This window comes from Parabacteroides caeci (assembly GCF_023656795.1).
In the GTDB taxonomy this organism is placed as follows: domain Bacteria; phylum Bacteroidota; class Bacteroidia; order Bacteroidales; family Tannerellaceae; genus Parabacteroides; species Parabacteroides segnis.
This window is the reverse complement of the sequence record NZ_JAMOKT010000001.1, coordinates 230,687-288,357: the sequence shown is the minus strand read 5'-3', so window position 1 is coordinate 288,357 and position 57,671 is coordinate 230,687. Positions and strand designations below refer to the sequence as shown.

The following is a 57,671-nucleotide window of genomic DNA, read 5'->3' as shown; positions in this document are numbered from 1 at the left end:
GTACGTATTTCATGGCTCATATTGGCGATAAAGGCTGATTTCATCCGGTTACTCTCCTCTGCAAGACGCTTCGCCTGTACATCTGCTTCGTGGCGTTTATCCACCGTGATATCCCGCAGGATACCAATAGCTTTCAGAGGTTTACCGTCTTTACCATATTCATATACTTCGCCGATTTTCTCCAGCCAGACATATTCTTCCGAAAAATAACGGCAACGGAAACTCAGGCGCAATGATTCTATCTCACCCTGGGCAAAGGCAGTCACAACATCCCGATACATTTGCTGGTCGTCCGGATGGATTTTTTCAGTAAAACTTTCGTGGGAGATATAAGCATGAATCATTTCACCGTTCTCTACATGAGAAAGTTCCGCCGTTTCATTCACGACATCCCATATCCACGGATAGATACGGCCTGCCATACAGGATAAGGCCAGTCTTTTATTATTTTCATGCAGTTCTTCTTCAATTTGCCGTTGTTTGGTGATGTCCCAGGACATACCCAATAGAAAAGGCGCTTTTCCTTCGCGGGGTACCAGCAATTTCATGGTATCCATAGAACGCACTATACCTTTGGGGTCGAGCATCTGTTCAACAAACCGTTGCATCTCTCCCGTTTGAAGCACCTTCTCATCCATATCCCTGAAAGACTGCGCTGCAACAGGGTCAACAAACAAATCAAAGTCCGTTTTCCCGACAACGTCATTGTGAAAACGACCATATATCTGATTCATCATCGGGCTGGAATAAACATAACGGAAGTCATCTCCAGTATCCTTAACAAAGAAGAACATTGGTACTGAGTCTACTATGTTCGAAAGTAACCCGGATAAATCTTTATATTTTTGCTCCAATGCATTTTCTTCTGAATGCGCAAGTTCCATAACTTCAAAATTTATTATTTCACAAAAGTGTTGAAAATAAACGAGAGTAACAAATATTAAAAGAAAGAACTTCCCACAAAAGTAAAATAAACGGCAAAAGATTATCTTTGTAGGCTATAAATAGAAATGAAAGAATTATGACAACATTATTCCATTCACTTATCTCCCACTCTTTAAACATTCCGGCCGGACAAGTCGAAAGAACGATCGGGTTGCTTAATGAAGGGGCGACCATTCCTTTTATCAGCCGTTACCGGAAAGAAGTTACCGGAGGACTGGATGAAGTCCAGATCGGGAATATCAAAGACCAACTGGATAAGCTGACTGAACTCAAAAAACGGAAAGATACCATATTAAGTTCTATCGAAGAACAAGGGAAGTTAACCCCTGAACTCAAGAAACGAATCGAAGATTCCTGGGATAGCACCGAGATAGAAGACCTTTATCTGCCCTACAAACCCAAACGGGTGACTAAGGCTGAGATTGCACGTAAAAAAGGGCTGGAACCTCTTGCCAAAATTATCATGATACAAAACGAACCGGATTTGCTGACCCGGGTGAAGAGTTTTATCAAAGGAGAAGTAAAGAATGCAGCAGAAGCCTTGCAAGGGGCACGAGATATTATCGCTGAATGGGTGAACGAAAATGAAGGGGCACGTAACGCCGTGCGTAATTCTTTTGCCCATACAGGGATTATATCTTCTAAAGTTATTAAAGGAAAAGAGGAAGAAGGAGCCAAATACCGGGACTATTTCGATTTCAGTGAACCGCTGAACCGATGCAGTTCCCATCGTTTGCTGGCCCTCCGCCGCGGAGAAGCGGAAGGTATCCTCAGAGTCAGCATATCACCCGATGTCGATACTACACTCGACCGTTTGAAAAGACGGTTCGTGAAAGGGAACAGCGAAGTTTCCGATCAGGTAGCCAATGCGGTAGACGACTCTTTCAAACGTCTGCTGAAGCCTTCCATAGAAACGGAATATGCCAACCTGAGCAAAACGAAAGCCGACGAAGAAGCCATCCGTGTTTTTGCAGAGAACTTGCGGCAGCTTTTACTGGCACCGCCGTTAGGACAAAAGCGAGTGTTAGGTGTCGACCCCGGATATCGTACCGGATGTAAATTAGTCTGCCTGGATGCCCAGGGCAACCTGCTTCATAACGAAGCGGTCTATCCGCATCCGCCACAGAATGAAAAGAGCAAAGCCGCAGCTAAAGTCTCTCAATTGGTGTCGACTTATGCCATCGATGCTATCGCTATCGGCAACGGAACTGCAAGCCGCGAAACGGAACAGTTCATTACCAATATCCGTTATGACCGGAAAGTACAGGTGTTTGTTGTCAGTGAGAACGGAGCTTCCATCTATTCTGCCTCAAAGATTGCCCGGGATGAGTTTCCTGAATATGATGTGACCGTACGTGGAGCCGTCAGTATCGGACGCCGGTTGATGGACCCACTGGCAGAACTGGTTAAAATCGATCCCAAAAGCATCGGAGTCGGCCAGTATCAACATGATGTCGACCAGAGTGCTTTAAAGAAAAGCCTGGACCAGACTGTGGAGAGTTGCGTAAATATGGTGGGAGTCAATGTGAATACGGCCAGTAAGCATCTGCTGACTTATATCTCCGGTTTAGGACCGACACTGGCACAGAATATTGTTGACTACCGAGCCGAACATGGGCCTTTCCAATCCAGACGTGAACTGTTAAAGGTGCCGCGTATGGGTGAAAAAGCGTTTGAACAAAGTGCCGGATTCCTTCGCATACAAGGTGGCAAAACACCTTTGGACAATTCCGCCGTTCACCCGGAAAGTTATCCGATTGTGGAACAAATGGCCAAGGACTTAAAATGTACCGTTGAAGAGCTGATTACTAATAAAGAATTAAAGAAGAAGCTCGACCTTAAGAAATATATTACAGAGAAAGTCGGTATGCCGACTCTACTTGACATCATGGAAGAGTTGGATAAACCCGGTCGCGATCCGCGCCAGGCTATCCAGGTCTTTTCTTTCGACCCTACCGTTAAAACGATAGAAGATCTGAAAGAAGGGCTAGTCTTACCGGGAATTGTGACCAATATTACGAACTTCGGTTGCTTTGTAGATGTTGGTATAAAAGAGAACGGATTGGTTCATATCTCGGAACTTGCCGATCGTTTTATCAGCGACCCGACACAGGTGGTTTCTATCCATCAGCATGTTAAAGTGAAAGTTTTGAGTGTAGACCTGGTCCGTAAACGGGTTCAGTTATCTATGAAAGGATTGTGATATGAAAATAAGCAAAACGAATGTGGCCAGGCTGTTGGATAAAGCTAAAATAGCCTATCAGCTGGTTCCCTATGAAGTCGATGAAAATGATTTAAGCGCCACCCATGTGGCAGAGCAATTGGGAGAAAACGTAGAACAGGTATTCAAAACGTTAATCCTTCACGGAGATAAAAGCGGATATTTTGTCTGTGTTATCCCCGGAGCCGATGAAGTGGATTTGAAAAAGGCAGCCAAAGTGTCGGGTAACAAAAAATGTGAGATGATCCCGGTGAAAGAATTATTGCCTTTAACCGGGTATATCCGGGGAGGATGTTCCCCTATCGGGATGAAGAAACATTTCCCGACCTATATCCATCAGTCTGCCGGACAATATGATACTATATATATCAGTGCCGGACAACGAGGATTGCAGGTTCAGATAGCTCCGGATGATTTAATTCGTGAAGTAAGGGCCGAAGTTGCAGATTTGATTGCGGAAAAAGAACTGTGATGATAAAGCTAAATAAAAAGAGAATGCAGGAAAAGCCAGCATTCTCTTTTTATTTAGGTAAACTGTATTTCTATAATTTAGAATTTCCGGAATATATACCTTTTCCCTTCGCTGTTTAAAATCAGTTGCTTTCCGCTCAGTTTCTCTATGGAGAATGTACGTGTTTTAGACTTCCAGTCGGTATAAGACAAGAAATCTACCAAGCCTGCGTCTTCAGTCAATTCCAATTCCAACTGGTCTTCATCCTTTATCGTATTGAAGCCATATTGCAAAACATATTTGTCATCAGCCGGGATGTACACCTGATACATAAATAAAATATTCTGGAAATTATAAAATACCGTATCAGCCTGTATCACATCGCCATTAGCTTCCACCTGCTGCAATTGCCATTTGCCTTCCAACTTATGCTCCGTATCATTACTACATGCAGCCATCAAAATTGTGACAGCGGCTATCATCCAGTATTTCATTTTATTCATCATAACAAACCTTTTGTACTCGGTAATTCATATTTATAAATATCACGGCGTATAGCCATTTTTACAGAACGTGCCAAAGCCTTGAAAATACCTTCTATCTTGTGATGCTCATTCGTCCCTTCCGCCCTAATATTCAGGTTCATGCGGGCGGCATCACTCAGGCTTTTAAAGAAATGAAGAAACATCTCCGTCGGCATGTCGCCAACCATTTCACGACGGAACTCGGCATCCCAGACCAGCCAGGGACGTCCGCCGAAGTCGAGAGCCACACTGCACAGGCAATCGTCCATCGGCAAAGAATAGCCATACCGTTCGATGCCGCGCTTGTCGCCCAAGGCTTTCAGCAAGGCTTCACCCAGGGCAATCGCCGTATCTTCAATTGTATGATGCTCATCAACGTTGAGGTCACCCTTTACACGTATAACCAAATCCATACCGGAATGTTTTCCTATCTGGTCCAGCATATGGTCAAAAAAGCCTAATCCGGTCGAAATCGCTGTCTTTCCGTTTCCATCCAGATTTACTTCTACGTAAATATCCGTCTCCTTGGTGGTGCGCTGCACAACGGCACGGCGTTCGCCGGCAAAAAGATATTCGGTAATTTTATCCCAATCATCCGTAATAAGTACAGGGGAAAGAGAAGGATTCCCGACCAGCAACCTGTCTGCCTCTTCATTCGAAGGACGCAGCCATATGCCTTTTGCACCCAGGTTTGCAGCCAGTTCCATATCTGTCAGGCGGTCTCCTATCACGTAACTGTTTGCCAGATCGTACTCACCGGCCAGATATTTACCCAGCATTCCGGTACGCGGTTTGCGGTTGGGAGAATTATCCTCCGGGAAAGAGCGGTCGATCAGCATGTCATCAAAGACAATCCCCTCGCCTTCCAATGTCTTCAGCATCTTGTTATGGGCCGGCCAGAATGTATCTTCCGGAAAAGAAGAGGTACCCAATCCGTCCTGGTTCGTCACCATGACAAATTCAAAATCAAGCTGTTTACGTATGAAGTATAAATTGCGGAATACTTTAGGATAGAACTCCAGTTTCTCCAGGCTATCCAGCTGGTAATCAACAGGAGGTTCTATCACCAATGTTCCGTCTCTATCGATAAAGAGAGCTCTTTTCATGCTTACATACTTTTTAAAGCCTTCAATAAGGCATCGTTTTCTTCCGGTGTGCCGACAGTGATACGCAAACAGCCGTTACACAATGTCACATTATTCCGGTTACGTACAATAACGCCTTTCTTCACCAGTTTATTATATACGGAGTCAGCTTTGCCTACATTTACCAGGATAAAGTTTGCATCGGTCGAATACATTTTATGGACAATCGGCAGTTCCGGCAAAGCAGCCTGCAACCGGATACGTTCGGACATGATACGGCGCAACTGTTCCAACATCTGGCCTTCATTATTCAACAAGTCCAACGCCTGTTTCTGTGTAAGCACATTGACGTTGTAAGGATACTTTATCTTGTTCAGTATCGCAATAATTTCCGGAGAAGCAAAAGCCATGCCCAACCGGAGGCCTGCGGCTCCCCATGCTTTGGATAATGTTTGCAGAACTATCAGATTCGGGAATTTCTTCAGTTCGGGAAGGAAAGAAGGTTCTGCCGAGAAGTCGATATAGGCTTCGTCCAATACGACTATTCCTTCAAAGTTCTTCAGTATCTTATATATTTCATCCCGGTTCAGGCTGTTTCCCGTCGGGTTGTTCGGCGAGCAAAGAAAGATTACTTTTACCCATTCGTCCACTTCCTCCAGTAATGCTTCTGCATCCAGTTCGAAATCAGGAGTTAAAGTCACTTTCCTGAAATCCACGTTGTTAACGTTGGAAGCTACTTCATACATACCGTAAGAAGGGGCGATACTGACAATCGTATCAATTCCCGGGTCGCAGAATGCACGGATAACAAGGTCTATCGGCTCATCGCTGCCATTGCCCAGAAAGATGGAATTACGGTCTACATCTTTCAGTTCGGCAATCCGTTCTTTCAACTCCCACTGTAAGGGGTCGGGATAACGGTTATAAGGCTCGTTATAAGGATTCTCATTTGCATCCAGGAAAACAGATGCACTTCCGTGAAACTCGTCTCTTGCAGAGGAATAGGGTTTCAACGCCCAAATATTAGGTCTTACCAGGTCTTTTAAATCCATCATATTGTTTTCAATCTTATTGTTACTGCATTGCGGTGTGCATCCAGTTGCTCGTTACCGGCCATCGTCTGGATTGTACCGCCTAAATTCTTAATACCTTCGGCAGTGATTTCCTGAAAGGTTATCTTTTTGATAAAGCTGTCCAGGTTTACACCGCTGTAAGCCTTGGCATAGCCATTGGTCGGAAGCGTATGATTCGTGCCCGAAGCATAATCGCCGGCACTTTCAGGAGTGTAGGGTCCCATAAAGACACTTCCCGCATTCTCTATCTGTTCAGCGATATGAGCGTAGTTCTCCGTTTGTATAATCAGATGTTCCGGGGCATACATATTCGTGAAAGCGATTACTTCGGGTTCGTCTTTCAGGACGATTATACGACTATGTTCCAATGCTTTTGCAGTAATATCCTTACGGGACAGTTCAGATAATTGCTGTTGGATGGCATCGACTAAAGGAGATACGATACTTTCTGCCGATGTAACCAGCATAGCCTGGCTATCTGCTCCATGCTCTGCCTGTGAAAGGAAATCGGCGGCAATAAAGTCCGGATTTGCTGTTCCGTCGGCAATGACTTCCACTTCGGAAGGGCCTGCGGGCATGTCGATGGCAACGTCTTTCAGGCTGACAAGCTGTTTGGCTGCTGTCACGTACTGATTTCCGGGGCCGAATATCTTATAGACTTTGGGGACAGATTCCGTGCCGTATGCCATGGCTGCGATGGCCTGTATTCCTCCGGCTTTGAATATCTTGCTGACACCTGCCGTTTCTGCGGCAAACAGGATAGCCGGATGCACTTTCCCTTCCCGGTTCGGAGGAGTACATAGTACAATCTCCTTACATCCGGCGATATGTGCAGGAACCGCCAACATTAATACGGTTGAGAACAAAGGGGCCGTTCCTCCCGGGATATACAGGCCGACCTTTTCTATGGCAACTGCTTTCTGCCAGCAGGTTACTCCGGAGGTCGTCTCCACCTTTTGTCCGATAAAACGCTGGGAGGTATGAAACTTCTCAATATTTGCCTTTGCTATGCGAATAGCTTGTTTTAAATTTTCGGAAACAAGTTCGCGAGCTTCTTTTATTTCTTCTTCCGACACCTGAAGACCGGATAGCGTGACCTTGTCAAACTTCTCTTCGTAACGCTTAACGGCGGCATCCCCTTCGCTACGCACTTCATTCAATACAGTCCGGACCGTATCGAACAAAGTCGTAACATCCAAAGCCGGACGCTTCACCAAAGAAGGCCAGTCTGCTTTTGAGGGATATTTAATTACTTCCATATTGTTGTTGTTTAGTTTTAAATCTTATCATATTTGAGCTATTCTGTCGTCAACCTCACTTGGCTATTACAGGTTCATTTGCCGTCTGCTTTAGCTGACGGACTAATAAAGGATTTATCTCTTTGGACTTTAGTCCCATTTCTTAAAGCTCTCTATCTGAGAAAAATGTGGCTAAAGCCAAAAAAGAATCAACACGTAAACCGTCAGCTAAAGCAGACGGCAAATGAACCTATAACAGATGAGCCATTTTGACAGTTGGATAGTTCAACTATTTCTCTTTTCGAACCTGTTTTGACGAGACATCGATAGCCATGTGAAATACAAATTATCAGGAACGAACGAAAAAGACCTTATTTGTTAATTGCCAGTCAATTACAGTTTCCTCGTAATTCTGTACTCAGGAAACTGTAGTTTCCTGCCGAGGGAACGCGAATTTCCTGCTGAGGGAACTGTAGTTTCCTCAATAGGAAACTGACTCGACATTAAAGTATCATTTTCTCAATCGGGATAACGAGGATACCTTCGGCCCCGAGTGATTTCAGTTTACCTATAATTTCCCAGAAATGTTTCTCGGCTATGACAGACTGGACGGATACCCAATCACCGTTAGCCAAAGGCGTCACCGTCGGACTCTTCATACCGGGTAATACTTCTATGATTTCATCCAACTTATCTTTCGGTGCGTTCAGCAATACATATTTCTTGCCTTCAGCAACCTGGATAGCTTCGAAGCGGAATAACAGTTCGTCGAGTATCGCCAGCTTTTCTTCCGACAGATTGTTGTTCGCAATCAGAAGCGCTTCGCTTTGCATAACCACTTCCACCTCTTTCAGGCGGTTGCTGACCAGCGTACTACCGGAACTGACAATATCGAAAATTGCATCTGCCAGACCAATACCCGGAGCTATTTCAACAGAACCGCTGATGACATGCATATCGGCTTTTACACCTTTTTCTTTCAGATAAGTATTCAGGATGCCAGGATAAGAAGTAGCGATTGTTTTGCCTTCAAACCATTCTACTCCCTTGTAGTCTTCATCTTTAGGAATAGCCAGTGACAAACGGCATTTACTGAATCCCAATCGTTTAACCAGACGTGCTTCTCCCCCTTTTTCAACGTATTCATTCTCACCGACAATACCTATATCGGCAACGCCATTGGCGACAGACTGAGGAATATCATCATCACGCAGGAACAGAACTTCTACCGGAAACCCTTTTGCCGATAACAGCAAAATGCGCTTTCCTCTGTTCAGTTTGATACCCGCTTCTTCCAATAATAGCATTGTTTCATCGTATAAACGACCTTTTGATTGTACTGCAATTCGTAACATGTTTATTTTTGTTTTAATAATTATATGCTTTCCGAAAACAAAATAAGGCTTACCGTATAACGGCAAGCCTTATCTAATTATATTATGCGTATCTGCACACCAATCAGCCCACCGAACTACTGCCCGTTGTAATGATGATGATGGTGATGTGATACTTTTCTTCTCATTTGTTATTTTATTGATGCCACAAAGTTACAATAATAATTGAAAATGCAAATAAAACTATCAAAAGATTAGCAGGTACGCACACTTTTTTTCTACACGACTGTTTTATGCTTAGTGTTCAATTATATATAAATGATTCGCCTGTTGCCGTATTTTGTTTGCCAGCATCGGCGGATAATCCGGGTGAGAGGCAAAAAAAGCATCAACCTCTGCCCTTGCCTCCGGCGACGTATGGCCTGACAGCAAGGCACGAACCCAGGCTGTCGGGAAAAATATATCTCCTGTCCGCTGCACTTCCTGCATCGCTTCCAGTGCCGGACGGATATAGGCTACCGCTTCTTTCTGCCGTGACGGATGATTCAGATTCGCCAAAGCAGCAGATGCCCAGGGTTCTACCCGACGGTTTTCAGCCACCAGCAAAGAGGCAAAAACACTGTCGCGCACTTCTTTATGCGGTGAGACGGAAGGAGAAATAAAGGCATACTCCCGTTTCCGGTCAGGATTAGTTATACGAGATTGCTGGCTGTTTATAATCTCATCCGCCTGCTCCGGCAAATGAAGGGCCAGCGTATAAGATAAGCTGATATAATCGTTTTCACTTAACGAACAGCCGGCGGGAGCTTGCTGCTTCTTCCACAAGTCATATAATGCGGCGATTGCTTCCGGCGATTCTGCGATGGAACGATACGAGCGGAACGCCTGCAAACAATGTTGAGGAACGGAAGAGGTCGCCACAATCTGTCCTAATGTTTTTTCCAGAGGGGCAGCATCCACCGGAAATAAACGCTGACAATTACCGATATACCCTAAAGCGGCCGAGAATAACAACGAATTATCTTCTTCCGGCAGATAGTTCAACATAGCCTCCATATATGATTCGGGCGAAATCGTCCGGTTCAACAGATTTTCATACAATGTGATTAACAGAGAACCTCTCAGCAATTCATTTTCACAAACCGGAAGATAGGCGGCACAAGCCTTGGCATCCGCTTCGTTCAACCGGAAAAAGCCATACCCTTTTCCATCCGTATTCGGAATAATGAAACTCCCCTCTTCCGGGACCGTTTTCAATTTCTCCCGGATGGAATTTGAATTTCTCCCGAAAGAAACTGAAACTTCTTCCGGTTCCCCTGTTTTGGGAACAATCAGATAAGTGAGGTCCTGCGGCCAGTTCAACCCTCTGCCGAAAGGGTCTTTCTGCGAAACGACCAAGCTATCGCCAACAATGGAAGCGGCAATCTCAGGCATGCCTTTTTCATTTACCCAGATATGGCTCCAGCCGGACAAATCGTCATCCGTATATTTATCCAGAATACTAATCAGCCCCTCCCAAGTAGCATTTCCGTAGGCATAAGTTTTCAGATACTCCTGAATGCCTTTCCGGAAAGATTCCTTACCCATCTTTTTAATCAGCATTTCCAGGACGACGGGAGATTTATCATAGATGATGTTACCATAGACCAGGCCGGCATTACGAAGATTATCCAGTTCCTGTTTGATTGGATTTGCTCCGGCAGTACGGTCTTCCGCATAAGCGGGAGGAATATAATCCTGCATGAAATTCAAAGCATGGTTTACACCCGGATATAGCGGTTCGACAATCTGCGAAGCAAAATAATTGGCAAACACCTCCTTCGTCCAGACATCGTCAAACCATTGCATGGTCACATAGTCGCCAAACCACATATGGGCTGTTTCGTGAGCAATCAGGGCACTGCGGCTCAACTGCTCGTTCAATGTCGGGTTCTCATTCAGGAACATACGACGGTCGGTATAGAACGTTGCCCCAGTGTGCTCCATTCCCCCGAACTGGAAACCAGGAAGGATTATCAAATCATACTTGGCAAAAGGATACGGAATGGCGGTATAATCTTCCAGCCATGTTAAAGCGTCAAAGACTTCCGATGCGATTTCGGGACATTGGGCGACTTTCTTCGGGTCTGTTTCCCTGTGGTACAAGGAGATTTCCCTTCCATCCCGGGTGTATGTTTCGCGGATAAATTTTCCGGCTGTAAAGGCGAACAAATAAGTACTCAGCGGTTCTGTTTCCCTGAATGAAATCAACTTGCGTCCGGGAACGGATAGGGTATCCGTTTTCTCTATGGCACCGTTCGTTACGGCTTGCCATGCTTCGGGAACTTCCAGCGTCAGTGTAAATAACGACTTCATATCCGGCTGGTCGAAACAGGGAAATGCAGTCCGCGCCCGGTCAGGAACCAGCAAAGTATAAAGGAACTCGTCCCTCCTGTTCAAAGACTGGTCGACAGGAGTAAATTCTATGGATACTTTATTCTCTCCGACAACGCTCCGTTCTGCCGGGATGATGATATGTTCATTTTTTACCTCATAAGGCACTTCCCCACCATTCAGCAAGACAGAAGCGACCTGTGAAGCATCTCCCCTGAAATCAATAATAAGCGGCAGTTTTTCTTTCAGCGACAGTTGTATAACAGCCTTACCCCTGACCGGCTCCTGCCTGGATTCAGGAATGGAGAAAAACAGGTTATATCTGACCTGCCCGAAATGTTCTTTTCTGAAACGGGCCAATTCATGGCTGACTCCAACTTCCTGCAAGTTAACATCTTGCTGTTGCGTCGAACAGGCTGTCAGCAGACTTACCGCCGCAATGCCAGCCACTTGATAAATCATATGATTTGAATGTGCCATCTTTTTACTCTCTCAAATATTCAGCTATCGACATAAAGTTACGTTCCAACAGATACATCTGCGATGCCATAAAAGTAAAGAACTCTCCCCAATCTTGCCGGCGGTGAAAGTCTAGTCCTTCCCTGGCGGTATAAATACGAGCTACTTCTTTCCCCGTATCCCTTACAAAACAAATATCCCAGGTCAGACCTCCGGGAAAGTCCTGTTCCAGCATTTCCTTATACCAGGTCAGGCGTTCGTACATTTCAAGCCGAAGCTCTTCACTCCGGTGATTCACTTCAAGAATCACATAAGCACCGTTGCGGCTGATATCGAACTTCAATTCTACTCCTTTCACTTTGGTATCATACAAAGTCCACATCTTTTTACGTCCCCGCAAATAAGGCTGCACTTCACAATAAGCGGCGAAACTCTCCCAAAACTCCAGTTTCAGGTTCTTTAATTCGTCTTTACTATACATTATTTATATATATCTTTCTTTCTCAATCTTATCACATTGCCATAGGTTTCCAGTTGCTTCATATCGATACGCCGGGAATTGCCTACAATGACATAAACAACCGGTTTCAAGCGGACATTATGCCGGTAAAAACGGATAATATCTTTCATATCCATATCCGAGATACCCGACAATAAAGCTTCGCTCGGGTCGCAGTCAAAGCCATTCCTTCGAAAACCGGCAACCTTTTCCGGTACTTCCCGGAAGGAAGGAAAATCATTATTGACCTGGTTAACGATAGATTGCTTTACGGTAGAAATCCTTTCCTCTTTCTCCGGCATTTCGTGAATCAGGGAATTCATTATCCCCAAAGCATCCAGCGTCTTGTCGCTTTGTGTGGAAAGCATGGTGACAAACTCACCGGCTTTTCCTTCCAATTTATGAGGCGGCAATATATACCGGCCGCTCACCCGGTAAGCCAGCGAACGAAATTCCCTTATTTCCTGAAACATCAGCGATGACATATCGCCTCCGAAATAAACAGAGAATAACCGGGCGGCATGGCGCGACCATGCATCGTCTGTCACCTCTCCTTTTGCATAGCCGTAAACAATACTCTGCGAGGCTGTCGGCATATCCATAAAGTAAACGGTCGGCTTGTCATATTTCTTTGCATCCCGATGATAGGGAGCATTAACCGATACGGTTATCTCTTTCAACGGAAGGGAGGCTTCTATCTCTTCCCTGACCTGGGCGACAGGTAATGTTCCGCAATAAAGCAAATCGCATTCCGTTTGACGAACCTGGACAAAAGCATCCAAAAGTTCCTTACCTTTCAGTTTCTTGACTTCAGAGAGGGATAACTTAGTAAGAAACCGGGATTGTTCGCCATATTTCACTTTCTCGAGCAACGCATTTGCGATGTTATCGCTCGATTCGAAGAAAGCCTTCTCGGTGACTTTCGCATCATTTATTACCTGACGGATTTGTTTATCATCTGCTTTCACGTGCCTGATAAAATCGCCGGCCAGCTGAACCGTTTCCTTAAAATGTTTGTCGAAACCGGTAATCCGCATGAAAAACTGCTTGTCAGTGGCATCGAAAGAAATCGTACTGCCCAGGACCTGCAACCGCGTACGGAATTCATGGAACGACAGAGAGTCCGTTCCCAAAAACTGGAGGTAATTAGCCAGATGCATCAGTTTGGGTTGCTCCAACGTTCCAACCTGATAAACCAGGTTAAGGGTAAATATATCCGTAACAGGATTTGCCGTTGCATATAAAGTGGCTAACGGAGTCAGACTCACCGTTTCTACATCTTTCTGAAAATCAATGAAACGCGGCTTCACCTCTTGTACCGGCAGTTGTTCCAACTGTTTAGCATATTCGGAAGAGGCTTCCGAGTTTTTGGGTACAATCGGACTGAAATCCGGTTTCGTCAAATTATCCTTCGGATATTTGCCTGTCGTCTTTGTAACGCATAAATAGTTTTCACTGAAATATTTACGGGCCACACGGACTACGTCTTCCTTTGTCAAAGCATCAATACCGGAAACTTCCTGCAAATAATCCTCCCAGCTTTTACCTTGCGAATACAAAGACATCATAATCCGGGCACGCGAATCTATATTCTCCAGATTAGAGGCATATTGGCGGCGTTGCTCCTGCTTCAGGCTATTGAATATCTCGTCACTGAAATCTCCTTCTTTAACTCGGTTGATTTCTTTCCAAACCAGTTTTTCGGCCCCGCCATAAGTCTGGAACATCAGCTTGGGGATAACAGCAACGGCCAGTATCCCGGCTTCATTCATACTTTCATTCATAGCCATAGACGCCATAATCTTCCGGTCTACCATCAGTTTATCCAGAAAACCGGTCCCGTTCGCATTGTTCAGCATATTAACCGCCACAGCCAACGCCACCTGGTCTTCATGATTGGCCGGAACGCCACGGAACCCCATTCCCATCGCTTTCACAAGAGGTACAGGGAATTTTATTTTCATTTTCTCCTTTCCTTTAAATGGCGGAAGGGGCACAATATCATGTTTGGGAGCTTCTCCCGGACGGATACGGGAAAAAGTTTTTTCCAGAATCGGCAATACAGCCTCCGTATCAAAATCCCCACTTAATATCAGCCCCATGTTGGAGGCCACATAATATTCTTCAAAAAACTTCCGCATCTCTGTCAGGCGTGGGTTCTTCAAGTTCTTCGTACTGCCGATTATCGGATAAGCATACGGATGCGGGGCAAAATAACGGGCAAGTAACCGGTCCATAACAGGCCCACCGATGAAATCACCATACATATTTTTCTCTTCATAAACTGTTTCCAGTTCGCTTTGGAACAGGCGGAAGACCGGATTCAGCAGGCGTTCACTGTTGATTTCCGCCCACTGGGACATATATTGCGGGGAAAAGGTATTAAAATAGATTGTTGCATCATAAGACGTTGCGGCATTCAAACCCGAACCGCCATATTTGGAAATCAAACGGTTGAACTCATTGGGAATTACATAGTCGGAAGAACGGATACTTAATTCGTTTATCTCTTTCTGTATCTGGGAGCGAACCGCTTCATCTTCTGTGGCCGCCAGTTTGTCATATTTCAGCGCGATAGAATCCAGCAACGTTTTCTCCGCATCGTAATCGACAGTTCCGATTTTGTCGGTTCCTTTGAACATCATATGTTCAAAATAATGGGCAATTCCGGTATCCGGACAATCCTTCGCTCCTGCCTTTACGACAACGGCACCGAATACTTTCGGCTGGCTATGGTCTTCATTCAGCCAGACTGTCAATCCGTTTTTTAGTTTATATTCTTTTACTTCCAGCGCTTTTGTATTCTGAGCCGCAAACAGATTCGAACAACTTGCAAATAACATCATCAGAACTAATGTTTTCATGGATATATTACCATACATCTTTATATTATGGTCTACAAAGATACCGGATTCCTTTTTGTTATCAGGGGTTGATTAGACTTTTTTATTATTTAAACCAAATGCAGTTGTAAATGTTATCATTATAAAAGAGAGATAACAACATGGTAAATTTAGGTAGCTGGATGAACAAAATCCTCGTCGGCTGGGGCGTGGATGCGAAAATCGCAAATACATTCGATGAAATGATTATTGCCGTACTACTGATCGCGGTAGCTGTAGGAGTCGATTACTTATGTCAGTACATTTTTGTCGGCAGTGTACGGAAGTTATCGGAGAAAAGTCATTATTTCTGGGATACTTTGTTGATTAAGAGGAGAGTTATACATAATCTGGTGCATGCCATTCCCGGAATTTTGGTCTATACTTTATTGCCGATGGCTTTTATCCGGGGAAAAGAATTGTTGTTGATTTCGCAAAAAGTTTGCGCCGTTTATATTGTATTTGTTCTGTTGCTGGCCATCAACGGATTTATCCTGGTGGCAATGGATATATATAATCATAGGGAGGTCAGTAAGAACCGTTCGATAAAAGGATTCGTGCAGGTACTTCAGGTGCTGGCTTTCTTCATTGGAGGAATTGTGATTATTGCCATTCTTGTCAACAAATCACCAGCCACATTGTTTGCCGGACTGGGTGCTTCGGCCGCCATCCTGATGTTGGTATTCAAAGATACGATACTCGGATTCGTAGCGGGCATACAGTTATCAGCCAATGATATGTTACGCCCAGGTGACTGGATTACAGTTCCGGGGTCCAACGCAAACGGGATTGTACAGGAAATTACTTTGAACACCGTTAAAATACAGAACTTCGACAATACAATCTCCACTATTCCACCCTATACACTGGTCAACAACTCTTTCCAGAACTGGCGGGGAATGGTTGAATCGGGCGGACGGCGTGTCATGAAATCCATCTTTCTCGACCTGAACACAATCAAATTCTGTACACCTGAAATGCTGGATAACATGCGGAAAGAGATTCCCCTGCTGGCCGATTATAAGCCGGACAAAGGTGTGACACCGACTAACTCGCAGATGTTTCGTGTCTATGTAGAGCGTTACCTGACCAGTCTGCCGGTTGTAAACACCGACCTCGACCTGATCATCAGCCAGTTGCAATCGACAGAATACGGTGTGCCTATCCAGATCTATTTCTTTTCCCGTAATAAAGTATGGAAAGAATACGAACGCATCCAGTCGGATATATTCGATCATTTCTTTGCGATGATTCCTCTGTTTGAACTGAAAGTGTATCAATACTCTGATTAATGTAAACTTGGGCAACAATGATTTTTTCCCTATATTTGTGTTCACAACTTTAAATACAAATATATGAGTGAATTACAACAATGGATCAACAGTTACCTGATTAAATGGGGATTAGTACACGATTCGGCAAATATTTGGGACAACCTGGTCGTCTTACTGCTTCTAATAGCAATAACCGTCGGTATCGATTACACTTGCCGCTATATCTTCCTCGAATTATTTAAGCGTTTTGCCCAAAAAACCAAAAACCAGTGGGACGACCTGATAGTAGAACGGAAGATCATCAATAAGCTGATGCACCTGATCCCCGCGATCCTGGTTTATATCATGCTTCCGCTGGCACTACCCAAAGAGGAAATGCCTACTTTGCTCGGTGTTCTTCAGATGGTATGCAGTGTTTACATTGTGGCCGTTGTACTACGATTCATCAACGCTTCGCTGAACTTGTTATTAGAGATATACAACCGGAAAGAATCGATGAAGAACAAACCGTTGAAAGGGTTTGTACAAATCATTCAGGTGATTGTATTCTTTGTCGGTGGAATAATCATTATCAGTATCCTGATCGGTAAATCGCCCGCTACGTTATTTGCCGGACTGGGTGCTTCAGCTGCCATCCTAATGTTGGTGTTCAAGGATACTATACTTGGTTTTGTGGCCGGTATTCAGCTATCAGCCAATGATATGCTACGTCCGGGCGACTGGATAACGATGTCAAAATACGGGGCTGACGGAACAGTGATCGAAGTGACGCTGAATGCTATTAAAGTTCGCAATTTCGACAACACAATTACCACCATACCGCCTTATGCACTGGTCAGCGATTCTTTCCAGAACTGGCGGGGGATGAAAGAATCGGGAGGGCGCCGTGTGAAGCGTTCCATCAATATCGACATGAACAGCGTACATTTCTGTACACCGGAGATGTTGGCGAAATTCCGAAAAATATCATTACTCACCGATTATATCGATACGAAACAGGAAGAACTGGAGACTTATAATAAAGAACACAACATCGACGCTTCTATCTGGGTAAACGGACGACGCCAGACAAATATAGGTGTCTTCCGCGCTTATCTGGTGAATTATCTGAAAAGCAATCCCAATGTAAGCCAGAACATGACCTGCATGGTTCGCCAGCTGCAACCGACAGAACAGGGTATTCCCATGGAGCTATACTTCTTCGCATCCACCACAGACTGGATTCCATATGAAGACATCCAGGCCGATGTGTTCGACCATATCCTGGCTGTCATTCCGGAATTCGGTTTACAGGTGTTCCAGGGCGTATCAGGTTCAGACTTACGTCATTTGAGGATAGAATCAACAACGAACCTGATATAAAAGTAATATTGAAAAACAATCGCTAAAGATTCATCAATAACGAAATTATAATTATCTTTGGCCCATAAACCTTATAAATAGAAAAAATATGGCCAGACCTATTAAAGAAACACCGATTTTATACGGTAAAGATGCCCGTCGTTTCGAAGAATTGATGAAGCATCCGCGGAAAGTATCCTCAAAGGAACTGGAACGCAGAAAGAAGGATTATGAGTACTTTAAAAGTATTTTTAAATTCGATTGTAATGAATAGCGAAATTAACTCCGGTAAAGTTTTAAGAAAACTAAAGGAGAAAGAAACAATAAAGTCATTCAACTGCGGAGATGCAGATTTGAATGACTTTCTGTTTAATGAAGCACCTCTGTATAGTAATGTATTACTTGCAGTAACTTATATTTATGAAGACAAAAATAATGTCTTAGCCTATTTTAGCCTAGCTAATGACCGCATATCCCTGACTGATTTCGAAAAAACAGCCGAGTTTAATCGTTTTCGAAAACGTCGATTTGTTAATGATAAAAGACTCAAAAGCTACCCGGTCGTAAAAATATGTCGTTTGGGAGATTCGGAAGACTGTAAAGGTTTCGGGATTGGAACAGGATTATTGAACTTTATCAAAAATCTATTCCTCATAACGAATAAAACAGGCTGTCGCTTTCTTACCGTAGATGCTTATCGTGAAGCTATCCCCTTTTACATAAGGAACGGCTTTATTCCTTTGGAAGAAGAGGATAAAGATGAACATACACGCCTGCTTTTTTACGACCTTAAAGAGAAATAGACTCAATCAAATTCGACAAAGTTCTTTTGTATCACCTCATAATAAGCAAACGGGGGTTTAACATATTCTTCCAGGACCTCCGTTGCTACTAACTGTTCGGTTTCATAATCGACTTTCCAACCGTGGTTATGCTGAGTAGTGAGCCGGACAGGGTCAAAGTCCTTATCATCCTCTTTGGTGAAGAACATGGCATGTTCGCCTGCGACCAGTTTGCATTGTTCCGGCAAAGTCAGCCATGCCCTGATTTGTGCTTTATGCTCACTTTCGTCAAAATATATCAGATGGTCAAGCAATTCCAGAAAAATATCCCAGCTTATGTCATACGGAAAAGTCAGGGCAAATACCTGGTTACTCATCGTATGCATCCGGATAATAGCATCGTAACTGCGGGTATTATATATTTCCGTAAACGTACGCAACATTAAAGCCATTTGTGTTTCACCAACTCCTGCAACAATCACCATTTTGTCATTACTGACGGAGACATTCGGACGCAAAGCCGGGTCAGGACGTCTGTCTTTTTTAAAGAATTTGTTTCGCAGATAGAAAATCAATATGACTGCCAATGCGAAAAAGAACAGATAAGCCTTAACCGGCAATTTCTTACCCGGTTTCTTCGCCACTTGGATTGTCTTCAGCATGTCGTCATCAAGCCTGAATGTGATGGGGATTACCTTTTCATCTGCGATATTCTCTCCGTTACGGGTAGCGGGTATCCATTTTCCGCTTGTCAGGGCAACCAGGCGAATCGCTTCATCATTCAGCAACGGCTCCGAATCTAAAAAGATATGCGGTTCGGTAACCGAGCCATCCGGCTCTACCGTGCAGGAAACAAGGACTGTCCCACTCACCTCCTCTTCGGCGGCCTTCTCGGGATATTGCATATTCTGCCGGATAAACCAGAATTGTGCTGTCGAACCACCTGTGTATTCCGGGAAAGTACGGTCAGAACCTTCAGAACGAAGAATAGGACTATAAACCCCTTCACTGCTGCGCAACAAATACGTCAACATATACTGATTGTCCTCCATCCGGCTGAAACTCATGGAACGATATCCCAACGATGGCAAGTTATTGATATTTTTCCCCTCATTATCAGGAAGCAACATCACAACCTCCATCAATCCGACTTTTATCCTGGAAAACCGCAAATCGTTCAAAACATGGAGATACAAAGACTGGCGAACCATTTCTTCTCCTGAAGCATCTTTCTCCCTGATACTCTCGAAACGATACTTCCACGCAATAGGGACATTGCTCTTGTAATCATCTATAAAAGAATAGATAAGGCTGATTCGGGCACCACCCAGCAAAGGAATCGGCTCGCTTACAAGACCCTGACTTTTGGGATTATCAGGCGTAAAGGCTGTAAATTCACCCTCATTCGTACCGAAACGGAAATGATTTTACCGAAAAAACAGCTTCCAGGCGGAACAGGGAAATATCTTTATCGGTAATCTTCGGTTCCTCAATAATCAAGCTATCCAAAAAAGGTTTCACTTCTTGCTTTATACGCAGTTCATCTGCCGTCAGATTATTATTCGGCTGTGCTTTCGCATCCATGCTCCCCAGCAGGAAAACAGACAAAAGCAAAAATTGCAACAGGCTAACTTTCATACTATATACATTTGCTTTACATCAGAATTGGAAATAGATAAACGGCTGCACACCGGCACTCTTGAACTGCACTACAACAAAAATCATAACCGCCAGAATAACAGCCTGCACCAACAAAGGAGAACGGGTTACGACTCCCTGCACCGCATTCTCAGCCGACTTAGGCATGAAGTGAAGCACATAACCAATCACCATCAGGATAAAGACACCTTTATATCCCGTTACAAATTGTGTGAATACTTCCGGATGGAAGTTTGTAAAGATTTGCGAAAGCATCTCCTTCACCGTTTGTATCGAATCGGCACGGAAGAATATCCATCCGAAACAAACCAGATGAAACGTAATCAATATGCCCAAAACCCTGCGCCAAGGCTTCATTTCAGACCCCAGTTGCTTGAAACTGCTGAACCGGCTCATTATAAACTTATGAATCGCCAGCGCCACTCCATGAATGGCTCCCCAAATGATAAAACTCATCGAAGCGCCATGCCAGAGACCACCCAACAACATTGTAATCAGCAGGTTTATATACGTACGGATTTTCCCTTTCCGGTTCCCACCCAGCGAAATATACAGATAATCTTTCAACCATGAAGACAGAGATATATGCCAGCGCCGCCAGAATTCGGTAATGGTCGCCGACTGGTAAGGCGAATCAAAGTTTACATTAAACCGGAAACCTAAAAGCAAAGCAATACCAATCGCCATATCCGAATAACCGGAAAAGTCGCAATAAATCTGCAAAGCATAACCATAAACGCCCAGCAGGTTTTCCACACCGGTATAAAGCAAAGGCGCATCAAAAATACGGTCTACAAAGTTCAGGCTGATATAATCGGAAATCACCGTTTTCTTAAACAAACCGCAGAGTACCAGGAACAATCCTTCGCCAAATTCGGAACGGGTGACGGTCGGTTCCTTATAGATTTGCGGAATAAAGTCGCGGGCACGGACGATAGGCCCTGCCACTAACTGCGGAAAGAACGATACATAAAACACATAATCTATCCAGCGTGTCAGCGGCGTAATCTTCCCCCGGTATACATCAATGACATAACTGATTGTCTGGAACGTGAAAAAAGAAATACCGACCGGCAGAAATATATCCATCGGCTGATACGTAACGCTTTGCAGGGCTGTATTTCCAAACTGATAACCAAACATCCTTGTTACCGAAGCAATCATATCCAACAGGAAATTGAAATACTTAAAATATCCCAGCATCCCGAGGTTTATACATAAACTAAGAACAACCCACAGTTTACGCTTCCATTGGGTTGTAGTATGAAATATTCTCTGCGCAATACAAAAATCCGACGTGGCAGTAAATAACAGCAGGAAAAACCAAAATCCGCTACTCTTATAATAAAAATAGATAGAAAACAGCGTTACATATATAATACGGGCCAGCAAATGTTTCCTGAGTGACATATAAATAATCAGGAATCCTATAAACAGGAAAAAGAACAACCCGCTACTGAACAGTATCGGCGACAGGTGTTGATAGGTGAGCACCTCTCCCAGCTTGGATAAATCTATATTATCGAACATCGTTATCTGCTATATATCGGTTATAGGTTTGCATCAGGGCACGATACAATAAAATGCCTTGCTCCTGATAGCCTTCTTTCGTAAAATGAACACGGTCTCTTCCCATTAAACCGGTCTTGCGCCATCTGGCAGAAGAGTTCTTCCCTCCTGTCGAAGCAAACAAATCCCAGCATGCCAGACCTTCGCGACGTGCCACTTCGACAATCGCCTTTGCTGCACGTTCTGTATTTTCATTGCGCACATACGTACGTTTCTTGTTCACATACACCCGTTTATAACATTCTGGAGGAGTTGTCAGCAAGATTGCCGTATGCGGCATTTGTTTTTTCACTAAGGATATAAAATCTTCAATCTGCCCGGCAAATTCATTACGGGTAAAGCGCCGGCCGAAAGTCTCGTTCGTTCCTAAAGAGATAATCAACAGCGACGGATTCAGCAAAGCCAACTGGCGGACATAGTTCTCGTCTGTATAATTTACATACATGGCACCGTTCACACCGATCGAATGATACAAAATACCCGGTTGCCCGTTGGTCAGATTGAAACCATAATAAAGGTTCTTAAAAGAAGAAGCCGGAAGCAAGTTATCCGTCCCCTGTTTCCTTCGCGTACTGTGCAGTTGCAACGTGTCGACGAGACAAGAGATGCGGAACGTATCGGCAACCACTCCCGGCACACACGGCGCCGTACTTAATACCGTCCTGACAGAATCTTTCATTTTTCCGGCCGGCAGCATCGGCATGGATTTCTCTCCACGGTAAATGACTGCCTGGTTAAAAGAATATCCGGCACCGTTATTAGGTGCTATGCTGATATCGAAATTGATGGATGGCGACGCAGACTGGATACCGATACCACCCGGCCCAATCGGACATTTCCGGTTGTTCTGGATACAACGTCCGGCAATCCATTCCTTCGCTACGGATGAAATGAAATAATCGTCCGGTTCGTTCGTCTTGCTCAGTTTGAAGGGAGCAATCCAGCCACGCCCAGCATTGCCGAACTGCTGTTGAAGGAGACGCATCATGCGCCCGCTATAATGTCCTGCCTGTATATGCGAATCGCCCAGCTGCACAATCGTGATAACCGTATCTTTTCCCGCACGCAAAGAATCGAGAGCAGCAAAGAAATGATGCAACGGAGCGTATTCATTTACGCAACTGTCGGAAGCTGGCAACTGAATCGAGTCGACAACGGCTCCCATAAGATAAGAAGCGAAAGGCAAGGCAATCGTATCCGGCGCAGTCAACGTATCAGGCGACGCATCCCCCGCATCCTGAAACGATGAGCGGGAAGGCGAAAGATTCTTCGCCCCTACGGTAATCGCGAGCAATGCCAACAAAACCGACAAATTAATTAACCACTTTGTCTGCTTCATCATAAAACTCCTTTTCCAATAATAATGCATTAAAAAGAGCCGTCGCTATTTCGCGCCCGCCTCTGAAACTCAGGTGTGTATAATCTTTGCTTGCCCAATTATTCTCAACATAACGGACCATGCTGTTCTCGCCTCCCATCGCACCGAACGTATTCCAGAACGAAATACCTGTTTTACGGGCAATCTGCCTTTGTGTATGAAGCAGGGCAAGCACGGCAGGCATCGTTTCAAACTCACCCTCTTCCTGATGGCTACGGTCTGAAACACCTAACAGCAAGATATCCGCTTCCGGGAAACAGACCTGTACATGGCGAACCGCTTCTTCCATGCGTTTGCTATACCAGCCGTAATGTAAAACGCTGTCGCTTACCACATTCAAGCCATACTGAAGAATAATCAGGTCGTATGACCGGACTTCGGTCAGATTCCGGCAAAGCGAACTATCCAAGCGGTTCAATATCATACCGGAATTACCACGCAGGGAGTAATTATCAACGACAACACCGGAATTATCTTCCAAGGCGACACCCAACGCACGGAAACCTTCCGTCTCCGTAAAAGAGAAAGTCGCTTCTGTAAATGTCCCTTTCCGCTCATATTGTGTTATTTTCGAAACGACAGGCAATAACTCATTGATTGTATCCGGCAGATTGTTATAATGCAGTTTCATCCGGGTTCGGGCATTCTGTTCATACAGGAATTTCAGCGAAGAAGCCGATTGTAACTCCGGATAACGGTTTGTTGTCTTGACAGATACGGATATCTTTTCACCTTTCGGTTCAAACATCATTCCGGAAAGCGTATACCCATGTTCATGGTCAGTCAGCATCGACCAGGTGTGCCATCCTTCCGAGCGCTGTTCGATAGTCGGACGGAACTGTGCAGCCACGGAAGTAATAGGAACAAAGCCCACTCCACGCCCGCCAAACTCTTTCTGCAAGGCAGAACGCAGGTCAGCAACGACAATATCCCCCTCAATAAACGAGTCACCCAGAAAAGCGACACGCACCGGCCGGTTCATTGTCTCCCGGTTCTTCAGGGCTGTAAAGAAACGCTTCAATCCGATATGGCCTACCGAATAATCTTCGATATGCGTACCGAGCGAATCCGCCCCCTGAACAGAGTACATTATATTATACAGGGAATCGCGTAACGCCAATGCCGCCGAATCAATCCCCGTCGAACGGATAATCGAATCGCGCAATGCTACTGAATCTATTTCCAACGTATCCGGTTGTTCGAGCTGTTTACGCAGCGAGTCCATCGACAACGATTGCGTTTTCACCCGTAAATCCGAAAGTAAGTCAACCTTTTTTATTTTCTGGCCGAACATGTTGTCCGGCAGATAATATAGTCCCAGGCAGATGCAAAGCGTTATAAGTAACAGCACCAGCAACCTGCCGAAATTATCTTCCTTATTCATTTACTCATTCTTACGAAGGTACAAAGATAAGGATAAAGTTTCATTTGTAACGTAAAAGTTCCGGTATTTCAGCTGGTTCGCTGGCAACCCTTATTCCTGCTTCTTCCAGAGCACGTATCTTTTCGACTGCCGTACCGGCCCCTCCGGAAATAATAGCGCCGGCATGTCCCATCTGCTTACCCGGCGGTGCGGACTGGCCGGCAATAAAGCCGACCACCGGCTTGGTGACATGCCTACGGATATAATCGGCAGCCAGTTCCTCGGCATTTCCTCCAATCTCTCCGATTATCACGATTGAATGCGTTTCCGAATCCTTCTCGAACATCTCCAGCAGTTCGCGGAAATAGAGGCCGACGACAGGGTCGCCTCCCATTCCTACTGCGGTAGACTGCCCCATACCGTTGGCCGTCAAATGATAAACGATCTCATAGGTCAGTGTCCCGCTACGGCTGAGCACCCCCGTATGACCTTTCGTGAAAACCTTTCCCGGCAGGATTCCGACCAGACTTTCACCCGGTGAAATCAATCCGGGACAGTTCGGCCCAATTAACTTTGCCCCTTTCAGTTGGGCAAAACGATAGGCTTTTATGACATCGACGGTCGGGATTCCTTCAGTGATACAGATAATCAGCTCAATCCCGGCATCGGCCGCCTCCATAATAGCGTCTGCCGCAAAACGGGCAGGGACGAATATTATCGAAGTGTTAGCCTGTGTTTGCTGTACGGCATCGTACATCGTATTGAAAACCGGGATATGCTCGATTTCCGTACCGCCTTTGCCCGGTGAGGTACCACCTACGACATTGGTTCCGTATTCTTTCATTTTCAGTGCGTGGAAGAGGCCGTCGCGTCCGGTTATTCCCTGCACGACCAGCCGGGTCGATTTATTTATCAATATGCTCATGGTGACTTTTCTTTTATTGTTTATGTGATGCTTCAACAGCCATCAGAGTGGCTTCTCCCATTGTTTCGGCAACTTTGAAACGAGTGTCACGCAACAAATCGCGCCCCTCCTTCTCATTCGTGCCTGTCAGGCGGACAACGACAGGAATATCGGTATCAATTTGCTCAAAAGCCTTCAGCAGCCCGTAGGCAACATCATCGCAACGCGTAATGCCTCCGAAAATATTTATCAGCACAACCTTTACCTGCGGGTCTTTTAAAAGTAGCTTCATTGCCTCAATCACTTTTTCAGGATTCGAACTTCCGCCTATATCCAGAAAATTAGCCGGGTTTCCGCCATACAATTTAATCATATCCATCGTAGCCATCGCCAGTCCGGCACCGTTCACCATGCAACCAATCCCGCCGTCCAGATGCACATAACTAAAACCTTTTTCCTTCGCCTGCGCCTCCGTCTTTTCTTCCTCTGTCGGTTCAAACAGGGCCAAGACACGAGGCTGGCGGTATAACGCGTTATCATCGAACGTCATCTTGGCATCAATAGCCATCAGGACCCCGTCCTTTGTCATAACCAACGGATTGATTTCAACCAGAGAAGCATCTTTCTCGATAAAAAGCTGGTACATATTCCGGATAATCGCAGCCATCTGGTTCACCTGAGCTATCTTATCGAACAAGGTAAAGGCATAACGGCGTGCCAGATAATCCGGAATCCCGATAAGCGGGTCGATCCGGAAATGAAATATCATTTCCGGACTCCGGCGAGCCACTTCTTCAATATCCATCCCTCCTTCCGCACTCATCATCAGGACAACTGAACGGGAATTGCGGTCGATAACAAAACTGACATAATATTCAAGATGGATATTCACCGCCTCGCTCACAATCACACGGGTGACAGGGAAATCTTTAATCATCATGCCCAGAATCGCTTCGGCGTGCTGCAATGCTTCTTCCGCATTGCCTGCCAGTTTAACACCTCCGGCCTTTCCCCTTCCTCCGGTCAATACTTGTGCCTTGATTGCAACCTTTTCATTCCCCAGCTGACTGAAAGCAGCCGTAACCTCTTGCACCGTGTTACACAGAATGTGCCGTTCCACTGGAATCGCATAGTCTGAAAAGAATTTTTTCGCCTGATATTCGTGTATCTTCATCTGGTAAATAATTTAGTGGTATTCACTCTTTTTTTATAACAGATAAATAAATGAAGAAGTTGTTGAAGTTTCCATATATATCCGGCTGTTTTCCAGCACAAAAGGAGAAACAACCTGTATTAACCGGACTTTTATTAGGAAAACTCGTTTCTTTTTCCTATATTTGTTAGGGAAGAATATGAGGAGGATGAGTTATGGATAATATTTCAGGTTATATTGAGCAATTTGTCCTGGATAAACTGAATACGTTTAACGAAGGCAGAAACACAGATAAAGGTATGTATTTCATACTTTTGCCGAATAAAAAAACGGCTTATTACACACTTTGGTTCTACAACCCGACAGCGGAATTTCATCCGAATGTTTTTCTCTCCACACTGGATGTGAACGCTATAAATTCAGTGGAAAAAGCGATGAAAACGACAGCCAACTCTTTCGCCAGGCTGACGGTTAAAATGAGACTGGAATCCATCTCACATAATGCCGACGACATTATCTCTTTTGGTAAATACCGTGGTTATCATCTGTTTGAAGTGGCTGCCATCGACCCTAAATATATTACCTGGATTGCCAACAAATATGAAGCACGCGTACAAAGCGAAAGACGTTTCAAGGAACTGGCAGCGACCTATTCATGGATATATCAGGACCTGAACACTTCCCGCATGCACAAAGTGCCTGTCAGCCGTTTTATCGGAACGATAGATGAGAAATTAAACGATTTGCATCTTTCCGTCCGGCGGGTGAAAGTGGAAGACAATCCGTACAAAACCCGTTCAATCCGGGGAACCACCCATTTTTACGTCGACCAGAAAATTGTTGCTTCGGATGAATCCGGCAATCTGTTTTTCTTCACCATCCGGGCATCCGACCGTAGCCTGGAAAGCGGTAAGTTAAGTAATGCCGACCATGCTTATCAGGCGGGAGAAATCATGCATATCCGTTCGGCCAAAGTAATCAAGCATTATACTTCCCGGAATATCCGTTATACGAAGCTGGGATATATAAAAATGAAATAATACAATAACATTTGACAGGTAAAAATCCCACTCGAATCCATTTTTAATTTCATCCGGGAGAAATTTCGATTTCATTCGGATGAAAATTTATTTTCTCCCGGGTGTGGTGTTCTTCCTGTTTTAGGAGGAAAATATATTATAGAGAAGAAAATACGCGAAGAGATGATTATGACTTATTTTACATATAAAATGGCATTTTTACAAAAAAGAAACAACACGCTGTATATCACGCACATACCACCAATTTAACAATAGTTAATTCTCCCGAAGCCCTGGTTTCCGAGTCCGAAACTCCCCAAAAACGGACTTTAAGTACACAAAGTAAAAAATAGTAAAGTAACAACAACAGCAACAACACGTGCGCGAGAGCGGAAAAAATCGAATATCCTTTTTTCTTTCCCGATATTTCTGTTATTTAGCAGCTTTTCCTATCTTTACCGCATTATAACCGAAAAACATGTTTACAAAAAAAATAACGCTCGTACTATTTGTATTCGTTGCACTCTTTATTTTCAACGGCACTCTCTTTGCCCAAGAGAAAGCATTTCCCAAAAAGGGAGAAGGCATCACCCTTTTTCTGAAACGCCATAATCGTGTCGGAAAAGAGTATCATGATGAGTTCGTAAAACTGAACAAGACAAAACTCGGCAATGGGAATAGCCTGAAAATGGGCGTTAAATACCAATTGCCGCCCTTAAAGGGGGTAGCGGCCACGGCAAGGAAACCTAATTACGAGCCCTTATTCGGCAAGGAAATGGCCGAATACAAAGTCACGTCCTCCGAGTTGAAAGACTGCTGCTTTTATCTGGTGAGCGGACATGGCGGTCCCGACCCCGGAGCCATCGGTAAAATGGGCAATGTAGAACTTCACGAAGACGAATATGCTTACGACGTCATGCTCCGCCTGGCCCGTAACCTGCTGATGCGGGGCGCCAAAGTGCACATCATCATTCAGGATGCCAAAGACGGTATCCGCAACGACAAGTTTCTGAAAAACAGTAAACGTGAAACATGCATGGGCGACCCGATACCGTTTAACCAGTTCCGCCGTCTTGAACAACGGTGCGACAAAATCAACTCTTTATTCAAGAAAGACAAAGAAATATACAAACGCGCCATCTTCATGCATATCGACAGCCGCAGTAAAAGTCACCAGACAGATGTTTTCTTCTATTATCAGGACAAAAATTCGGAAAGCAAACACCTGTCAAAGACAATGAAATCGACTTTTGAGCACAAATACAACAGACATCAGCCCGGCCGCGGATTCACCGGAACAGTCGGCCAGCGCGGACTGTATGTTTTAAGAAAAACAACGCCTCCCTCCGTTTTTGTCGAACTCGGCAACATACAAAACAGCTTCGACCAGAAACGTTTCATTCTCAGCGACAACCGCCAGGCTTTAGCAAACTGGCTCTGCGAAGGCTTCATGACCGATTACCAACGTTACAGGAAAAAACTGAAATAAACGGGAGACGGTATATGACAACCATTGTTGAAACATTGGTGTTTTAATGACAAAACATATATACAAACATTCTTTCGAAAATGAGCTGGTCGATAATCGGACAGCTCAATTTTTTCTAATTATTACCCCTTAAGAACAACCGTTATTCCATAAAAAATACATACCTTTGTGAGATTATTGTTGAATCGTTTTAAAACACCATGAATAATTCTTACATATCTCCTTTTGCAAAACCCGTTTATGTGATGTTGAAACCGGTAGGTTCGGTTTGTAACCTGGCCTGCGAGTATTGTTATTACCTGGAAAAAGGGAAATTGTATCCGGAAGTAAAGAATCACATCATGAGCGAGCAACTGCTGGAAAAATTCATCAAAGATTATCTGGAATGCCAGACAATGCCTCAGGTACTTTTTACCTGGCACGGCGGCGAAACCCTGATGCGTCCGATAAGTTTCTACAAAAAAGCACTCGAACTTCAACAGAAATACGGCCGTGGAAGGCAGATAGACAACTGTATCCAAACAAACGGGACGTTGCTGACAGACGACTGGTGCCGTTTCTTCAAAGATAACAACTTTCTGGTTGGAATATCAATCGACGGCCCGCAGGAATTTCACGACGAATACCGCCGGAACCGCCAGGGCCTTCCCTCCTTCTACAAAGTGATGAAGGGAATCGAGTTGCTGAAAAAACATCAGGTAGAATACAATGCAATGGCAGTCGTAAACGATTACAATGTCGATTATCCGCTTGATTTTTATAACTTTTTCAAAGAAATAGATTGTCATTATATCCAGTTCGCCCCTATCGTGGAACGGCTGGGACAACACACGGACGGGACAACGCTGACTTCGCCGGAACAACAGGATGCCCATATAAAACTGGCCCCCTTCTCCGTCGATTCCGAAAAATGGGGTGATTTCCTTTGTGCCATCTTCGATGAATGGCTGAAAGAAGATGTGGGAAATTACTATATCCAGTTATTCGATGCCACACTGGCAAACTGGGTCGGAGAACAGCCGGGCGTATGCACCCTGGCCCGGACATGCGGACATGCCAGCGTGATGGAATTCAATGGCGACCTTTATGCGTGCGACCACTTTGTATTCCCCGAATACAAACTGGGCAACATCTACACGCAGACACTAACGGAAATGATGTACAGCCAGAACCAGTTAAAGTTCGGAGCTGATAAATACGACAAGTTGCCGGTGCAATGCAAAGAATGTGAATACCTCTTTGCCTGCAACGGAGAATGTCCCAAAAACCGCTTCCTGCATACAGCCAGCGGCGAACCGGGATTAAACTATCTGTGCAAAGGCTACAAAAAATATTTCAGGCACGTAGCGCCCTATATGGATTTTATGAAAAAAGAATTATTGGCTCAGCGTCCGCCCGCAAACGTGATGCAATGGGCAAAAGAAAACAGAGAGATTTTATAAAACAATATGAAATACAACAGACGTGATTTTATTAAAACAGGAGGTATGGTTATGCTTGGTTCACTGGCAGTTCCTTCTTTTTTAGAAGGTTGTGCCGGTAGTACTGCTGATAAAGCTGCCGGTATCTCGTTTGCGTTAAACCATTTCGGTTTAAGCGAAAGCGATATGAAAAAAGTGCTGAACGCAGCACTGGAAAAAGGAGGAGATTATGCAGACCTCTTCTTCGAACATTCTTATCGAAACAACATCGGTTTACAAGACGGTGCGGTAAACCGCGCCTCTTCAAACATAGATTTCGGAATGGGCGTACGCGTCTTGTCCGGAGACCAGACAGGTTATGCCTACGTTGAAAATATCTCGCTCGACGAGATGCTGACAGCCGCCCGTACGGCTGCCCGTATCGCTAACGGCGCTGCAGGAAAAGGACCGGCCAAACTGACTGAAGAACCGATTATCAATAATTATTATGGTGTGCAAACTCCTTGGGACGAGATTGCCGTCAACCAGAAAACGCCTTACCTGCAAAAACTGAACGACCAGATTTTTGCACTCGACAAACGTGTCCATAAGGTTATGGCTTCTCTCGGAGATACAACGTCGCACATCTTTTTCTGTAATTCAGAAGGACAGACATATTACGACTATCGTCCGATGGTAACCCTGGGCGCCGTCTGCATCATGGAAGACAACGGTAAGATTGAAAACTCTTACGCTTCCCGCGCATTCCGTATGGGTGCCGAGTTCCTGACCGACGAAATCATAGCCGAAGTAGCAAAAGAGGCGGTAGAAAAAACGTCTATCCTCTTCCAGGCCGTGAAACCTAAAGGCGGCGAAATGCCTGTCGTGATGGGTGCCGGTGGTTCAGGTATCCTGTTGCACGAAGCCATCGGACATGCGTTTGAAGCCGACTTCAACCGCAAGAACACGTCCATTTTCTCCGACCAGCTGAATAAGAAAGTCTGCAACGAACATATCAATGTGGTTGACGACGGTACAATCCCGTTCAACCGTGGTTCCGTGAATATCGACGACGAAGGTGTGGAAGGACAAAAGACATATATCGTGAAAGAAGGTATCCTGACGAGTTATCTGCACGACCGCATCAGTGCGAAACATTATGGTATCCCTTCTACAGGCAACGGACGTCGAGAGTCGTTCCGCCAGATGCCTATCCCCCGTATGCGTGCCACTTATATGGAGGCCGGAAACGTGACGGAAGAAGAGATGATTTCAACTGTAAAGAAAGGTATCTATGCCTCCAGCTTTACCAATGGGCAGGTACAGATCGGTGCAGGCGACTTTACATTCTTTGTAAAAGACGGCTATCTGATTGAAGACGGAAAACTGACACAGCCGATCAAAGATATCAACATCATCGGTAACGGCCCGAAAGCCTTAGCCGACATCACCATGGTGGGCAACAATTATAAGATGGATAACGGCACATGGACATGCGGCAAAGACGGACAATCCTGTCCGGTAACTTGCGGTATGCCATCCGCCCTGGTTAGTAAACTTACTGTAGGAGGAGAAAATTGATATGATAACTAACGATAATAAGAAACTGGCCCAATGGGCCATGGAGTTCGCATTAAAGAACGGTTGCCAGTCCTCACGGGTAACGCTGTATAATGGTTCCAGCAGTTCATTCGAAATCCGGGACATGAAGATTGACCGCTTACAGCAGGCTTCTGAAAACAGTCTGGTTATCCATCTGTTTGTCGATGGCCGTTACGGTTCTTTCTCCACCAACCGCTTGGATAAAAAGGAACTAGAAAAATTTATCCGTAACGGAATCGATTCAACTCGTTACCTGGCAGAAGACAAGGCCCGTACATTGCCTGACGCTTCCCTGTACTACAAAGGTGGCGGTACCGACCTGCAACTGATTGACCCGAAATTCGACTCCATACAGCCGGACGAAAAAGTATCGTTGGCCATGAAGACCTGTGAAGAAATGATGGGAAAAGACGACCGTATCATTTCTGCCAACTCTTCTTACAGCGATGAGAAAGACTTTAAATATATGGTTGCCAGCAATGGTTTCGAAGGTGAAGCCTGTGGTTCTTCTTTCAGCTTGGTTGCCAGCGTCAGTATCCGTGGCGAAGGCGATGCCCGTCCCGAATCTTACTGGTACGATTCTTCCCTGTATTTCGATACGATGATTAAGGAAGGATTGGGTACGAAGGCATTGGAACGTGTTTTCCGCAAGCTGGGACAAAAGAAAGTGGCTTCCGGCAAATATCGCATGATTGTCGACAACATGAATTCCGGCCGTTTGTTATCTCCTGTTATCGATGCTTTATACGGTTCTTCCATCCAGCAGAAAAACTCTTTCTTATTGGATAAGCTCGACCAGAAAGTATTGGGAGACAAACTGACCCTCATAGACGAGCCGCATCTTATCAAAGCATCCGGCGCCCGTTATTTCGACGGTGAAGGTGTTGCCACCAAACGGATGCCCGTATTCGAAAACGGAGTATTGAAGACCTATTATATCGATACCTATTCAGCCAACAAGATGAAAGTGAAGCCGACTATTGCCTCCCCCTCCATCCTGACCATGCAGATGGGCGATAAAGATACGGACAGCCTTATCGCTTCAGTAGATAAAGGTATTCTCGTTACAGGTTTCAACGGAGGTAACTGCAACAGCACAACCGGCGATTTCTCATATGGCGTGGAAGGCTTCCTCATCGAAAAAGGTAAATTGACCCAGCCGATTTCAGAAATGAATGCAACCGGAAACATGATTGCTTTATGGAATAATCTGACAGAAGTAGGAAACGACCCTCGCCTGTTCTCCAGCTGGCGTATTCCGTCATTACTTTTCGATGGCGTTGATTTCAGCGGGTTATAATACTTATTCAGAAAAAGGATATTGCAAAAGCAGCTGACACCGTAACTGTCAAACACTTATGCAATATCCTTTTCTTTTATCTTATCAATAAATAAATCGAAATAAAATGGCAGACGCTACCGCCTAGAACGAAGAAATGCCACATCGGATGCATATATTTATATGTATCGAAAAAATAAAAAACGCATCCTACCGTATAGAACAATCCTCCGCCAATCAGCCAGTACAACACATCCATTGAATCCGTTCGTTGAAAGACATCAACCAAAGGCTTGAAAGCAATAATAACCACCCAGCCCATTGCCAGATAACAAGTAGTTTTCAGATGATCGGTCTTTTTCATCTTCTTGAAACTGAGAAAAACACCGATAACGGCAGCAGTCCATACAATTGCAAATAATATCCATCCCCAGTAGCCTTCCTGCCGGAGCGCTACCAAAGTAAAAGGCGTATAAGTACCTGCAATATGTAGATAAATAGCACTATGGTCAAAACGACGCAGTAATCTCTTTTGCCGCGCATGGGACGAAGCATGATAAAATGTAGAGGTGACATACGAGAGCGTCATGCTAAGCGCATAAACCACCGAACTGCCCACTGCCCAAGGATTTCCATTACGGATAGAAGCTATCAGTAATAATACGATAGCAACTATCCCAAAAATCATTCCTGCACCGTGTGTCAGCACATTGGCTACTTCTTCACCATAAGTTTGTCTTTGTTTGGTCTTGACCATTGCAGGTTACAATTGTTCAGCCTTAAAACCGGCATCTGTTACTGCTGCAATTATTTTATCAACAGGAACATCCGCTGTTACTTCCAAAACCTTATCCGGCGATTTCAGGTCGACAGACCATTCATCTTCCTTCACCAACTTATTCAGTTTAGCACCGATAGCAGCCACGCAGCCACCGCATTTTGCGTTTGTTTTAAATTTCATTGTTGCCATAATTTTTTTGTTTATACTATTACTTCATAAATTTCAGTCTCAAGCTGTTAAGCACCACAGAAACAGAACTGAAGGCCATCGCCGCACTTGCCAGCATCGGATTCAATAACAACCCGTTTACCGGGAACAAAACGCCGGCCGCCAAAGGTATTCCTATCAGGTTGTAAATAAAGGCCCAAAACAGATTCTGATGAATCAGACGCACTGTTCGTTTCGACAACTTGATCGCTTCCGGTAACAATAACAAATCAGATGTTATCAATGTCACCATCGCTACATCCATTGCAATATCCGTCCCTTTTTCCATCGCAATGCTCACATCGGCACGAGCCAGTGCCTGCGAGTCGTTTATGCCGTCACCTACCATAGCTACTTTCTTTCCTAACTTCTGAAGAGCCATGATATATTCTTCCTTATCATCAGGCATCACTTCGGCCTTAAAATATTTTATACCTAAAGTATCAGCCACTCTTTCCGCCGTCTTCACGCCATCGCCTGTCAACAAATGCACTTCTATTCCCATATCCGTCAGGGTCTTTACAGCCGCAGCCGATGTCGGTTTGATGCGGTCTGAAATAGCCAGTACAGCTAGCAAACGGTTACCTTCGCCATAATAAACGACGCTTATTCCGTTGTCCTGCCATTTACGTATCTGCTTCATAGTGTCATCCGGTATCTCCGAACCGAATACCTCCAACAATCCGTGGCTTCCAACCCAGTAAGTAACACCATTGACTTCCATCCGGATTCCCCGGCCGGTAAGGCTTTCAAAATTACCGGCTTCACACGTAGAGACTCCCGAATCTTCCAGCCAACGGATAATGGCAGACGCCAGCGGATGCTCCGATTTCAATTCCGCAGTATAGAGAATATCCAGATAACAGACATTCGATTCTGTCAGCCAGCAGGAATCCACGACAACCGGAATCCCTTCCGTCAATGTCCCCGTCTTATCCAGTACAATCGTATCGACTTTACAAAGAGTCTCCAAAGCATAAGCATCTTTTATCAGGATATGCCGTTCGGCTCCTTTTCCCATCCCGACCATCAGTGCCGTCGGAGTTGCCAGCCCTAAGGCACACGGACAGGCAATCACCAATACTGAAACAGCTGAAAGAAGTGCATAAGAAAAATAATCCCCACCGCCAATCACCATCCAGCAGATAAACGTTACGATAGACAGGAGAACGACTACCGGGACAAATATACCACTTATTTTGTCAACTATACGTTGCACGGGCGCCTTACTTCCCTGGGCAGCCTGCACCATCTTGACGATTTGCGCCAGAACCGTTTCATTCCCGACTCCGGTCGCCTCCATCGTAAAAGCACCTTTTTGGTTGATTGTTCCGGCCAAAACCCGGTCACCGGCAACTTTCTCCACAGGAATCGGTTCCCCGCTCAACATGCTTTCATCTATGGAAGAAGAGCCTTGCAGCAAAGTTCCGTCCACCGGTATTTTCTCACCGGGACGAACACTTACAATATTTCCCTTTTTCAAAGAAGAGATAGGAACTTCCTCCTCTTTTCCGTCAGTTACAAGACGGGCCGTTTTAGGCTGTAATCCCATCAGGCTTTTAATAGCAGAAGAAGTACTGTTCTTCGCCCTCTCCTCCATCAACTTGCCCAACAGCACAAAGGCGATAATCACCCCTGAGGCTTCATAATACACATGCGGCTCCAATCCCTTTTCAATCCAGAACTGCGGATAAACCGTATTGAAGAAACTGAATATAAAAGCAATGGAAGTACTGAGGGCCACCAAAGTATCCATATTGGCACTCTTTTGCAGTGCATGGCGCACGCCGTTCACATAAAACGATCGCCCGAACAGAACCATAATAGCCAATGCCAGCACCATCATTATCCAGTTGGCGTAGGGCATGTGCATAAACACCATCCCCAATAAAGCCAAAGGCACTGATAATATCCATGCTCCGATTGTATTCCGCTTCAGTTTTTTATAATGCTTACGCGCCATCTCTTCCTGTACGGCCAGCGGGTCTTCGGCCTCAACCACCAAATCATATCCGGCAGCCTGTACGGCTTCCTGCATTTTCTGTAAACTGATTACCGAAGGATGATATGTAACTGATAAAGTGTTCGCTGCAAAATTAACAGATGCCTCTTCTACTCCGGGTAGTGCCTTGACGGTACTCTCCACGTTATTGGCACAAACCGCACAACTCATCTCAAGGACGGGCAGTACCTTACTTTCTACATCTTTCATTATTATGTTTATTTTATACCGATTCTATTGTAGAACAAAGATACGAATAAATCAGTTGCAACAAAGTTGCGGAATTTCATTACGCTCATTAAGATATGTACGAATTTAATAGTTTTATTTGGTATATTTGTCCTATTATTTAACAATCGAATACCCGACCTTTGTCAGACGAATTAACGAATGAATTTATAAAACGAATACAGTTATGATACTTGACTCCTTGAATAACACAGAAAAGGTTGAATGCTTGCACCCTTTGTTTAAAAAAGCTTTTGATTATGTAAAAGCTACTGACTTCTCCAAAATGGAAGACGGCAAATACGAATTGGACGGTTCCCGCCTGTTTGTCAGCGTAGCCAGTTTATCCGGCAAAGATAAAAACGATGCTGCAATCGAAACGCATAAGAAATATATCGATATCCAGCTTCCCCTTCTAGGTGTAGAAAAAATCGGTTGGAAACCGGGATGCGAATTACAGGAAGTTTCCGTGCCTTATAACGAAGAGAAAGACATCGCTTTCTTCGTTGACCGCCCGACTGCCTATACAAAAATCTATCCCGGACAGTTCGCCATTTATTTTCCGGAAGACGGCCACGCACCCGGTATCGGAGAAGGAAATATCCGCAAAGTGATTGTCAAAGTACAAGTCGAAGAATAACTGCTTATAAAACCCATTGGCCTAACGGCACTAATGGGAGTCATCAGTAAGTATTTACAATAAAACGAGGGGGGAAGCTAAAATCCAGTTAGCTTCCCCCATTATTCTTTAAATAACACAACTTCTTAACTTACCGTCCGGTTGCCTGTAAATATTCCGTCCGTTTAATCAGGTAATTGGTATAATCGTCCGTATATTGGTCTCTGCTTTGTTGTAGTAAAGACTGGGCATTCAGCAAATCGCTCAATGTCTCCGTTCCTGCCTGATAATAATCTGTACTCAGACGTACATTTTCTTCTGCCGTTTTTACCGATTCTTCCGATATCTTTGCCTGTTCATAGGCCTCTTCCAATTCATTCCAGAGTTTTTGCATCTGCAAAAGAAGTTTCTCATTGGTATCCTGCCGTGTATATTCAGCCGCTTTCAATTGCAACTTCTGCTTCCTGATAGCATGCGAACCGCCCCACCAATCGGTTAAGGGGACAGAAACCGTAGCAAAAATCATCCCGAAAGAATGATCGGTATCCAGAATATTATGATACATATAGCCGGCACCTATTCCTACCGACGGCAGGTTCTGACCGACTTTCAATTTATATTGCAGACGGCTGGCTTCCACATTTTTATCAAGCAGTTTATAGGCAACAGTCGTCGGCAAGGCACTCATCAGGTCTATCCGGTAAGTCTCCGGCGAAGGCAGAGGCTCCTGTAAAGTTGCCTGAACGGTGAAATCATCTTCCGGCATTCCGATATACTGAGACAACAACATTTTTGACAGACGCAAATTATTATCCACTTTCAGCCGGTCACTGGCTATACTATTCTTTTTTAGTTGAACCTGTAACAATTCATTCCTGTTTGCCACGCCGGCACGAACGGAAGCCTCCACATCCTTATACAAGTTGTCGATTAATGTTTCCAGTAAGGAAACCGTTTTTCTCTTTTCCTGCAAAGAAACGTGCTGCCAGTAATACTGTTCGACAGTCAGCAATACTTCATTCTCCGATTGTTTCATCTGATAACGGCTCACTTCCACCGCCAGGGCAGCCAGTTTGTTATTATTAAGTATCTGTCCTCCTGCAAAAACCGGCTGGACTGCTGTCACTCCTCCCATAATACCGTTCTTTGCCATTGTCATTTCTAACAGACCGGGGACCAGCGCCAACTCTGCCATTCCATTGTCTGAGGTAAAAGCGCCTCCCGTCGCACTTATAGATGGAAAATATTTCGTGAAAGCCTCTTTACGCACCTCTTCCGCACCTTTTACATCTAAACGGGCGTTCTTCATCCGGGCATTATTCTCCAATGCCAGTTGGCTGCATTCCTCCAGTGTCAAACTACGCTGGGCTTCGACAGATAAAGCCGGTACCAGCAAAAGACAAAGGAGATTGCCTAAAACATATATTATCTTTTTTCCAGACATATTCTTTACTCTTAATTTAGTTATACGACCTTTTTATTCCCGCCGAATATCATCCAGTAAAATACCGGAATAACAATAACGGCCAATATCATGGCAAATACTGTTCCCGAACAAATCACGACTCCCATCGGAGTCCATAAGGCACTGTTACTGATAATCATCGGGACAACCCCCACCGCAGTTGTTGCCGACGTCAGGAAAATCGGTAACATACGACGTTTACCGGCATCCATAGCAGCCTCTTTGACAGAGATATGATGATTGATACGTAAATCCTGGGCATGGTCGAATATCATAATCGTATTACGTACCACAATACCTATCAAACTGATTATACCCAACACACAAGTGATACTGAACTCCATCCCGGACACCCAGAGACCGAGAGCAGCACCGAACAGGCACAGTAAAATAGAAGTAAGGGCAGCAACAGCCAATCCGATTTTCTTATAGTTTATCAGCAAGAACAGGAAGACAATAATGACGGCAATCGAAAGCCCCTCTATTATAGGAGTAATAATTTCCTCGTCAGACTCTTTTACACCTCCGTATTCAAAAGATACGCCCTCCGGAAGATTGGGTATCACTCGGCTGTTCATCACCTTTTCTACCTTCTTCTGCATATTCGTTTCATTAAAGCCGCGTTTAACCTGAGTAATCACACTCAACGTACGCACTCCGTTACGGCGAACAATCTGCCCTTCATTCCATCCTCCCTGTATCTCAGACACCTGGCGAAGCGGAACACTGACACCCGGAACAGCCGTCGGCAAATAAGCATCCCCTATCCTATCAAACGAATCGTATGCATCCTCTCCCTTATCCGATTTCAGGCAGATAGCCAACGGATAATCGCCTTCCCAGACAGAGCCGACCGACATACCGTTATAACGAATAGCCATATCAGCCGCCGCCATCGCTTTCGAAATTCCCAGGCGGGACGACTCCACAGGGTCAAGCGTTACACGAACTTCGGGCAGCATCTCCTCAAAATTCGTATGAACCCAAACCAGGCCATCCATATCCTGCAATGATGTCATCAATGTATCGGCCACCTGCTTCAAGGCTGTTATATCATCTCCCATAAAGCGAACTTCTATCGGGAAACTCACAGTCTGATAATCCAACTGCTTGAACTTGATGAAAGCATCCGGATAATAATCGGCATAAGCATTGGCATATTCATCCAACAGGTCGGTTGTTGCCTCTACGGATGTTGTATTTACAATAAACTGCGCATAATTCTTTCCACCCATATTCGGAGCATAAGTTGCCTGGAAACGCGGGGAAGCCATTCCCACAAATGCGGTAGCCGACAAAACCCGTTCGTCATCTTTCAATAAAGCATATACGCTGTCGCAAACGGCTGCCGTTTTATCCAATGACGAACCTTGCGGCAAATAAATCTCTATAGCAAACTGGTCACGGTCTGCTTCCGGCATCATTCGTTGCGGGATACGCATCATAATCACCACAGCCAGCAACACGGATAGTACCCCGATAAACAACGTTGTTTTGGGATAGCGAAAAGTCCATTCAAGTACCTTTTCATAGACAGCCTGTACCGTATCCAACAAGTTGAAACGTTTCTTTCCGTCCGTCTTCTGCCCGTTTTTCAATCCCTTTTTGATAAGGGTATGCTCCAACATGGGAATAAATATCATGGCGATAGCCAGCGAGGTCATCAATGAAATCGTTATCGTCCAGGGAAACCAGTTCAGAAAGTCCAGCATCTGCCCCGTCATCGTAAACAGCAACGGATAGAAGATAATGCAAAGGCTGAGCGTTGCCAGAAAGATGGAAGAAAAATAGTTCTTGGCACTCGATACTGCGGCATGCCAGCGGGACATTCCGTTATCCAGCCGTTCCAGATAAGCATCTATAACGATGATGGAATTATCCACAATCATCCCCAGAACAACAATTAAAGCAGCCAATGTAACCGTATTCAACGGGATGCCGACAGCATACATAATCCCGATAGATATAAAAATACTGATCGGAATGGAAGTAGCCGCAACAATAGCCGATTTGAAAGGAAAAAGCAGCATCATCACCAGGATAACGACCACGATGGAGACAAACAGGTCACGCACAAACGAACTCACCGAATCATCCACCACCTTAGGCTGGTCCGCAATCCGTTGAATGGACACGCTTTCCGGAAGTTCTTCTTGGAAAGCTGCCAGCACCTTATCCACTTCCTTCCCGTACTGTACAATATTATTACCTTCCCGCATCTCCATGGAAAGGATGATAGCCTTCTTTCCGTTATTCATTATATAACTGTCAGGCTCGGGATATTCACGGACAATGCGTGCTATGTCTTTCAGACGGATTATATTCCCGTCACCATCCGCCAGGATAATCTGGTCGGCTATCTCTTTTTCAGAAGCATAGGTGTTAGAGAAATGGATTGGAATATCGAGGTCTTCACTTTTCAACGAGCCTCCCGATGTGGTAAATCCTTGTGCGAAAAGTGTTGTCATCAACATTCGGGTATCCAGCTTGTAAGCCGTCAGTTTATCCCTGTCGAGATAGACACTGATTTGTTCCTTTTGTATGCCGTAACGGCGCAGATTTGAAACAGACTCAATACGACGGAGGCGATCTTCCAGTGATTCCAGATAATCCTCCAGTTCACGGTATGTTTTATCTTCCGATTCAAGCGTAATCAACAAAGCGGAGGTATCACCGAAGTCGTCGTTCGCAATGACAGCCAGGACACCCGAAGGCAATTGCGATTTGAAGTTCTGCAAACCCAGCTTAATCTTTGACCAGACTTCGTCCTTATTATTCACTTCATCGTTCAGTTCCACCATGATATACACCATTCCGTCACGCGACATGGAATATGTTTTCTTCTTCTTTATCTCCTTAAAAGTATAAAGATAGCGTTCCAAAGGCTTTGCCAGTTGTTCCTCCACCTCGGCAGAAGTCGCCCCGGGATAAACACCCACGACAACACCCTGGCGGATGGTAAATTCCGGAAACTCCTGCTTCGGCATATTTACCAAGCCATAAATTCCCAGACCGACCAAGACGATCAGCACCAATAAGGTGATCTGGTAATAATGCATGGCCCATTCTATAATTCCCTGCTGTCTTTTCATAAGGCTTTCACTTTCATATCCTCACTTACCTTCTGATAACCGTCTGTTATGACAAGGTCACCTTCGCTCAGTCCGTCCGTTATCTGTACGCCATTGTCGGTCAACTCTCCGATACGAACCGTTACCGCTTTGGCCTTTCCGTCACGCAGGCACCAGACATACCGTTCGCCGGTGTGCGATAATTGTATCACATTATTAGGCAACGAGATGGTAGTAACCCTGTCCTTATCTTCCACTCTCACCCGGCAAACCATTCCCGGCAATAACGCTCCATCCCTATTATCCAGCTTTATCCTGGCTTCATAGGTATGGGATACCGGATTAGCGGTAATGCCTTTCTCTGTAACCATGCCTTCAAACAGCCGACCTCCCAAAGCAGCAACGGTTATAGCCGCTTTCCGGTGGTCGATGAACGGTATTTCTTTTTCCGGTACGGCAATCTTAATATTCACTGTCCCTACATCCAATAAGGTGAAAACCGGTTTACCGGGCTGCACATTCTCGCCTGCCTCTACATTTCTTTTCCCGATTACACCGTCAAAAGGAGCATACAGGCTGGCATCTTCCAGATTCTTCCGGGCGATGCTTTCCATCGACTGTGCCTGTTGCAACTTACTCTGTACTTCCACCCATTTGATTTCCGGGAGACTTTTATTTTCATACAATGTTTTCATACGGTCATAAGCGTCCTGCGCCTGCACCAGGGAAGCGCGGGATGCGTCATACGTATCCTGAAGAGTCGCACGATTCAGCAAAGCCAGAAGCTGCCCTTTATGAACTTTCTGCCCTTCACGGACAAGAATCTCCTGCACATTCCCCATAACCTGGAAACTCAGGGAAGAGGCAGACATTTCCTCCACCGTTCCAACATAATTTTGACCATCAACAAGGCTGCTGCCCATTATTTCAACCACTTTCACCGGTATTACCTTCTCTTCCGTCGGCTTATCCTTTTGGCCGGAACAGCTCATCAACAGAATTATAAACAAAGAGATACCCGCACATTCTACAATCTTCATACCTATCTATTTATTAGTATTTTAAAGAGAAATAAACGATGCAAAAGTGATGAGAATCCTTATTTTATAAAAGGTCAGTTGAGCCGTAGAATTGTTCTATTTTTCGCATTCGTATGCATTCTTTTCCTATATTTGCATATAAATAGAGAAAAGATGAACCAAACAGTTCCCATAATAGATATCTCAAAGGTCGAACATTCATCCAAAATAGACTTCTTTGATGACGATTTCGTTATTTTCGACGATTTGAATGAAATTCCACTGTTCGATTATCCCAGCCGTATTGCAGATGCCGCCGTTTTTGCCATTTGCCAGAAAGGTTCCGTACGAATCAGCATCAATCTGAAAGAATATACAATCGTTCCTAATAACCTGGTAGTTCTCCTGCCGGACCAGATAGTACAGCATTACGAACGCAGTGATGACTTTGCCGGTATTTTTCTGGGAGTATCCAAACAGTTCATCGACGATACAACCCCGGGAATGAAGAATCTTTTATCAGCTTTCTTCTACGTCAGGGACCATCCATGCACTATCCTGACTGAGGAAGAGTTGGATTATCTTTCCGAATATCATCCCATGTTATGGAAAAGGGTTAAGATGAAAGAGCATGTGTACCGGAAAGAGGTTATTCAAAGCCTGTTACTGTCATTATTCTACGATGTCTGCAATATCTTCCGCAAACACCAGCCAGTCGATGATGGCAAAAGGTCCCGCAAAGAAGAGTTGTTCGGATTGTTTATGCAGACGGTTCTGGAAAACTACAAGCAGGAAAGGAGTGTTGCCTTTTATGCCGATAAACTTTGTGTCACAGCCAAATACCTTTCACTCATATCCAAAGAAGTCAGCGGGCAGCCTGCCGGAAACTGGATTGACGAATATGTGATTCTGGAAGCAAAAACATTATTGAAGTCAAGCCAGATGAGCATACAGGAAATAGCCGATAGTTTAAACTTTGCCAACCAGTCTTTCTTCGGAAAATACTTTAAGCATCACACAGGAATATCTCCCAAAGAATACAGAAAACGATAGGGGATAATATCGCCTTTATCCCCCGATTATTACATTTATATCATACGTACTGAAAATATCCTTACAACGCTCCACCGTTTCTTCCGACGGCGTCGCCATCGGATAATGGGCCGGATTATATACCGTCCCCAGCTTTTCATGTTTATTCTTACCAATATCATGATAAAGGAGCAGATTCACCGTTCGATACTGCCAGGGTAAGGAGGAAAGGAATGCGGCCGAACGGGTTATATTTTCTTCATCCGCATTCACACCTTCTATCAGAGGGATACGGATATGAAACGCATGACCGGCTTCCGCCACCATGCGTAAGTTAGACAATATTAATTCATTAGACACTCCGCAGTAAAGTTTATGTTTAACTGTATCCATATGCTTCAGGTCTACCAGAAAAAGCTCGGAATGTTGCATCACCTCCCGGACGATCTCCTCTCCGGCAAACAATGTCGTATCAACGGTACGATGGATACCCAGGTCACCACAACGGCGAAGTAATTCCAGCAACAGATCCGGATGCAACAACGGCTCCCCTCCGCAAAAGGTTACGCCTCCCTCCGACCGATCCATGAATACCGTTTCCTTTTCAATCTCCTTCATCAGGTAATCTACGGAATATTCGGTTCCGGATATCTCCATTGCCAGAGCCGGACAGACCTCCGCACATTTGCCGCACAAATTACAGAGAGCATTGTCGGTGACAATCCCTTCGGGTGTCAATGCCAGTGCCTTTTGCGGACAATTCTCCATACACGTCCGACATCCTATACATTTCTTCTTTGTATAGAGTTTCTGTTTCCGGCTGGATACCCCCTCCGGATTATGACACCAAACACACGACAACGGGCACCCTTTCATAAAGACAGTCGTCCGGATGCCCGGCCCATCGTTTATTGCATAACGCTTAATATCGAATATTAACCCCATCAACTAATTTTCAATTACTAAAAGCTTTCCTGCTCCGTACGGGCAATCACATCTGCCTGCAAGTCAGCATTCATATCATTGAAATAATCACTGTAACCGGCTACACGAACCAACAAGTCACGGTAATCTTCCGGACATTTCTGGGCGGCATACAGCGTTTCCGTATCCACAATATTAAACTGGATATGATGTCCGCCCAAAGCGAAGTAACTGCGAATCAGAGAGGCCAGTTTCGAAATATCTTCCTCCCGCTTCAACAGGCTCGGAAGGAAACGCTGGTTCAGCAATGTTCCGCCACTCTTCACCTGGTCCAGTTTGCCCAATGACTTGATAACGGCAGACGGTCCGTGCGTATCGGCACCATGTGAAGGAGAAGTCCCGTCGGAAATAGCCTTTTCTGCCAGACGGCCGTTCGGGGTCGCTCCCATCACCTTACCGAAATAAACATGACAGGTAGTCGACAGCATATTCAGGTGAAAACACTCCCCTTTCGTATTCGGTTTGCCTTCAATAGCATCATACAAATCATCGAATACTTTGACGGCAATAGCATCGGCATATTCGTCATCATTACCGAAGAAAGGCGTGCGGTTCAGGATTGTCTGGCGCATAACTTCCGCTCCGGCAAAATTGTCAGCCATTGCTTTCAGCATTTCATCCATCGAAAAGCGTTTGTCTTCAAAGACATGTTTCTTCAAGGAGGAGAGACTGTCGGTTATTGTACCCAGCCCCGTACATTGTATATAAGTGGTGTTATAACGCGGTCCGCAGTTGTAATAATCGCGTCCTTTGGCAATACAATCGTCGATAAACAGGGAAAGGAATGTGGCCGGTGCATATTTGGCAAACATCCGGTCGATATAATTGCTTACACGCACCTTCATATCCACAAAATAATGTACTTGTTTCATAAAGGCGGCGTATAAATCATCGTAACCGGCAAAGTCACACGGATTACCGGTTTCCAGTCCTACTTTACGGCCGGATACCGGGTCGACACCATTGTGAAGGGTTACTTCCAGTATCTTCGGGACATTCAGATAGCCGGTCAGCACATAAGCCTCCTTCCCGAAAGCACCCACCTCGATACAACCGCTGCACCCCCCTTCCCGGGCATCATGCAGGGATTTCCCCTGTCGCATCAGTTCCTGGATATACACGTCCGGATTGAACACCGAAGGATAACCGTGTCCCTGGCGAATCACCTTGCATCCGGCCCGCAGAAACCATTCCGGCGTACGGGCACTGATATGAATGGCACTTCCCGGTTGCAGGATATGCAATTCCTCAATCGTTTCAAGCATGATATAAGAAACTTCGCTTACCCCATCACTGCCGTCGGCTTTCACTCCTCCGATATTCAGGTTGGTAAAGTCATTGTAGGTTCCGCTTTCCTTGGCGGTAATACCGACCTTCGACGGTGCCGTATGGTTATTTACCTTGATAAAGAAGCAGGACATCAATTCTTTGGCTTCATCACGGGTAAGGGTTCCCGCAGCTATTTCTTTTTCATAGAAAGGAGCCAGATGCTGGTCGAAATGTCCCGGGTTCATGGCATCCCAGCCGTTCAGTTCGGTAATAGTTCCCAGATGGACAAACCAATACATCTGGATAGCTTCCCAATAAGTACGGGGAGCATGGGCCGGAACCCAACGGCAAACTTCAGCTATCTTACGAAGTTCGGCAGCCCGCACCGGGTCTTTCTCCGCCATCGACATTTCGTCCGCCAGGTCGGCATGACGTTCGGCAAAGAGAATGGCGGCATCGCAGGAGATAGACATGGCGGTAAGTTCCTCCTGTTTATCCGTCGCTTCAGGGTCATTCATGAAATCGAGGTTTGCCAGTTCGCCGGCAATCCGTTCTTTCAGGTCCAGCAAACCGTAACGGTAGACTTTTCCGTCAAGAGCCGTATGTCCCGGAGCACGCTGTTCCATAAATTCGGTAAACATACCGACTTCATAGGCCTCTTTCCATTCTTTCGGGACATGGCTGAAAATACGTTCACGCTGTGTACGGCCTTTCCAGTATGGGATTACTTCGCGTTCATAAGTATCTATATCTTCCTGGCTGATGGTATAACGTTGCAATTCACGGGTATTCAGCACATGCAGGTCTTCCACACTATGGCAGGTCAGTTCGGGAAAAGTAGGAACGGCTTTCGGTGCCGGACCACGCTCCCCCACAATCAGTTCGTCTTTACCTATATAGATGGTCTTTTGTTTGCATATCTCAAGAAAGTTCAATGCTCTCAGGATTGGAACAGGATATTTCCCGTAATTCTCCTTGTAGAAACGGGTTTCGATAAGCGCCCGTTCGATAGACAGGGAAGGTTCAGCCTCAAAAGAAAGCCGGCGTAACCGTTTGATACGGTCGTTCATACCATACCCATTTGCTTCCGCCGCCGGAGCAAAATTGGATGCACTGCGGGGTGCACGCTGAGCTGTTGTTGTACTCATATTGAACACAGTATTTTTTAAGAAATAACTAAGAATAAGAAAATAGTAAACCGTGCCACAGACGGTTCTGTCCGGGAAAGAATGTATTGTTTAAAGATAGAACATCAAACAATTGAAGAGTTTTCTGTAACCTTTTATAATCATATAATATACAAAGATTTATACGAATACCGCAAACATAAATACTTTTCATGAATAAACAAAATAATAGCGTCTGTATTTTTTACTATATTTGCAACATTCGTTTTGTTTTCATGGTTATTCATATAAATATATCTTCATGGAAAATCGTTTTTTAGGACTTATAGAGAACAGCATCAAGGAACATTGGGATCTGCCTGCTTTCTCAGATTATAATGGACACACGTACCATTATAAAGATGTGGCCCGGCGTATCGAAAAATTTCATATAATACTCGAACATGCAGGAATAAAGAAAGGAGACAAAGTAGCTTTGGTCGGACGAAATTCGTCTAACTGGGCCATCTGCTTTTTCGGCATACTGGCGTATGGTGCGGTTGCCGTCCCCATCCTCCACGAGTTTAAGCCGGATAATATCCATCATATCGTAAACCATTCGGGGGCAAAGGCTGTACTGGCCGGAGCCAACAATTGGGAGAATATGAACGAGCAGATGATGCCCGATGTCAAACTGTTCATGATGCTGGACAATTTCTCCATCATCAAGAGCAAGAACAAGGAAGTACGGATGGTGCGCGACAGGATTAACGAGTATTTCGGAAAGAAATATCCCCGCTCCTTCACAACTGCCGATGTTAAATATCATGTCGAACAACCGGAAGAACTGGCTGTATTGAACTATACTTCGGGGACGACCAGCTTCTCCAAAGGGGTTATGATTCCTTTCCGCAGCTTATGGAGCAATACGCAGTTTGCTTACGACAACCTGCCGTTTATCCATCCGGGAGACAGTGTGGTCTGCATGTTGCCGATGGCACATATGTATGGCCTGGCTTTCGAGATTCTGAATTGTGTGAACAAAGGATGCCATGTGCATTTCCTTACCCGTACACCGAGCCCGAAGATTATCGCCGAAGCATTTGCCCGTGTGAAACCGGCATTGATACTCGCCGTACCTCTTATCATCGAGAAAATCGTCAAGAACAAGATATTCCCGGAACTGGAAAAGCCGCTCATCAAATTACTGCTGAAAGTCCCCTACCTCGACCAGAAAGTACTCGACACCATCGCAAAGAAGTTGAACGATTCTTTCGGAGGTAAATTCGGCGAAGTGGTAATCGGTGGCGCCGCCCTGAACAAAGAGGTGGAAGAATTTCTCCGCTCCATCAAGTTCCGGTATACCGTCGGTTATGGAATGACGGAATGTGGTCCGTTGGTGGCATACGAACAATGGGATACGTTCAGACAAGGTTCTGTCGGCCGCATTGTCGACCGTATGGAAGCACGTATCGACTCTGCCGACCCGGTTAACGAAGTAGGCGAAATCCTGGTCCGCGGCATGAACGTCATGTTGGGATATTACAAGAATCCGGAAGCGACCAAAGCGGTCATGATGCCCGACGGCTGGATGCGTACCGGCGACCTGGGAACAATAGACTCCGACGGTTTCCTCTATATCCGCGGACGTAGCAAATCCATGATTCTGGGACCAAGCGGGCAGAACATCTATCCGGAAGAAATAGAAGACCGCCTGAACAACATGCTTTATGTTTCCGAATCGTTGATAATCTCGCAAGGCGGCAAATTGGTTGCCCTGATCTATCCGGATTGGGAACTGGTTGACAAAGCAGGCATCCAACATTCCGAAATAGAAAAGCTGATGCAACAAAACATTGACCAGCTCAATACAGAGATACCGGGCTACAGCAAAGTAACCTGCTTCAAGTTGTATCAGGAAGAGTTCGAAAAGACACCGAAGCGCAGTATCAAACGGTATTTATACCAGCCGGCAGAAGAAAATTAATTTAACTCCAGGCGGCATCACAATGCCGCTTTTTTAATCCTACAACTTATATTTCAAAACATAACGGGGTGACGCTGAATATATAATCGGCGTCACCCCCTTTTATGACAGCGAAACGTGTCTCGTCCTGATTTTGGTTGATTTTACAGTAAGATCAGGGCAGATATTATTTATCCCTTAATATACTTACCTTTATAACAAAGCCCATGACTCGCTAACCGTTCGACCCAGGTGAAACTATCATTCGACCTTGGTCAACCTTATATTTGCCCTAGGTCGAATGATAGTTTTCCCCAGGTCAAATGGTTAATTAGATATTACTTTGTATATAAAGGTCTATTTATTAAGCAATAGAAAATAATAAACTTACAAATAAAGATCACATAGCTTTTAGTTTTAACTTAATTTACTTAGAATCAGCCATAAAAAGAAGGAGCTATCTATAAAAAGCGGTGACGCCGGATTTATTTACCGGCGTCACCGCTTTTCGTTTATTTATCAACAGATTAACTTATTCGCAATCTTTGTGACGCTGATTTTCTAAAATAATTGGTAATCTGACTTATCAGCATTTAATGCTCAACTCACGCAATACATCACGTATCTTCTCGAAGGTCGTGATACGTGTCGGCACCAATGGCAGACGCAGCTTGTTTTCAATGAAGCCCATTGCATTCAGCATACTCTTCGCTCCGGCAGGATTACCGTCTACAAACAGTAATTCGAATAATTCAGTGAAACGATGATGGATAGTACGGGCATGATCGTAATCGCCGGCCAACGCCAAACGAACCATCCGGCTAAATTCACGGGGGAAAGCATTACCGATAACAGAAATAACACCGATCGCACCTAATGTAATCAATGGGAAGGTGATACCGTCATCACCGGAAATAACATTAAAATTCGCCGGTTTATTCTTAATGATGTCATCCATCTGGGTGATATTACCGGAAGCCTCTTTCACAGCGACTACATTCTTAAACTCACGTGCAATACGGAGTGTTGTAGCAGCAGTCATATTTACACCTGTTCTTCCCGGTACATTATATAATACGATAGGAAGTTTGGTAGCTTCGGCAATAGCTTTGTAATGCTGATAGATTCCTTCCTGGGAAGGTTTATTATAATAAGGTACGACAGACAGGATAGCGTCGATACCATCAAAATTATCGTTCTTTAATTTCTCAACAATCGTGCGGGTGCAGTTACCGCCAACACCTAAAACGATAGGAATACGGCCGTTAACCTTAGTTACAACGAGGCTGATAATTTTCTTTTTTTCTTCTTCAGTGAGGGTTGGTGTTTCCGCAGTAGTTCCTAACACTACCAAATAATCGGTTCCGTTCTGCACCTGGTAGTCTACCAGTTTGCTCAACGCATCATAGTCCACACTTTCGTCGTCTTTAAAGGGAGTGATCAACGCCACACCCATTCCTTTTAAATTTATGTCTGCCATGGGGAAAATATTCCTTTTTTGTTATTTAGCACTGCAAAAATAACGAAATTATATCATTTGGAACGGATTGTCTGCAAATAAAATAAGATATGTTCGAATAAATGCTTTATATCAGCGTTTTCTGTCATTGAAATTGTGAGATCATATAAATCCAGTTCACTGTTTTTTGCTCCGACTTTTAAGGTTCCGGGATGCTTCAACAACAAATATTGCATGACATAATTATTACCTTGGGTAAGGTCGATTAGTATATCTGCATTACATGAACAAAACTTCTTTTGGATTTCATCCGTTGGCATATACCACATATCCAGATCGGTCTTGGCATGGACAACCATATACGACGGATTCATCTCTGGCAACGTTTCGCCGGACACATAGACGCAAACATTGACATTCTTATTCAACGTACGTAATGTTTTGAGGCAAGGCTCAACGACATCACGGTCTTCGGCATTAAACAACACCAGGATATGGCGGGCGTCTTTCAGGGTGCAGAAGTTACTCTGACGCTTTCCGGACTGCCTAGCCAATGCCTTTACTTTCTTATGGATAAAATGGTTCGTCAGTCTCATTCTGCCAACATGTTTAAGAATTCAGTTTCATTTATAATCTTCACTCCCAGCTTTGCTGCTTTTTCAAGTTTGGCCGGACCCATGTTTTCTCCGGCAAGGATGTAATCTGTTTTGCCGGAGACGGAACCACTGTTCTTTCCGCCATGCTGTTCGATCATGGCTTTATATTCGTCACGTGAATGTTGAGTAAATGTACCGCTAATCACGATTGTCAATCCTTTCAGTTTATCGGAACGGTTTGCCAGCACTTCTTCGGCTACCGTCATTTGCAATCCGTATTTTTGCAGGCGGGCTACGAGGATACGGTTGTTTTCGTCGGCAAAATAGTCTACAACACTACGGGCAATACGTTCGCCAATCTCATCCACTTCCGTCAATGTCTCCAAGGAAGCCTCCTGTAATTGTTGCATCGAATGGAATGCAGACGCCAGGCGTTTTGCCACAGTCTCGCCGACATAACGGATACCCAACCCAAACAACACCCGTTCAAACGATACCTGTTTGGACTCTTCAAGGCTCGCCATCAGGTTGCGGGCGCTTTTCTCCGCCCAACGTTCCAGACGCAATAAGTCCGGCATCTCCAAGGTATACAGATCGGCAACGTTTTTTACCAGACCGGCTTCATACAAGTCTTCTACCGTTTCCGGACCGATATTTATATTCATGGCGCGGCGGGTAACGAAATGTTCGATACGGCCTTTTATCTGCGGTGGACAACCAGCTTCATTCGGACAATAATGGGCCGCCTCCCCTTCCGGGCGATACAAAGGCGTACCGCATTCAGGGCAAGTCTTGATAAAAGTAACCTTCGCACCCAACAACATCGAACGGGAGTCGACATCGACACCAACGATCTTAGGAATGATCTCTCCGCCTTTTTCTACATATACATTATCTCCCAGATGCAAATCCAACCCTTCAATAATATCTGCGTTATGCAGAGAGGCACGCTTGACGGTCGTCCCAGCCAGCAATACCGGTTCCAAGTTGGCAACCGGAGTAACTGCCCCTGTGCGCCCTACCTGGAAAGAGACTGAGTTGAGACGTGTTACCGCCCGCTCTGCCTGAAATTTATAAGCAATAGCCCAACGGGGACTCTTGGCGGTGAATCCCAGATTCTTCTGCTGGCGCAGTGAATTTACTTTCAATACGATGCCATCAGTAGCCACCGGCAAGTTCTTCCGTTCCACATCCCAATAAGCGATATAGTCAAAAATATCCTGCAAGCTGTCGCATTTACGGATGACATCAGGTATTTTAAATCCCCAGGTACGAGCAATCTGTAGATTTTCGTAATGAGCGTCGGCAGGAAGGCCTTCACCCAGTAAATAATAAAAATAAGCATCCAGCTTACGTGAAGCCACAACAGACGGATTCTGTTGTTTCAACGTGCCTGAAGCAGCATTACGAGGATTGGCAAAAAGCGGTTCTTCCTGCTCTTCACGTTCCTTGTTCAGACGGTCGAATTCTGCCCAGGGCAATAGTATTTCACCCCGTATCTCAAAGTTTTCCGGATAGTTATCACCCCGTAGCTTCAACGGGACAGAACGGATTGTCTTTACATTAGCCGTCACATCATCGCCACGGGTTCCGTCGCCACGGGTCACGGCACGGACCAAGCGTCCGTTCTCATAAATCAACGAAATGGAAGTCCCGTCATATTTCAACTCGGCAACAATCTCGAAAGGCTCGTTCAAAGCACGTTCCGTCCGCTCATAGAAATCACGTATTTCTTCTTCGGAATAGGTATTTCCCAAAGAAAGCATCGGATACTGGTGGACTACCTGTTCAAATTCCTTCGACAAGTCGCTTCCCACCCGCTGCGTCGGTGAATGCGGATCGGCAAATTCGGGATGAGCTTCCTCCAATGCCTGTAATTCTTTCATCTTCTCATCAAACTCACGGTCTGATATCGTCGGTGTGGAAAGTACATAATAATTATAATTATGCTGTTCCAACTCATCACGCAGTGCTTTTATCTTTGCCTCCACCATTATAATTGAAAATTAATATACCAGTTTTACATTATCAATCCAGAACGTATTGCCGGGAGAACCGATATAGGCGCCTCCATGGCTGGAAGTAAACTGTAAAACCATGTGTGTAGGTTCGTCTCCTTCCTCTGCCCAGCCGATCTCCTTTACCGGGACACTATTGCCCTGGCTGTTCGTTGCATAACGTTCCTCAACCTGTATGCACATATATGGTTTGTAATCCGCATGGTCGGATATATTGCCATACATAATCGGATAAGTAGCGTCGTTCACCCAACCATCTGTCGATGAGACATAACGTTGAACCATCGTTCCTACCCTTTTAGCATATATATTACCTTCCTTATCTTCCCAGCGTTTCTGCAAAAACAAAATCGCTGCGATAGAATCCTGCCCGGCCACTTTCGACTTACGGCTGAATCCTGTACTGCGGATACGGTCTTTTTCGGGTGCTGCCTTTACCTTATAATCGAAACGGATTGCCGTCGGTTTCTTTGTAAAAGGGACACCGCTGTTCAGCATAGCCTGGGGATTCTTTGTCCCTTTGATCGGTTCATGAACCGAACCCAGGAAGACAGAACCGGCCGCAACCACTTCGATGTCGACCAGGCCAAAAACCTTTACACTTTCCATACATGTTTCCAGGCGGGCACACCAGCCATCTCCTCTCTTTTCCGGAAATACAGATGTATTCGTCTTCACTACTCCGGCCACTTTCGCCATCACATTGGAATTTGCCCACGGAGAACCTCCCCGGTTGTGATAAGCGGTATTGCCGACAATCGTATCCGTCGGTCCCACCTCATAGAGATGCTTCTTATTTCCACCTATAATTCCAGACTCCTGGATTTCACGGACAACCCATTGATCCATATCACCAAACGCAAAAGGCACAACCTTCTCCTGTCCGGCGATAGTCGATAACTGACTGCCCGCAAACAAAAATAACAATATATTCTTTATATAATTCATAAGCTTTGCTTAAAAGTTGAAAGAATATCATAAAGAATATCCCCACTCCTTGAGAGCCATTCCCCAGTTCTCTTCAACGATCTGTATCGTACGGTCGTCGTATCTGTACTGGTTCTTTTTATATCCCTTCTTCTTTCCCAGATATTTCTCTATCTCGGCTTTAGACGATTCAAATCCCGGCAGGTTTAATTTGCGATAAATATCTTCGGTCATCGCAAAAGCATCCTGTTCGAAATCTTCGAATTTTACTTCTATCAGGTTCCCTTCAGGAATAAGCCCTTTCTGCTCTTCAAATTTGTAGAACAAGCGGCGATATACTTCAATAAGATTGCTTTCAATCTGTTCATTAGTGATATCTTGCAAACGAAGCGGTTGTATCGTATTTGTAAAGAAACTGCGTGTACTCTCAAATACGGTATAAGGATTACGCTTCAAATAAATGAATTTGGCATTCGGAAACATTTCCAACAACGTTTTCACACGTCCGGTATGCGGCGGGTTCTTACTCAGGAATTGTGAGCCATGTGTATTCCAAAGCGATATTTTAACAAGTTTCAGGAAGGTTTCCTTAAACACTTTCAATTCGTGCTCGGTCGTATTGTCGAACAACAGATACCGGTCGCAATATTCCAGCATGTGTTTCGGGAAAAACCAAAAATTATAATAAGTATACGGCATCATGTTTGCCAAAGCAAACTCTTCTTCCTGCGGAAGGTCGACCTTCAGTTCCATGTTGTCGGTCGGACGTTTGTCGGGCATCAGGAATGACATATTCTTCTTAAAGAAAGGTTGTCCCCAAAGCATCAAATTCGGGAACACCGTCTGATACGTGGTGTTGTATCCGAAATGCTTGTCGCACGAAAATACATTGTGTACGAATGTCGTACCGCTACGCCAATGGCCCAGTATGAACACCGGGTCCATCTCCAACGGCTTATCCGCTATTTTACGATAACGGGCATCTTCTAAAGGTTGCAGTAAACTAAGCAGGCGGCATACCGATTTTGTCAGATAATACTTGTTTCGAAAACCTTTGTCGATCGTTTTATCGGCTGTCACAGCCTTGAACGTTTTCCAGTCCGCTCCCACCAATGTATTGATTGGTAGCTTATCGAATTCCATCAACCCCATAAATTTTATTGTTTTTCAGTTATACATTTCACAGGAACACCCTGGCGTCCTAATTCTTCACATACCGTACGAATCGCCTCGTAATGTTCTTCGCCTATTCCGAGTTCCGGCAGGTTCAATACAGCCAGAGCATCCTCTGTCACCATATCTTTGGCATCCACCCGGTCGATAATCATTCCGACAGCCGACGTGTTGTTGGTAATCGGATCGATCAGGATAAAGGCTCCCGTCTGTTTATTCTTCTGATAAGGGTCAAAAAACAGTTCTTTTCCAGTCGTAAAGACAACACGGGCGATCTCATTCAGTTTCATCGGCAGGCTATCGGCTGTCAACTGTCCGTTCTCTACCGACAACTGCTCCATTGTATTGACATTCACCTTATAACGGATACTGTCCACACGGGCACGTGTCAGATTAGTTGTATGCTTGATATAGAACTGTTTGGACATATCCATCGGTTCTTCATCCATCCAGACCAACATCGATTCGAAGTTACGGTCTTCCATCGGCAGATTATCCGGATGTACCAGCATTTCGCCACGGGAAACGTCGATTTCGTCTTCCAGGGTAATGGTAACGCACTGGGGAGGGAAAGCATAATCCAATTCGCCATCGTAAGTAACGATACTTTTCACTTTCGATGTTTTGCATGAAGGCAAAGCCATCACCGTATCTCCTTTACGGATGATACCGCTGGATACCTTACCGCAGAAGCCGCGGAAGTCCAGGTTCGGACGCAATACATATTGTACCGGATAACGAAAATCTTCGAAATTACGATCCTGATCGATTGGCACTGTTTCCAGGAAATCTAACAGAGACGGTCCCTCATACCAGGGAGTACGATCGCTCTTATCCACCACATTATCACCATCCAAAGCCGAAAGCGGGATATAAGTGATATCCGGAATATTCAAGGATTTCACGAACGCCTTATAATCAGCGACAATCTTATCGAATATTTGTTTGTCGAAGTCGACCAGGTCCATTTTATTCACAGCCAGTACCACATGTTTGATACCCAGCAAAGAAACCAGATAAGTGTGGCGGCGGGTCTGTGTAATTACACCGGTACGGGCATCCACCAGGATAATAGCCAGGTTGGCAGTCGAACCGCCGGTTATCATGTTACGGGTATATTGTTCATGTCCCGGAGTATCGGCGATGATAAATTTGCGGTTGTTCGTACTGAAGTAACGATAAGCCACGTCTATCGTAATACCTTGTTCACGTTCGGCCTTCAAGCCGTCAAGCAATAAGGCATAATCGATATGGTCGCCGGCATTTCCCATACGTTTACTGTCACGTTCAAGGGCATCCAGCTGGTCTTCATATATCTTTTTACTGTCGAACAACAGACGTCCGATTAAGGTCGATTTACCGTCATCTACCGAACCTGCCGTCAGGAAACGAAGCAAATCTTTCTGTTCGTCCCTGTCCAGAAATTCTTTTATATTTAATGTTGCCATAATTTAATTGAAAATGGAGAATTGAAAATTGAAAATTAGAAATAACCCTCTCGTTTCTTCTGTTCCATGCTGGCATCCTGGTCAAAGTCGATTACACGAGTGGTACGTTCGCTTTTGGTGGTTGTCATCATCTCTTCCACGATCTTTTCGATTGTATCGGCATCGCTGTCTACCGCTCCGGTCAAAGGCCAGCAGCCGAGTGTACGGAAACGGACCATACGCATTTTGATTTGGTCGCGATACTGTTCCGGCAAACGGTCGTCGTCAGCCATAATCAGATTACCGTCGAGTTCAACGATAGGGCGTTCCTTGGCATAGTATAAAGGAACGATTGGAATATTCTCCAGGCGGATATACTGCCAGATATCCAGTTCAGTCCAGTTGGATAACGGAAAGACACGGATACTTTCACCTTTATGGACACGGGCATTGTAAATGTCCCATAATTCCGGACGCTGGTTCTTCGGGTCCCATTGATGGAACTTGTCGCGGAACGAATAAATACGTTCTTTGGCACGACTCTTTTCCTCGTCACGGCGGGCACCACCGAAAGCGGCATCAAACTTGTATTTGTCGAGGGCATGCAACAATGCCTGTGTTTTCATCAGGTCGGTATGTACCTTACTTCCATGCGTAAAAGGTCCTACACCGGCATGAAATGCTTCCATATTTGATTCAACGATCAGGTTCCATCCGAACTTTTTTGCATATTCATCACGAAACTGAACCATTTCCTTAAACTTCCATTTGGAATCAATATGCATCAAAGGAAACGGCACTTTTCCCGGAGCAAAGGCTTTTTCTGCCAACCGGACCATCACCGATGAGTCTTTACCGATAGAATAAAGCATCACAGGATTTTCAAATTCAGCAGCAACCTCCCGTATGATATGGATAGATTCTGCTTCCAGCTCCTGTAGATGGCTTAATTTGTAATCTGACATAGTTTATATTTGTTATATTTATTGTTTCAATGTTTATCAAAATTGAACTATCCTGTCATCA

Annotated in this window: 45 protein-coding genes (1 of these 45 cut by a window edge); 14 read left to right on the top strand and 31 right to left on the bottom strand. The window is 44.9% G+C overall.

From position 1 onward, the window contains the following. Positions 1-884, bottom strand: partial view of a PAS domain-containing sensor histidine kinase gene (locus NBH15_RS01165; protein ID WP_128133564.1) — the 5' portion only. Its footprint begins 625 nt before the window's first position; only the first 884 of its 1,509 coding nucleotides appear in the window; its start codon is at positions 882-884; the stop codon falls past the left edge of the window. A gap of 137 nt (positions 885-1,021) precedes the next feature. Between NBH15_RS01165 and NBH15_RS01160 the strand changes: the two genes are divergently transcribed. After that, positions 1,022-3,148 carry a Tex family protein gene (locus tag NBH15_RS01160; RefSeq protein WP_128133565.1) on the top strand — a complete coding sequence of 709 codons (2,127 nt, stop codon included), beginning with the start codon at positions 1,022-1,024 and terminating at the stop codon, positions 3,146-3,148. A 1-nt stretch (position 3,149) separates the two neighbouring features. Further along, the gene (gene ybaK, locus NBH15_RS01155) at positions 3,150-3,638 is read left to right on the top strand and encodes a Cys-tRNA(Pro) deacylase (RefSeq protein WP_128133566.1); all 489 of its coding nucleotides are present in this window, start codon (positions 3,150-3,152) and stop codon (positions 3,636-3,638) included. 77 nt (positions 3,639-3,715) lie between these two features. Here the strand turns inward: ybaK and NBH15_RS01150 are convergent, their stop codons facing one another. The 8 genes from NBH15_RS01150 to NBH15_RS01115 all read right to left on the bottom strand — a co-directional run bounded on the left by NBH15_RS01150 (position 3,716) and on the right by NBH15_RS01115 (position 15,048). Continuing rightward, positions 3,716-4,123 carry a lipocalin-like domain-containing protein gene (locus NBH15_RS01150; RefSeq protein WP_233566950.1) on the bottom strand — a complete coding sequence of 136 codons (408 nt, stop codon included), beginning with the start codon at positions 4,121-4,123 and terminating at the stop codon, positions 3,716-3,718. Then, the gene (gene hisB / locus NBH15_RS01145) at positions 4,120-5,247 is read right to left on the bottom strand and encodes a bifunctional histidinol-phosphatase/imidazoleglycerol-phosphate dehydratase HisB (RefSeq protein ID WP_244051035.1); all 1,128 of its coding nucleotides are present in this window, start codon (positions 5,245-5,247) and stop codon (positions 4,120-4,122) included. The genes NBH15_RS01150 and hisB overlap by 4 nt, the downstream gene beginning before the upstream one ends. Before the next feature lie 2 nt (positions 5,248-5,249). Beyond that, complete coding sequence (gene hisC / locus NBH15_RS01140) at positions 5,250-6,281, bottom strand: histidinol-phosphate transaminase (RefSeq protein WP_250821799.1); 1,032 nt, start codon at positions 6,279-6,281, stop codon at positions 5,250-5,252. Beyond that, complete coding sequence (hisD, locus tag NBH15_RS01135) at positions 6,278-7,558, bottom strand: histidinol dehydrogenase (protein WP_128133568.1); 1,281 nt, start codon at positions 7,556-7,558, stop codon at positions 6,278-6,280. Before hisD ends, hisC begins: the two co-directional genes overlap by 4 nt. A gap of 482 nt (positions 7,559-8,040) precedes the next feature. Next, entirely contained in the window at positions 8,041-8,892 is an 852-nt protein-coding gene (gene hisG, locus NBH15_RS01130) for an ATP phosphoribosyltransferase (protein ID WP_007656904.1), read from the bottom strand. A 276-nt stretch (positions 8,893-9,168) separates the two neighbouring features. Continuing rightward, the gene (locus NBH15_RS01125) at positions 9,169-11,724 is read right to left on the bottom strand and encodes a M1 family metallopeptidase (RefSeq protein WP_250821798.1); all 2,556 of its coding nucleotides are present in this window, start codon (positions 11,722-11,724) and stop codon (positions 9,169-9,171) included. A 4-nt stretch (positions 11,725-11,728) separates the two neighbouring features. Further along, positions 11,729-12,184, bottom strand: coding sequence for a DUF4268 domain-containing protein (locus NBH15_RS01120; RefSeq protein WP_007656906.1), 456 nt, complete (start codon positions 12,182-12,184; stop codon positions 11,729-11,731). Continuing rightward, entirely contained in the window at positions 12,184-15,048 is a 2,865-nt protein-coding gene (locus tag NBH15_RS01115) for a M16 family metallopeptidase (RefSeq protein WP_128133570.1), read from the bottom strand. The genes NBH15_RS01120 and NBH15_RS01115 overlap by 1 nt, the downstream gene beginning before the upstream one ends. A 158-nt stretch (positions 15,049-15,206) precedes the next feature. Here NBH15_RS01115 and NBH15_RS01110 point away from each other — a divergent pair, with 158 nt between their 5' ends. From NBH15_RS01110 to NBH15_RS01095, 4 genes are all read left to right on the top strand, one after another. Further along, positions 15,207-16,376, top strand: coding sequence for a mechanosensitive ion channel family protein (locus NBH15_RS01110; RefSeq protein ID WP_244051033.1), 1,170 nt, complete (start codon positions 15,207-15,209; stop codon positions 16,374-16,376). Positions 16,377-16,439: 63 nt separating this feature from the next. Continuing rightward, positions 16,440-17,720 carry a mechanosensitive ion channel family protein gene (locus NBH15_RS01105; RefSeq protein WP_128133571.1) on the top strand — a complete coding sequence of 427 codons (1,281 nt, stop codon included), beginning with the start codon at positions 16,440-16,442 and terminating at the stop codon, positions 17,718-17,720. A gap of 88 nt (positions 17,721-17,808) precedes the next feature. Next, the gene (locus tag NBH15_RS01100; RefSeq protein ID WP_244051032.1) at positions 17,809-17,973 is read left to right on the top strand and encodes a hypothetical protein; all 165 of its coding nucleotides are present in this window, start codon (positions 17,809-17,811) and stop codon (positions 17,971-17,973) included. Further along, a complete protein-coding gene (locus NBH15_RS01095) occupies positions 17,966-18,502 on the top strand; it encodes a GNAT family N-acetyltransferase (protein WP_250821797.1) in 537 nt (178 codons plus the stop codon). The genes NBH15_RS01100 and NBH15_RS01095 overlap by 8 nt, the downstream gene beginning before the upstream one ends. A 2-nt stretch (positions 18,503-18,504) precedes the next feature. Here the strand turns inward: NBH15_RS01095 and NBH15_RS01090 are convergent, their stop codons facing one another. From NBH15_RS01090 to sucC, 7 genes are all read right to left on the bottom strand, one after another. Further along, entirely contained in the window at positions 18,505-19,815 is a 1,311-nt protein-coding gene (locus NBH15_RS01090; RefSeq protein ID WP_250821796.1) for an energy transducer TonB, read from the bottom strand. 67 nt (positions 19,816-19,882) lie between these two features. Then, positions 19,883-20,119 carry a hypothetical protein gene (locus tag NBH15_RS01085; RefSeq protein ID WP_250821795.1) on the bottom strand — a complete coding sequence of 79 codons (237 nt, stop codon included), beginning with the start codon at positions 20,117-20,119 and terminating at the stop codon, positions 19,883-19,885. A gap of 21 nt (positions 20,120-20,140) precedes the next feature. Beyond that, positions 20,141-21,670 carry an MBOAT family O-acyltransferase gene (locus NBH15_RS01080; protein ID WP_128133573.1) on the bottom strand — a complete coding sequence of 510 codons (1,530 nt, stop codon included), beginning with the start codon at positions 21,668-21,670 and terminating at the stop codon, positions 20,141-20,143. Then, complete coding sequence (locus tag NBH15_RS01075) at positions 21,660-23,048, bottom strand: GDSL-type esterase/lipase family protein (RefSeq protein ID WP_287624417.1); 1,389 nt, start codon at positions 23,046-23,048, stop codon at positions 21,660-21,662. Before NBH15_RS01075 ends, NBH15_RS01080 begins: the two co-directional genes overlap by 11 nt. Further along, positions 23,023-24,471: an SGNH/GDSL hydrolase family protein gene (locus tag NBH15_RS01070; protein ID WP_250821793.1), complete on the bottom strand. Its 1,449-nt coding sequence runs from the start codon at positions 24,469-24,471 to the stop codon at positions 23,023-23,025. The genes NBH15_RS01075 and NBH15_RS01070 overlap by 26 nt, the downstream gene beginning before the upstream one ends. A gap of 40 nt (positions 24,472-24,511) precedes the next feature. Then, on the bottom strand, positions 24,512-25,375 hold the full coding sequence (gene sucD, locus NBH15_RS01065) for a succinate--CoA ligase subunit alpha (RefSeq protein WP_250821792.1): 864 nt from the start codon (positions 25,373-25,375) through the stop codon (positions 24,512-24,514). Positions 25,376-25,388: 13 nt separating this feature from the next. Continuing rightward, positions 25,389-26,528, bottom strand: a complete 1,140-nt coding sequence (gene sucC, locus NBH15_RS01060; RefSeq protein ID WP_250821791.1) for an ADP-forming succinate--CoA ligase subunit beta — start codon at positions 26,526-26,528, stop codon at positions 25,389-25,391. A gap of 194 nt (positions 26,529-26,722) precedes the next feature. Between sucC and NBH15_RS01055 the strand changes: the two genes are divergently transcribed. The 5 genes from NBH15_RS01055 (at position 26,723) to NBH15_RS01035 (ending at position 33,317) form a co-directional block, all read left to right on the top strand. Further along, on the top strand, positions 26,723-27,547 hold the full coding sequence (locus tag NBH15_RS01055) for an exodeoxyribonuclease X C-terminal domain-containing protein (protein WP_250821790.1): 825 nt from the start codon (positions 26,723-26,725) through the stop codon (positions 27,545-27,547). Between the two features lie 457 nt (positions 27,548-28,004). Next, positions 28,005-29,015 (top strand): N-acetylmuramoyl-L-alanine amidase family protein, encoded by a 1,011-nt coding sequence (locus NBH15_RS01050; RefSeq protein ID WP_250821789.1) that lies wholly within the window; start codon positions 28,005-28,007, stop codon positions 29,013-29,015. Between the two features lie 200 nt (positions 29,016-29,215). Further along, positions 29,216-30,457 carry an anaerobic sulfatase-maturation protein gene (locus NBH15_RS01045; protein WP_250821788.1) on the top strand — a complete coding sequence of 414 codons (1,242 nt, stop codon included), beginning with the start codon at positions 29,216-29,218 and terminating at the stop codon, positions 30,455-30,457. 6 nt (positions 30,458-30,463) lie between these two features. Beyond that, positions 30,464-31,996 carry a TldD/PmbA family protein gene (locus NBH15_RS01040; RefSeq protein WP_007656925.1) on the top strand — a complete coding sequence of 511 codons (1,533 nt, stop codon included), beginning with the start codon at positions 30,464-30,466 and terminating at the stop codon, positions 31,994-31,996. Position 31,997: 1 nt separating this feature from the next. Beyond that, positions 31,998-33,317, top strand: coding sequence for a TldD/PmbA family protein (locus NBH15_RS01035; RefSeq protein WP_128133578.1), 1,320 nt, complete (start codon positions 31,998-32,000; stop codon positions 33,315-33,317). Positions 33,318-33,393: 76 nt separating this feature from the next. Here NBH15_RS01035 and trhA read toward each other — a convergent pair whose 3' ends face one another. The 3 genes from trhA to NBH15_RS01020 are packed head-to-tail and all read right to left on the bottom strand — an operon-like array spanning position 33,394 to position 36,496. Further along, positions 33,394-34,053 carry a PAQR family membrane homeostasis protein TrhA gene (gene trhA, locus NBH15_RS01030; RefSeq protein WP_122327448.1) on the bottom strand — a complete coding sequence of 220 codons (660 nt, stop codon included), beginning with the start codon at positions 34,051-34,053 and terminating at the stop codon, positions 33,394-33,396. A 6-nt stretch (positions 34,054-34,059) separates the two neighbouring features. Then, on the bottom strand, positions 34,060-34,266 hold the full coding sequence (locus tag NBH15_RS01025; RefSeq protein ID WP_128133580.1) for a heavy-metal-associated domain-containing protein: 207 nt from the start codon (positions 34,264-34,266) through the stop codon (positions 34,060-34,062). A gap of 19 nt (positions 34,267-34,285) precedes the next feature. After that, complete coding sequence (locus NBH15_RS01020) at positions 34,286-36,496, bottom strand: heavy metal translocating P-type ATPase (protein ID WP_250821787.1); 2,211 nt, start codon at positions 36,494-36,496, stop codon at positions 34,286-34,288. Between the two features lie 205 nt (positions 36,497-36,701). Between NBH15_RS01020 and NBH15_RS01015 the strand changes: the two genes are divergently transcribed. After that, entirely contained in the window at positions 36,702-37,154 is a 453-nt protein-coding gene (locus NBH15_RS01015) for a NanQ anomerase/TabA/YiaL family protein (RefSeq protein ID WP_010803046.1), read from the top strand. Positions 37,155-37,284: 130 nt separating this feature from the next. On the opposite strand, the gene NBH15_RS01010 is transcribed toward NBH15_RS01015, so the two are convergent. Genes NBH15_RS01010 through NBH15_RS01000 form a run of 3 tightly spaced genes read right to left on the bottom strand, consistent with a single transcriptional unit; the run spans position 37,285 to position 42,709 of the window. Beyond that, positions 37,285-38,577 carry a TolC family protein gene (locus NBH15_RS01010; RefSeq protein ID WP_128133582.1) on the bottom strand — a complete coding sequence of 431 codons (1,293 nt, stop codon included), beginning with the start codon at positions 38,575-38,577 and terminating at the stop codon, positions 37,285-37,287. A gap of 20 nt (positions 38,578-38,597) precedes the next feature. Beyond that, a complete protein-coding gene (locus NBH15_RS01005; protein ID WP_128133583.1) occupies positions 38,598-41,690 on the bottom strand; it encodes an efflux RND transporter permease subunit in 3,093 nt (1,030 codons plus the stop codon). Beyond that, positions 41,687-42,709: an efflux RND transporter periplasmic adaptor subunit gene (locus NBH15_RS01000; RefSeq protein ID WP_128133584.1), complete on the bottom strand. Its 1,023-nt coding sequence runs from the start codon at positions 42,707-42,709 to the stop codon at positions 41,687-41,689. Before NBH15_RS01000 ends, NBH15_RS01005 begins: the two co-directional genes overlap by 4 nt. A 153-nt stretch (positions 42,710-42,862) precedes the next feature. Between NBH15_RS01000 and NBH15_RS00995 the strand changes: the two genes are divergently transcribed. Next, positions 42,863-43,741, top strand: coding sequence for a helix-turn-helix domain-containing protein (locus NBH15_RS00995; protein WP_128133585.1), 879 nt, complete (start codon positions 42,863-42,865; stop codon positions 43,739-43,741). A 15-nt stretch (positions 43,742-43,756) separates the two neighbouring features. Here NBH15_RS00995 and NBH15_RS00990 read toward each other — a convergent pair whose 3' ends face one another. Together NBH15_RS00990 and hypD are read right to left on the bottom strand one after the other, a co-directional pair. Then, on the bottom strand, positions 43,757-44,665 hold the full coding sequence (locus tag NBH15_RS00990) for a glycyl-radical enzyme activating protein (RefSeq protein ID WP_128133586.1): 909 nt from the start codon (positions 44,663-44,665) through the stop codon (positions 43,757-43,759). Between the two features lie 17 nt (positions 44,666-44,682). Then, the gene (hypD, locus tag NBH15_RS00985) at positions 44,683-47,043 is read right to left on the bottom strand and encodes a trans-4-hydroxy-L-proline dehydratase (protein ID WP_250821802.1); all 2,361 of its coding nucleotides are present in this window, start codon (positions 47,041-47,043) and stop codon (positions 44,683-44,685) included. Between the two features lie 358 nt (positions 47,044-47,401). Here hypD and NBH15_RS00980 point away from each other — a divergent pair, with 358 nt between their 5' ends. Beyond that, entirely contained in the window at positions 47,402-49,066 is a 1,665-nt protein-coding gene (locus NBH15_RS00980) for an AMP-binding protein (RefSeq protein WP_128133588.1), read from the top strand. A gap of 565 nt (positions 49,067-49,631) precedes the next feature. Here the strand turns inward: NBH15_RS00980 and dapA are convergent. Genes dapA through cysD form a run of 7 tightly spaced genes read right to left on the bottom strand, consistent with a single transcriptional unit; the run spans position 49,632 to position 57,610 of the window. After that, positions 49,632-50,525: a 4-hydroxy-tetrahydrodipicolinate synthase gene (gene dapA / locus NBH15_RS00975; protein WP_244051031.1), complete on the bottom strand. Its 894-nt coding sequence runs from the start codon at positions 50,523-50,525 to the stop codon at positions 49,632-49,634. A gap of 53 nt (positions 50,526-50,578) precedes the next feature. Beyond that, positions 50,579-51,100, bottom strand: a complete 522-nt coding sequence (locus NBH15_RS00970; RefSeq protein ID WP_128133589.1) for a DUF6913 domain-containing protein — start codon at positions 51,098-51,100, stop codon at positions 50,579-50,581. Further along, positions 51,097-53,094, bottom strand: a complete 1,998-nt coding sequence (ligA, locus tag NBH15_RS00965) for an NAD-dependent DNA ligase LigA (RefSeq protein WP_284706443.1) — start codon at positions 53,092-53,094, stop codon at positions 51,097-51,099. Before ligA ends, NBH15_RS00970 begins: the two co-directional genes overlap by 4 nt. 12 nt (positions 53,095-53,106) lie before the next feature. Further along, complete coding sequence (locus NBH15_RS00960; protein ID WP_250821786.1) at positions 53,107-54,066, bottom strand: PCMD domain-containing protein; 960 nt, start codon at positions 54,064-54,066, stop codon at positions 53,107-53,109. Between the two features lie 27 nt (positions 54,067-54,093). Beyond that, positions 54,094-55,197, bottom strand: a complete 1,104-nt coding sequence (locus tag NBH15_RS00955; RefSeq protein ID WP_250821785.1) for a cholesterol-responsive sulfotransferase — start codon at positions 55,195-55,197, stop codon at positions 54,094-54,096. A gap of 5 nt (positions 55,198-55,202) precedes the next feature. Continuing rightward, on the bottom strand, positions 55,203-56,666 hold the full coding sequence (cysN, locus tag NBH15_RS00950) for a sulfate adenylyltransferase subunit CysN (RefSeq protein WP_250821784.1): 1,464 nt from the start codon (positions 56,664-56,666) through the stop codon (positions 55,203-55,205). 35 nt (positions 56,667-56,701) lie between these two features. Further along, entirely contained in the window at positions 56,702-57,610 is a 909-nt protein-coding gene (cysD, locus tag NBH15_RS00945; RefSeq protein WP_007656947.1) for a sulfate adenylyltransferase subunit CysD, read from the bottom strand. Positions 57,611-57,671 lie beyond the last annotated feature (61 nt).

Coding starts and splice junctions, on each gene's coding strand:
- NBH15_RS01160 (WP_128133565.1), top strand. CDS start 1,022: ATGACAACATTATTCCATTCACTTATCTCCCACTCTTTAAACATTCCG.
- ybaK (WP_128133566.1), top strand. CDS start 3,150: ATGAAAATAAGCAAAACGAATGTGGCCAGGCTGTTGGATAAAGCTAAA.
- NBH15_RS01150 (WP_233566950.1), bottom strand. CDS start 4,123: ATGATGAATAAAATGAAATACTGGATGATAGCCGCTGTCACAATTTTG.
- hisB (WP_244051035.1), bottom strand. CDS start 5,247: ATGAAAAGAGCTCTCTTTATCGATAGAGACGGAACATTGGTGATAGAA.
- hisC (WP_250821799.1), bottom strand. CDS start 6,281: ATGATGGATTTAAAAGACCTGGTAAGACCTAATATTTGGGCGTTGAAA.
- hisD (WP_128133568.1), bottom strand. CDS start 7,558: ATGGAAGTAATTAAATATCCCTCAAAAGCAGACTGGCCTTCTTTGGTG.
- hisG (WP_007656904.1), bottom strand. CDS start 8,892: ATGTTACGAATTGCAGTACAATCAAAAGGTCGTTTATACGATGAAACA.
- NBH15_RS01125 (WP_250821798.1), bottom strand. CDS start 11,724: ATGGCACATTCAAATCATATGATTTATCAAGTGGCTGGCATTGCGGCG.
- NBH15_RS01120 (WP_007656906.1), bottom strand. CDS start 12,184: ATGTATAGTAAAGACGAATTAAAGAACCTGAAACTGGAGTTTTGGGAG.
- NBH15_RS01115 (WP_128133570.1), bottom strand. CDS start 15,048: ATGATGTTATTTGCAAGTTGTTCGAATCTGTTTGCGGCTCAGAATACA.
- NBH15_RS01110 (WP_244051033.1), top strand. CDS start 15,207: ATGGTAAATTTAGGTAGCTGGATGAACAAAATCCTCGTCGGCTGGGGC.
- NBH15_RS01105 (WP_128133571.1), top strand. CDS start 16,440: ATGAGTGAATTACAACAATGGATCAACAGTTACCTGATTAAATGGGGA.
- NBH15_RS01100 (WP_244051032.1), top strand. CDS start 17,809: ATGGCCAGACCTATTAAAGAAACACCGATTTTATACGGTAAAGATGCC.
- NBH15_RS01095 (WP_250821797.1), top strand. CDS start 17,966: ATGAATAGCGAAATTAACTCCGGTAAAGTTTTAAGAAAACTAAAGGAG.
- NBH15_RS01085 (WP_250821795.1), bottom strand. CDS start 20,119: ATGAAAGTTAGCCTGTTGCAATTTTTGCTTTTGTCTGTTTTCCTGCTG.
- NBH15_RS01080 (WP_128133573.1), bottom strand. CDS start 21,670: ATGTTCGATAATATAGATTTATCCAAGCTGGGAGAGGTGCTCACCTAT.
- NBH15_RS01075 (WP_287624417.1), bottom strand. CDS start 23,048: ATGAAGCAGACAAAGTGGTTAATTAATTTGTCGGTTTTGTTGGCATTG.
- NBH15_RS01070 (WP_250821793.1), bottom strand. CDS start 24,471: ATGAATAAGGAAGATAATTTCGGCAGGTTGCTGGTGCTGTTACTTATA.
- sucD (WP_250821792.1), bottom strand. CDS start 25,375: ATGAGCATATTGATAAATAAATCGACCCGGCTGGTCGTGCAGGGAATA.
- sucC (WP_250821791.1), bottom strand. CDS start 26,528: ATGAAGATACACGAATATCAGGCGAAAAAATTCTTTTCAGACTATGCG.
- NBH15_RS01055 (WP_250821790.1), top strand. CDS start 26,723: ATGGATAATATTTCAGGTTATATTGAGCAATTTGTCCTGGATAAACTG.
- NBH15_RS01050 (WP_250821789.1), top strand. CDS start 28,005: ATGTTTACAAAAAAAATAACGCTCGTACTATTTGTATTCGTTGCACTC.
- NBH15_RS01045 (WP_250821788.1), top strand. CDS start 29,216: ATGAATAATTCTTACATATCTCCTTTTGCAAAACCCGTTTATGTGATG.
- NBH15_RS01040 (WP_007656925.1), top strand. CDS start 30,464: ATGAAATACAACAGACGTGATTTTATTAAAACAGGAGGTATGGTTATG.
- NBH15_RS01035 (WP_128133578.1), top strand. CDS start 31,998: ATGATAACTAACGATAATAAGAAACTGGCCCAATGGGCCATGGAGTTC.
- trhA (WP_122327448.1), bottom strand. CDS start 34,053: ATGGTCAAGACCAAACAAAGACAAACTTATGGTGAAGAAGTAGCCAAT.
- NBH15_RS01025 (WP_128133580.1), bottom strand. CDS start 34,266: ATGGCAACAATGAAATTTAAAACAAACGCAAAATGCGGTGGCTGCGTG.
- NBH15_RS01020 (WP_250821787.1), bottom strand. CDS start 36,496: ATGAAAGATGTAGAAAGTAAGGTACTGCCCGTCCTTGAGATGAGTTGT.
- NBH15_RS01015 (WP_010803046.1), top strand. CDS start 36,702: ATGATACTTGACTCCTTGAATAACACAGAAAAGGTTGAATGCTTGCAC.
- NBH15_RS01010 (WP_128133582.1), bottom strand. CDS start 38,577: ATGTCTGGAAAAAAGATAATATATGTTTTAGGCAATCTCCTTTGTCTT.
- NBH15_RS01005 (WP_128133583.1), bottom strand. CDS start 41,690: ATGAAAAGACAGCAGGGAATTATAGAATGGGCCATGCATTATTACCAG.
- NBH15_RS01000 (WP_128133584.1), bottom strand. CDS start 42,709: ATGAAGATTGTAGAATGTGCGGGTATCTCTTTGTTTATAATTCTGTTG.
- NBH15_RS00995 (WP_128133585.1), top strand. CDS start 42,863: ATGAACCAAACAGTTCCCATAATAGATATCTCAAAGGTCGAACATTCA.
- NBH15_RS00990 (WP_128133586.1), bottom strand. CDS start 44,665: ATGGGGTTAATATTCGATATTAAGCGTTATGCAATAAACGATGGGCCG.
- hypD (WP_250821802.1), bottom strand. CDS start 47,043: ATGAACGACCGTATCAAACGGTTACGCCGGCTTTCTTTTGAGGCTGAA.
- NBH15_RS00980 (WP_128133588.1), top strand. CDS start 47,402: ATGGAAAATCGTTTTTTAGGACTTATAGAGAACAGCATCAAGGAACAT.
- dapA (WP_244051031.1), bottom strand. CDS start 50,525: ATGGCAGACATAAATTTAAAAGGAATGGGTGTGGCGTTGATCACTCCC.
- NBH15_RS00970 (WP_128133589.1), bottom strand. CDS start 51,100: ATGAGACTGACGAACCATTTTATCCATAAGAAAGTAAAGGCATTGGCT.
- ligA (WP_284706443.1), bottom strand. CDS start 53,094: ATGGTGGAGGCAAAGATAAAAGCACTGCGTGATGAGTTGGAACAGCAT.
- NBH15_RS00960 (WP_250821786.1), bottom strand. CDS start 54,066: ATGAATTATATAAAGAATATATTGTTATTTTTGTTTGCGGGCAGTCAG.
- NBH15_RS00955 (WP_250821785.1), bottom strand. CDS start 55,197: ATGGGGTTGATGGAATTCGATAAGCTACCAATCAATACATTGGTGGGA.
- cysN (WP_250821784.1), bottom strand. CDS start 56,666: ATGGCAACATTAAATATAAAAGAATTTCTGGACAGGGACGAACAGAAA.
- cysD (WP_007656947.1), bottom strand. CDS start 57,610: ATGTCAGATTACAAATTAAGCCATCTACAGGAGCTGGAAGCAGAATCT.